47 protein-coding genes, 2 tRNA genes and 2 pseudogenes (1 of these 51 running past the window's edge) are annotated in these 57,671 nt (G+C 42.2%); 29 read left to right on the forward strand and 22 right to left on the reverse strand.

Features of this window, described 5'->3' with window-relative positions:
• Positions 1–334: 334 nt before the first annotated feature.
• Positions 335–1,207 carry a hypothetical protein gene (locus tag AB1401_11365; protein ID MEW6616047.1) on the reverse strand — a complete coding sequence of 291 codons (873 nt, stop codon included), beginning with the start codon at positions 1,205–1,207 and terminating at the stop codon, positions 335–337.
• A 265-nt stretch (positions 1,208–1,472) separates the two neighbouring features.
• Positions 1,473–2,549: a DGQHR domain-containing protein gene (locus AB1401_11370; GenBank protein MEW6616048.1), complete on the reverse strand. Its 1,077-nt coding sequence runs from the start codon at positions 2,547–2,549 to the stop codon at positions 1,473–1,475.
• A gap of 338 nt (positions 2,550–2,887) precedes the next feature.
• On the opposite strand from AB1401_11370, the gene trmFO reads away from it, so the two are divergent.
• A complete protein-coding gene (gene trmFO, locus AB1401_11375) occupies positions 2,888–4,201 on the forward strand; it encodes a methylenetetrahydrofolate--tRNA-(uracil(54)-C(5))-methyltransferase (FADH(2)-oxidizing) TrmFO (protein MEW6616049.1) in 1,314 nt (437 codons plus the stop codon).
• 74 nt (positions 4,202–4,275) lie between these two features.
• Here the strand turns inward: trmFO and mdh are convergent, their stop codons facing one another.
• The 4 genes from mdh to AB1401_11395 all read right to left on the reverse strand — a co-directional run bounded on the left by mdh (position 4,276) and on the right by AB1401_11395 (position 9,839).
• Positions 4,276–5,220, reverse strand: a complete 945-nt coding sequence (gene mdh, locus AB1401_11380; GenBank protein MEW6616050.1) for a malate dehydrogenase — start codon at positions 5,218–5,220, stop codon at positions 4,276–4,278.
• 249 nt (positions 5,221–5,469) lie between these two features.
• Positions 5,470–6,687: an isocitrate dehydrogenase (NADP(+)) gene (icd, locus tag AB1401_11385; protein ID MEW6616051.1), complete on the reverse strand. Its 1,218-nt coding sequence runs from the start codon at positions 6,685–6,687 to the stop codon at positions 5,470–5,472.
• Positions 6,684–8,483: a cache domain-containing protein gene (locus AB1401_11390; protein ID MEW6616052.1), complete on the reverse strand. Its 1,800-nt coding sequence runs from the start codon at positions 8,481–8,483 to the stop codon at positions 6,684–6,686. Before AB1401_11390 ends, icd begins: the two co-directional genes overlap by 4 nt.
• 138 nt (positions 8,484–8,621) lie before the next feature.
• Positions 8,622–9,839, reverse strand: coding sequence for an MFS transporter (locus AB1401_11395; protein ID MEW6616053.1), 1,218 nt, complete (start codon positions 9,837–9,839; stop codon positions 8,622–8,624).
• 365 nt (positions 9,840–10,204) lie between these two features.
• Between AB1401_11395 and AB1401_11400 the strand changes: the two genes are divergently transcribed.
• The 18 genes and pseudogenes from AB1401_11400 to AB1401_11485 all read left to right on the forward strand — a co-directional run bounded on the left by AB1401_11400 (position 10,205) and on the right by AB1401_11485 (position 27,919).
• On the forward strand, positions 10,205–10,465 hold the full coding sequence (locus AB1401_11400; protein ID MEW6616054.1) for a 4Fe-4S dicluster domain-containing protein: 261 nt from the start codon (positions 10,205–10,207) through the stop codon (positions 10,463–10,465).
• 14 nt (positions 10,466–10,479) lie between these two features.
• Positions 10,480–11,610, forward strand: a complete 1,131-nt coding sequence (locus AB1401_11405) for a 2-oxoacid:acceptor oxidoreductase subunit alpha (protein ID MEW6616055.1) — start codon at positions 10,480–10,482, stop codon at positions 11,608–11,610.
• The gene (locus AB1401_11410; GenBank protein MEW6616056.1) at positions 11,607–12,470 is read left to right on the forward strand and encodes a thiamine pyrophosphate-dependent enzyme; all 864 of its coding nucleotides are present in this window, start codon (positions 11,607–11,609) and stop codon (positions 12,468–12,470) included. Before AB1401_11405 ends, AB1401_11410 begins: the two co-directional genes overlap by 4 nt.
• A 2-nt stretch (positions 12,471–12,472) precedes the next feature.
• Positions 12,473–13,030: a 2-oxoacid:acceptor oxidoreductase family protein gene (locus AB1401_11415; protein ID MEW6616057.1), complete on the forward strand. Its 558-nt coding sequence runs from the start codon at positions 12,473–12,475 to the stop codon at positions 13,028–13,030.
• Between the two features lie 6 nt (positions 13,031–13,036).
• Complete coding sequence (locus tag AB1401_11420; protein ID MEW6616058.1) at positions 13,037–16,429, forward strand: FAD-dependent oxidoreductase; 3,393 nt, start codon at positions 13,037–13,039, stop codon at positions 16,427–16,429.
• A gap of 107 nt (positions 16,430–16,536) precedes the next feature.
• Entirely contained in the window at positions 16,537–16,917 is a 381-nt protein-coding gene (locus AB1401_11425; GenBank protein ID MEW6616059.1) for a hydrogenase iron-sulfur subunit, read from the forward strand.
• Positions 16,918–16,949: 32 nt separating this feature from the next.
• Positions 16,950–18,104, forward strand: a complete 1,155-nt coding sequence (locus tag AB1401_11430; protein ID MEW6616060.1) for a (Fe-S)-binding protein — start codon at positions 16,950–16,952, stop codon at positions 18,102–18,104.
• Between the two features lie 30 nt (positions 18,105–18,134).
• On the forward strand, positions 18,135–20,573 hold the full coding sequence (hdrA2, locus tag AB1401_11435) for a CoB-CoM heterodisulfide reductase HdrA2 (GenBank protein ID MEW6616061.1): 2,439 nt from the start codon (positions 18,135–18,137) through the stop codon (positions 20,571–20,573).
• Between the two features lie 20 nt (positions 20,574–20,593).
• The gene (locus AB1401_11440; protein MEW6616062.1) at positions 20,594–21,334 is read left to right on the forward strand and encodes a segregation/condensation protein A; all 741 of its coding nucleotides are present in this window, start codon (positions 20,594–20,596) and stop codon (positions 21,332–21,334) included.
• Between the two features lie 20 nt (positions 21,335–21,354).
• Complete coding sequence (scpB, locus tag AB1401_11445; GenBank protein ID MEW6616063.1) at positions 21,355–21,876, forward strand: SMC-Scp complex subunit ScpB; 522 nt, start codon at positions 21,355–21,357, stop codon at positions 21,874–21,876.
• A gap of 169 nt (positions 21,877–22,045) precedes the next feature.
• Positions 22,046–22,762 carry a pseudouridine synthase gene (locus tag AB1401_11450; protein MEW6616064.1) on the forward strand — a complete coding sequence of 239 codons (717 nt, stop codon included), beginning with the start codon at positions 22,046–22,048 and terminating at the stop codon, positions 22,760–22,762.
• A gap of 137 nt (positions 22,763–22,899) precedes the next feature.
• A complete protein-coding gene (locus tag AB1401_11455; GenBank protein ID MEW6616065.1) occupies positions 22,900–24,039 on the forward strand; it encodes an alanine--glyoxylate aminotransferase family protein in 1,140 nt (379 codons plus the stop codon).
• Between the two features lie 16 nt (positions 24,040–24,055).
• On the forward strand, positions 24,056–25,639 hold the full coding sequence (gene serA / locus AB1401_11460; GenBank protein ID MEW6616066.1) for a phosphoglycerate dehydrogenase: 1,584 nt from the start codon (positions 24,056–24,058) through the stop codon (positions 25,637–25,639).
• A 15-nt stretch (positions 25,640–25,654) separates the two neighbouring features.
• Positions 25,655–26,956, forward strand: coding sequence for an adenylosuccinate synthase (locus AB1401_11465; GenBank protein MEW6616067.1), 1,302 nt, complete (start codon positions 25,655–25,657; stop codon positions 26,954–26,956).
• 18 nt (positions 26,957–26,974) lie between these two features.
• Positions 26,975–27,050, forward strand: a tRNA-Lys gene (locus AB1401_11470).
• A 2-nt stretch (positions 27,051–27,052) separates the two neighbouring features.
• Positions 27,053–27,130 (forward strand) — tRNA-Glu (locus AB1401_11475).
• A 211-nt stretch (positions 27,131–27,341) separates the two neighbouring features.
• Positions 27,342–27,603: pseudogene (locus AB1401_11480) on the forward strand (type II toxin-antitoxin system HicA family toxin).
• Positions 27,590–27,919, forward strand: a complete 330-nt coding sequence (locus AB1401_11485) for a type II toxin-antitoxin system HicB family antitoxin (GenBank protein ID MEW6616068.1) — start codon at positions 27,590–27,592, stop codon at positions 27,917–27,919. Before AB1401_11480 ends, AB1401_11485 begins: the two are co-directional and overlap by 14 nt.
• Before the next feature lie 108 nt (positions 27,920–28,027).
• Here AB1401_11485 and AB1401_11490 read toward each other — a convergent pair.
• The 11 genes and pseudogenes from AB1401_11490 to AB1401_11540 form a co-directional block, all read right to left on the reverse strand.
• A pseudogene (locus AB1401_11490) lies at positions 28,028–28,252 on the reverse strand (type II toxin-antitoxin system HicB family antitoxin).
• A 973-nt stretch (positions 28,253–29,225) separates the two neighbouring features.
• A complete protein-coding gene (locus AB1401_11495) occupies positions 29,226–31,187 on the reverse strand; it encodes an acetoacetate--CoA ligase (GenBank protein ID MEW6616069.1) in 1,962 nt (653 codons plus the stop codon).
• 167 nt (positions 31,188–31,354) lie between these two features.
• Positions 31,355–31,780, reverse strand: a complete 426-nt coding sequence (locus AB1401_11500; protein MEW6616070.1) for a hypothetical protein — start codon at positions 31,778–31,780, stop codon at positions 31,355–31,357.
• A gap of 73 nt (positions 31,781–31,853) precedes the next feature.
• Positions 31,854–32,585 (reverse strand): RNA pseudouridine synthase, encoded by a 732-nt coding sequence (locus AB1401_11505; protein ID MEW6616071.1) that lies wholly within the window; start codon positions 32,583–32,585, stop codon positions 31,854–31,856.
• 9 nt (positions 32,586–32,594) lie between these two features.
• Positions 32,595–32,960 (reverse strand): translation initiation factor Sui1, encoded by a 366-nt coding sequence (locus tag AB1401_11510; GenBank protein MEW6616072.1) that lies wholly within the window; start codon positions 32,958–32,960, stop codon positions 32,595–32,597.
• A gap of 186 nt (positions 32,961–33,146) precedes the next feature.
• Complete coding sequence (locus AB1401_11515) at positions 33,147–33,365, reverse strand: DUF2283 domain-containing protein (GenBank protein ID MEW6616073.1); 219 nt, start codon at positions 33,363–33,365, stop codon at positions 33,147–33,149.
• Complete coding sequence (locus AB1401_11520; protein ID MEW6616074.1) at positions 33,362–33,610, reverse strand: hypothetical protein; 249 nt, start codon at positions 33,608–33,610, stop codon at positions 33,362–33,364. The genes AB1401_11515 and AB1401_11520 overlap by 4 nt, the downstream gene beginning before the upstream one ends.
• Positions 33,611–33,952: 342 nt before the next feature.
• Positions 33,953–34,309 carry a DUF86 domain-containing protein gene (locus AB1401_11525; GenBank protein ID MEW6616075.1) on the reverse strand — a complete coding sequence of 119 codons (357 nt, stop codon included), beginning with the start codon at positions 34,307–34,309 and terminating at the stop codon, positions 33,953–33,955.
• Positions 34,302–34,604: a nucleotidyltransferase domain-containing protein gene (locus tag AB1401_11530; GenBank protein ID MEW6616076.1), complete on the reverse strand. Its 303-nt coding sequence runs from the start codon at positions 34,602–34,604 to the stop codon at positions 34,302–34,304. The genes AB1401_11525 and AB1401_11530 overlap by 8 nt, the downstream gene beginning before the upstream one ends.
• A 223-nt stretch (positions 34,605–34,827) precedes the next feature.
• A complete protein-coding gene (locus AB1401_11535) occupies positions 34,828–37,983 on the reverse strand; it encodes an AAA domain-containing protein (protein MEW6616077.1) in 3,156 nt (1,051 codons plus the stop codon).
• A gap of 92 nt (positions 37,984–38,075) precedes the next feature.
• Positions 38,076–39,572 (reverse strand): DUF262 domain-containing protein, encoded by a 1,497-nt coding sequence (locus AB1401_11540; GenBank protein ID MEW6616078.1) that lies wholly within the window; start codon positions 39,570–39,572, stop codon positions 38,076–38,078.
• A gap of 239 nt (positions 39,573–39,811) precedes the next feature.
• Here AB1401_11540 and AB1401_11545 point away from each other — a divergent pair, with 239 nt between their 5' ends.
• The 10 genes from AB1401_11545 to AB1401_11590 all read left to right on the forward strand — a co-directional run bounded on the left by AB1401_11545 (position 39,812) and on the right by AB1401_11590 (position 50,259).
• Positions 39,812–42,346 (forward strand): TIGR03960 family B12-binding radical SAM protein, encoded by a 2,535-nt coding sequence (locus AB1401_11545; protein ID MEW6616079.1) that lies wholly within the window; start codon positions 39,812–39,814, stop codon positions 42,344–42,346.
• Positions 42,347–42,352: 6 nt separating this feature from the next.
• On the forward strand, positions 42,353–43,882 hold the full coding sequence (locus AB1401_11550; GenBank protein ID MEW6616080.1) for an Rne/Rng family ribonuclease: 1,530 nt from the start codon (positions 42,353–42,355) through the stop codon (positions 43,880–43,882).
• A 122-nt stretch (positions 43,883–44,004) separates the two neighbouring features.
• Positions 44,005–44,316, forward strand: a complete 312-nt coding sequence (gene rplU, locus AB1401_11555; protein ID MEW6616081.1) for a 50S ribosomal protein L21 — start codon at positions 44,005–44,007, stop codon at positions 44,314–44,316.
• A gap of 58 nt (positions 44,317–44,374) precedes the next feature.
• Positions 44,375–44,629, forward strand: a complete 255-nt coding sequence (gene rpmA, locus AB1401_11560; protein MEW6616082.1) for a 50S ribosomal protein L27 — start codon at positions 44,375–44,377, stop codon at positions 44,627–44,629.
• Between the two features lie 18 nt (positions 44,630–44,647).
• Positions 44,648–45,664: a GTPase ObgE gene (obgE, locus tag AB1401_11565; GenBank protein MEW6616083.1), complete on the forward strand. Its 1,017-nt coding sequence runs from the start codon at positions 44,648–44,650 to the stop codon at positions 45,662–45,664.
• A gap of 37 nt (positions 45,665–45,701) precedes the next feature.
• On the forward strand, positions 45,702–46,853 hold the full coding sequence (proB, locus tag AB1401_11570) for a glutamate 5-kinase (protein MEW6616084.1): 1,152 nt from the start codon (positions 45,702–45,704) through the stop codon (positions 46,851–46,853).
• A gap of 1 nt (position 46,854) precedes the next feature.
• Positions 46,855–48,111 carry a glutamate-5-semialdehyde dehydrogenase gene (locus tag AB1401_11575; GenBank protein MEW6616085.1) on the forward strand — a complete coding sequence of 419 codons (1,257 nt, stop codon included), beginning with the start codon at positions 46,855–46,857 and terminating at the stop codon, positions 48,109–48,111.
• A gap of 95 nt (positions 48,112–48,206) precedes the next feature.
• On the forward strand, positions 48,207–48,947 hold the full coding sequence (gene nadD, locus AB1401_11580) for a nicotinate-nucleotide adenylyltransferase (protein ID MEW6616086.1): 741 nt from the start codon (positions 48,207–48,209) through the stop codon (positions 48,945–48,947).
• A gap of 647 nt (positions 48,948–49,594) precedes the next feature.
• Entirely contained in the window at positions 49,595–50,059 is a 465-nt protein-coding gene (locus AB1401_11585; GenBank protein ID MEW6616087.1) for a hypothetical protein, read from the forward strand.
• Positions 50,044–50,259: a DUF2283 domain-containing protein gene (locus tag AB1401_11590; GenBank protein ID MEW6616088.1), complete on the forward strand. Its 216-nt coding sequence runs from the start codon at positions 50,044–50,046 to the stop codon at positions 50,257–50,259. Before AB1401_11585 ends, AB1401_11590 begins: the two co-directional genes overlap by 16 nt.
• Positions 50,260–50,646: 387 nt before the next feature.
• Here AB1401_11590 and AB1401_11595 read toward each other — a convergent pair whose 3' ends face one another.
• From AB1401_11595 to AB1401_11615, 5 genes are all read right to left on the reverse strand, one after another.
• A complete protein-coding gene (locus AB1401_11595; protein MEW6616089.1) occupies positions 50,647–51,786 on the reverse strand; it encodes a hypothetical protein in 1,140 nt (379 codons plus the stop codon).
• Between the two features lie 199 nt (positions 51,787–51,985).
• Positions 51,986–53,680: a class I SAM-dependent methyltransferase gene (locus AB1401_11600; protein MEW6616090.1), complete on the reverse strand. Its 1,695-nt coding sequence runs from the start codon at positions 53,678–53,680 to the stop codon at positions 51,986–51,988.
• Positions 53,667–56,654, reverse strand: coding sequence for an N-6 DNA methylase (locus AB1401_11605; GenBank protein ID MEW6616091.1), 2,988 nt, complete (start codon positions 56,652–56,654; stop codon positions 53,667–53,669). The genes AB1401_11600 and AB1401_11605 overlap by 14 nt, the downstream gene beginning before the upstream one ends.
• An 82-nt stretch (positions 56,655–56,736) precedes the next feature.
• Positions 56,737–57,219 carry a TIR domain-containing protein gene (locus AB1401_11610; protein ID MEW6616092.1) on the reverse strand — a complete coding sequence of 161 codons (483 nt, stop codon included), beginning with the start codon at positions 57,217–57,219 and terminating at the stop codon, positions 56,737–56,739.
• A 126-nt stretch (positions 57,220–57,345) separates the two neighbouring features.
• Positions 57,346–57,671, reverse strand: the 3' portion of a protein-coding gene (locus tag AB1401_11615) for a hypothetical protein (GenBank protein MEW6616093.1). It continues 178 nt past the right edge of the window; 326 of the gene's 504 nt are visible here — the last part of the coding sequence; its start codon lies beyond the right edge, outside the window; it ends in the stop codon at positions 57,346–57,348.

Consider the following 57,671-nt stretch of genomic DNA (forward strand, 5'->3'; position numbering starts at 1 on the left):
GTAGTTTTTCCAACACAACTTTACTAAAAACCGCCGAGCTATATTCTCAGTCTTTACGGTATGTTCGAATGACTTTATGTCCATGACACCATTATATTATGGTGCCAAATCTTTTACAATCACCTAATAAAAACTCCAACGATTAATAAAAAAGGGATTGTTTTATATATCAAGTTTCCCTGCTTCCAATAAGTCTATTGTGCCTGACCCATCATCAAAAAATTATATCATTTTCGACAGCCTTGCGCTACCAAAAGAATTCCTTCGTCCATATCAACTCCTGCTCCCCTCCCCTTCACCGTTGATTATCTCCTAACTATTTGTATTTTTTATTCTACTGTTTCTCGCGATCGAACTCATGGACCGGTACGGTCGGGGTTTCGGCGCTGACACTTATGCGCGCTGTATGGTCAGCCTTCCAGCCCACAGGACAGGCTGAGATACACGCGTTGCACATGGATGGGCCGCCCTGGTACTGCAGGACCATCCACAGAGTCCATAACTTCGGCCCAAAAAGGACCTTGTCTCGCTTATCAGGGTCTTTTTCTTTCATAGCCTCCCGAATGAGTCTGATGATACCAAGAAGCCCAAACCGGCCATAACCCTGGAGACACTTGTTGACGTCCATACCATCTGAAGAAAGGGCATACTCGGGACATTTCTCGATGCAAATATTGCAGTCTCTCCCGGGACAGACCTCTCCTGACACCATGGGGTCGGCAGCAAGTTCGGCGGTGGTGATGACTGACATTAACCAGACTCGAGGGCCAAACCGGGGAGTAATTAAGAGGCGATTGAGGCCTATTTGACCAAGACCGGCCAGTTCGGCGGCATGCCTGTGTGAGAAGTCGGCAAAGACGAGCCTGCCGACCGGTCCGCTGTCCTGAGGCGCGGTAGAGGGAAAGTTTATGGTTGGGTATCCTTTGTCTTCAAGGAAACGACACATTTCGTATCCGATATCCTGGTAATGCAGGCGAAGTTGGCTGTAGCGCAGGATGTAAACCCTAGGGTTGGGTGACAGAAAAGTCGAGTCAAGCATCCGGCCAGCCATGACGATGACGCTTCTGGCTCCGGGTAAAAGCTCCTCAGGCCGGTGGCCGGCCGGAGCCTCGGCGAACCTCTCGACACTGGCGACACCGACCAGATCCGTGCCTAATTGTTGTAATGCAAACTCCTTTATCTCACGCGTAAGCCCGTGGTCAATCATATTCAACCTCCTTTTAGGGTTTAAACCGAATATAGTCACCTTCAAAGACATGCACTTTATTAAACCGAACAGTCATCTCTCTTAGACTCTCCATCAACTTACTTTTTGACCACTGCCCTACTAAGTATCCCCTCAAGTACATTAATTTTCTCTTGTTAATTAAGTATTGTGTCCCCAGAATTATATCAATACCCTGCGGCAGAATTCGCAGGGTATCCACAATTAGAAATGTACTTATATCCCTGGCAATAAAGTTTGTTTCAGTTCAAATGTTAATAGTATTTTTTTCAGGAATTATTTCATCTAAAACATTTTTTAAGGAATCCCAAATTAGATCATAAATAATTCCATATGATTTTTGAGATGAACCATACCTGCTAGCACCATTTTCTGAGTTATCTTTATGCCAGAAATCGCACTCAAAATAATCCGATACATTTTCATGAGAAAATAACTTTAGAAACATATCTCCAGTAATATTTTTTGCAGCCCAAAGTGTAGGTAATAACTTTGCAAATACTTTATTTAGTACAAAAATACCTGGAGTTTTTAATATTAAATAATCTTTTGGAGTCACAAACGCTTCTGGACAAAGGGTTTTTATCGCACTCCACATATTCATCAGTCCTTTGGCAGCTTGTTTTTCATCTCTTAAATAGCTTTTGTAAACATCCACTAAAGGTTTTAAAGAACTAGTAGCAGAAACTTGATTTAATGGCATTGACCCTTTTTCACCGGGGCGTTTTATTAAATGATATAAAGGGGATTCGGGGGTATCAGCTAGATAATCTATAATTCTTACAGCATCGCTTTTCCACATATCAATTGGGAGGTCTTGAGTTGCAATATTTTCTCTACCCTCTTTCTGCTCAAGTATCAAAAAAATACGTTCTGCTAAATCAGTTTTTACTCCTTTTTGCATTTTGTTAATGATTAAAAACTGTTTTGCTTCAAACTCTTTTTCAGAATTCATTAAAGCTATGGGGATATCGATTTCCCGAATCATAGGAAACTCATCCGCTAACTCTTTCATTCCCTCAAACCTATGTTGGCCATCAACAATCCACCAATTTAAATTATCAGGGACATTTAAATACCCGTCTTCTTCTGAGATGTTATTTTCACGAATATTAACAAATAAATTAACTGGAGAAGTACCGCCTTTTCTCATGAAGTGTCCAAATTTCCTTGCTCTATTTTTTTGTGCTTCTCTTTGGTACCCTTCAGGATTTTTAGGTGATTGCTGATCGACTATAGCTTTACCTAAGATTTCTTTAAATTTAACTTTACACAACCAAAATTTTGTTCCTCCCTGATCAAATGCTAAACATGGAATTTTCATTTCCTACCTCCTAAAAGTTATTTAGCTACAATGTAGTTTAAATAATTATAAGTTTACAAGATCTAAATGTCAAGATCTTTTTTAATAGATCTTAAATATTTGATCTTTGTTTTAAGATCTATAAAAATAGCCGCTATTTTGCTTAACGTATTGCCAATCCTATCTATGAAATTCAACTATTATTGTTGAAACAATACCGAAAATGGTATTTGGCAATGACCTGAAAAGATTTGACCCCCCTCTATGATTCTGTTAGACTTCAAACTTGATGGCTTCGTAAAGAGTCCATCAAATTAGAATACCGATATGATGGGTTTATTGTTTATAGTAAACATATTATGAGTTCAGACAAATTAATAATAATCGGCGGCGGGCTGGCAGGCTGCGAGGCTGCATGGCAGGCAGCAAAGAGAGGGGTTGATGTAATCCTTTATGAAATGAAACCAAAAGTCTTTTCCCCTGCCCATGTCTCCGAAGATTTGGGTGAGCTTGTATGCAGTAATTCCCTTCGCTCAAGCTCCCTTGAAAATGCCTCCGGGCTTCTTAAAGAAGAGATGCGGAGGATGGATTCTCTCATTATCAGGGCTGCCGATGAAACCAGTGTCCCGGCTGGAAGTGCCCTAGCTGTAGACAGACAGGGGTTTTCAAGGTTTATCACCCAGGTCTTGGAAAAAATGGATAATGTTGAGGTTATTCGTGAAGAAGTTTTTAAAATCCCGGAGGATATCCTTGTAATTATTGCAACAGGTCCCCTTACATCTGAAACCCTTGGAGATGAGATAAAAAAGCTGACGGGGGAGGATTGCCTGTATTTTTATGACGCCATAGCCCCCATAGTTGAGGCAGATTCTATAAACTTCGATATCGTTTACAGAAGCTCCAGATACGGGAAGGGCGGAGATGACTATATAAACTGCCCAATGACAAAAGAGGAATACTATAAATTCATCGATGCCCTGATGGAAGCGGAGAAGGTTCCCACCAGAGATTTTGAAAAGATGGTTCCTTTTGAAGGGTGCATGCCCATAGAGCAGGCTATGGAGAGGGGGAAAGATACATTGCTCTTCGGACCAATGAAACCGGTTGGTTTGATAAACCCCGGAACCGGTGAGATACCCTATGCCGTGGTACAGCTAAGGCAGGATAACAGTTACGGAACCCTTTATAATATGGTGGGATTTCAGACAAAGCTTAAGTGGAATGAACAAAAGAGGATATTCCGTATGATACCCGGGCTGGAACAGGCAGAATTTGCACGGTTAGGGAGCCTTCATCGTAATACCTTCATCAATTCCAGAAAGTTACTGACTGCTTCTCTTCAATTAAAAAAGAAACCATCAGTGTTTTTTGCCGGTCAGATCACAGGCGTAGAGGGATATGTAGAGTCTTCTGCTATGGGGCTGCTGGCTGGAATCAATGCCAGTCGATTGATTTGTAAACTCCCATTAATCTCCCCTCCCCTGACCACAACTATGGGTGCACTTGTAAACTATATCACCGAAACAAGTGACAGAGATTTTCAACCGATGAATATCAACTTTGGACTGTTACCGCCTCTTGGAGAAAAGGTAAAGAAGGGGTTGAGAAGAGGGATGATAGCAGAAAGAGCCCTTGCTGATCTGGAGGAATGGAAAAGGGATCTGGAAAAATAAAACAGGCTGTTGCCCAAGGAACTCTTTTTTGGACAACAGCCTGTTTCAGGGTATAGATTCAAATTAGTTAAACATCAGGAGATGCCCTTCATAGCCTTCATTTCAGCAACCGTTTTTGCAACACTTTCCGCAGACTTCTTAACTGCTGCCTTTTCTTCATCACTTAATGAAAGCTCGACAATCTTCTCGATGCCGTTGGCACCAAGAATGGTGGGAACGCCGAAGCAGATGTCCTTCAGCCCATATTCGCCCTCCAGGTATGCACAGCTCGGAATCAGCCTTCTTTTGTCTTTCAGGATGGCTTCGGCCATGGTGACGGCGCCAAGAGACGGTGCATAGAAGGCGCTTCCGGTCTTAAGAAGCGCTACGATTTCCCCACCTCCTTTCTTCGTCCTGTCCACAAGTTTGTCGATCTTTTCTTTGGAAAGGAATTCGGTTATCGGGATGCCATTGATTGTAGAATATCTCGGAAGGGGAACCATATCATCGCCATGGCCGCCCAACAGCATGACTCTGATATCTTCTACGGAAATGTTCAACTCCATGCCGATGAAACTCTGAAAACGGGTGCAGTCGAGAGCGCCTGCCTGTCCCATGACCCTATTCTTCGGGAACTTGCTGGTTTTCAGAGCAAGGTAGGTCATTGTGTCCAGGGGATTGCTCACGACGATAATGATACAATTCGGTGAGTATTTGGCAACGTTCTCTGTCACCGAGCCAATGATGTCCGCGTTGATTTTCAGCAAATCCTCCCTGCTCATGCCGGGCTTCCGGGCAATACCCGATGTGATGATAACCACATCAGAATTTTTTGTCTCTTCATAACCGTTCGTTCCGATGATATTCGCGTCAAATCCTTCCATCGGGGCGGCTTCCATGAGATCCAAAGCCTTTCCCTGGGGCATCCCTTCAACAATGTCCACAAGAACGATGTCGCCCAACTCCTTGATGGCTGCCCAATGTGCAGCCGTTGCACCCACATTACCAGCTCCTACAATAGTTATTTTCTTCCTTGCCATTTTGTTAATCCTCCTTTAACAGGTTTAACTTGATAATTCCCTGTAATTTGCTACAAGGTCTCCTTGTGTCATTCTCTGGCTTGACCAGAGAATCCAGTTTCTTTGTTTCTGAATTCCCCGATCAAGTCGGGGAATGACGATATGCTCTGTATAATTTTTTGGATACCCCGCAGCTTGCTGCGGGGAGGTTCATTTAGATCGTAAGTTTTAAAAAGATATTTTTTAAAGCCTTAAAAATTGCTTTTGCTCCTACATATTTTCTATTACTGCCGATCCAAATTCAGAGCACTTAAGCCTTGTAGCTCCTTCCATCAACTTCTCCAGATCATAGGTTACCGTTCTCTCTAAAATAGTCCTTTCCAAAGCCTTAACTACAATGTCTGCCGCCTCCTTCCAACCCATATACTCCAGCATCATTACCCCTGATAAAATAAGAGAGGTGGGATTAACCTTGTCCTGTCCGGCATACTTGGGGGCTGTTCCGTGTGTGGCCTCAAATAGGGCATAAGGAGCCCCTATATTTGCACCAGGTGCGATGCCTAATCCTCCTATCTGGGCAGCGAGGAGGTCAGATATATAGTCACCGTTTAAGTTTGGGAGCGCCAGGACATCGTATTCCTCAGGCCGAATCAAAACCTGTTGAAACATTGAATCTGCTATCCTGTCTTTAATGATTATTTTATCCTGAGGGTATTTTCCATGGTAATGTTCCAATAGCTGGTCTTCAGTAATGGTTTTATCTCCAAACTCTTCTCTGGCAACCTCGTAACCCCAGTCTTTAAATCCTCCTTCAGTGAATTTCATGATATTGCCTTTATGAACCAGGGTAACGCTTTTTCTCTTGTTTCCTATGGCATATCTTATCGCCATCCTCACCAGCCGTTTTGTCCCTGATATACTCATTGGCTTTATGCCGATACCAGAATCGTCTTTGATTTCTACATTCATTTGCCTCTTAAGGAAATCTATGACCTTTCTGCACTCGGGGGTATTCACCTGCCACTCAATACCGGAATAAACATCTTCCGTATTTTCCCTGAACACAATTATATCTATCTTCTCAGGGTGCTTAACAGGGCTTGGGATGCCAGGGAAATACCTTACAGGTCTGATACAGGCAAAGAGGTCCAGCTTTTGTCTGAGTGCAACATTAATACTCCTTATACCACCACCGACAGGGGTTGTAAGGGGCCCTTTTATGGCTATCACATGGGTTTCGATTGCCCTGACAGTATCTGCCGGCAACCATTCTCCATACCCTTCTCTTGCTTTCTCCCCGGCATAGACCTCATACCAGTGAATCTTTTTCCTCCCTCCATATGCCCTGGCAACAGCAGCCTCAAGTACCTTTGAAGAAGCAGCCCATATATCAGGCCCAACTCCATCCCCCTCAATAAAGGGAATTATAGGGTCATCCGGTACTTTGAGAGACCCGTCAGGGTTTACTGAAATCCTGCTCCCTTTCATTCCTCATCTTCTACTTTGGTTAGTTCTTCAAACCTTATGTCCACTCCAAGTACCCCCGCTATGTTATCCTTTTTATCTCTTATAGGGGCTGAAACGGTAAGACAGAGTGCCCTGGTAATATACGATTTATATAGATCCGTTATATATATCTTTCCATCTTTTAAAGGCCCGATAAACCATTCCCTGTTTGAGAAGTTCTCGTTCAAACCGAAAGACTCATATTTTGCTCTGTCCACTACCTGGGTTATATTCCTTGTAATCTTTCTCCCCTCCATATCAGTTACATAAACAAACTGGATAAAGGGGTTTTCCTCTACCAGCTTTTTCATCAAAGGTTCTTGTAACTCAGGTCTCATGGATCTCATCTCAGGAGCTTCTATAATATCCTCAATCAAATGGGCAGCGAGTTCATGAGCTCTAATCTTCAATCTGTCAAATTTAGAGACGAAGAATTCCGGCAAATATTTTCTAGCCTGTTTATCCATCTCTTCATGGGAAATACTTGTAACCCTTCCATTATCGTATTGGCCGATTACCCATTTATGCATCTTTGCGATCCCCGGATGTCGCTTATCAACCTTGTTATCTTCTTTCAGCCTCATATGTGTGTTAATCCAATGAGCAATACCTGCCGTACCTGATTTATCCGATATTGTTATCCCCGGAGGTCTGTTTAGAATCTTTGTAGTATCGAATATATTATATATCTCTTCATTTTTTAGGGCTCCATCAGCGTGAATTCCAGCTTGTGTTGTATTGAAATCCGACCCAACAAAAGGATAGTTTGCAGGGATATGTACACCAGTCTCCCTTTCAAGATATTTTGCAATCTCAGTAATGACAGGTGTGTCTATCCCGTTATTATGACCCTTTAAAGCGATATATTCAATTATAAGGCCTTCAATAGGCGGATTCCCTGTTCTTTCTCCAAACCCCAGCAGGGCTCCATTGGCTCCAGAACATCCGTATAACCATGCGGTCGTAGCGTTAATATGTACCTTGTGGAAATCGTTATGACCATGCCATTCCAGTAAACTTCCTGGGACACCTGCATCATCAATCATGGCACGGACGAGTTTGTCTACGCTCCTTGGTAAGGCGGCACCAGGATAGGTAACACCATAACCCATGGTATCACAGAGTCTTATCTTGATATCTATTTTGCTTTCTTCCCTGAGCTTCATCAGCTCTATCGCAAACGGGACACAAAATCCGTAAACATCTGCCCGGGTTATATCCTCAAAATGGCATCTGGGTATTATTCCCATATCAAGGGCATTGGAGACAACCCTTAGGTAATCGTCCATTGCCTCTTTTCTGGTTTTGTTAAACTTCAGGAATATATGATAATCAGAAACAGAGGTCAATATGCCTGTCTCTTTCAGATGCATCTCTTTCACAAGTTCCAAATCTCCCTTAGATGCCCTGATCCATCCTGTGATTTCTGGAAATTCAAACCCCATCTCCAAACATTTATTTAGAGCTTCTCTGTCTCTATTGCTGTACAGGAAGAACTCTGTTTGTCGTATGATCCCTTTAGGACCACCCAGCCTGTGTAACATTTCAAAGAGGTCTGCAACCTGTTTTGGAGAATAAGGAGGTCTTGCCTGCTGTCCATCCCGGAAAGTCGTATCAGTAATAAATATATCTTCAACAGGACAAATAGGTATTATCTTATTGTCAAACTCTATTCTGGATACTTCGTCATAAGGAAAGATTTCTCTGAACAGATTAGGTTCTGTTACATCTTCGATCTTGAATCTTGGAGGTATTTTCCTCTTATCCCAAATAGTCATTTAAGTCTTCCTTATTATCTCAGGTATTGTCAAAAGTAGGGGCGAATGGCCGTTCGTCCCTACTGGTATATTATTGGCAATATGTTTAACTTACCACATATTAAAATGCATTGCAAGAAAGTTGGTAGTTTAAATCCCTTATTCTGTAATTGCTGGTTTCTTTAGATAAAAAGATAACACCATACCTATTAGTGATATGCCTCCGGCTACCAGGAAGGGTATAGTAAAAGAATGGGTTATATCTGCCAGATAGCCCCCCAGAGCTGGGCCCAGAGCCTGTCCAATACCGAAGAAGAGAGTAATGAATCCCAGTCCTGCCGGTGCTAATCGAGGCCCCACATAATCACCTGCAGCCGCAGCCATGATGGTTGGAATACTCCATGCTGTAAGCCCAAACATGACTGCAGAGAGATAAAAACCGATTTCGATCTTTAACAGTCCATAGATAATATAGGAAAGACTAAGAATCAGATATGCCAGGGCTGCTCCACGATTGCGGCCGAGGTAATCTGATATGCTTCCCCATATTACCCCGCAAAAGACACTCAAGCCTCCAACCAGTGCCCATAGTGTGCCTGCCCATTCCTGTGAAAAACTCATCTCCTTGACCAGGTAGGCAGCAAAGAAAATCATATATATTATGTATGACAAACCATAAAAGAAGTAAACTATACCCAGATGCCAGATAGCCCCTACTTTGTAAATCTTTGCCCACTCAAAAGATGAAACACCTCCTTTCTCATCTGTACCAATTGGCGGCAACCCCTTTTCGTCGGGGTGACTGCGTACAAATAGAAAGACCACACCGGAAAGCAATAGCACGACACTGCCCAGGATATACCAGGAAAAACGCCAGCCATCAGGTCGATATGCAGTTAAAATAAGGGGAACTACCATGCCAGATATCAGGGTGCCTATTCCGATCCCACCTGAGATAACCCCTGTAGCAAAACCCCTTCTCTTTATTGTAAACCAGGCTGATCCGAGTGCCATAGCCGGAACATAAGCAGCACCATTGCCAATGCCGGTCAGAAGTCGCATGGCAAATGCGAAACCGAATGATTGGGCAAAGCCAGTCAGTATCATGGTACAACCCATCAGTATTAGTGCAATGGTAATCACAATTCGTGTCCCAAACCTGGCTGCCAAAAACCCACCGACAATAGCCATGGCTAGATAACCAATAAAATTGCCTGTACCCAGGAGTCCCAGTTGGGTATAGTCAAACTTGAGACCATCCTTCATCGCGGGTAAAATAATGGTATAGGCCATACGCCCAAACCCGTGAGCAGCAATGGTAGTAAAGAGTCCCATTAATATAACAATCCAGCCATAGTGAAGTTTCGTCTTTCTCATTTTGCTATCCCTTTGGTCATCCGGCTAATTGTACTTTTCAGGCAACCCTTTAATTCGTTTTTGCTCTGTTAGGATATCTAAGTTCGAAGTCTAACAGAATAAGGGAAACGGGTCAAATCTTTTCAGGTTGTTCTACAAATGAGGGATACAGAATAATATCGTCCCACTTTAGACTTTTGATCAAGTTTTTTTATAGAGATTTATAGAAAAAGGGGGGGTACCATGTCCCCTCCCTTTTCCAAACCTAAAAAGATTATCCCTTGCATTTTGATATTACTTGTTATATAAAAATTGGGTTTGCTTCATCTATGGTTGTGCTTACAAAGAAAAATTTTTAGTGGGAACTTAATTATAAGGATATACATATGAAGTATTGGCGGAAACCACTGGATTATGAAGATATTAAGATACCCAGGGGTAAGGTGTCTATTATTGAAGACCGCTGTAAGGGCTGTTCCTTCTGTGTGGAGTATTGTCCCCGGAACGTCCTGGAGATGTCCGAGCATTTTAATAAAAAGGGCTATCACCCCCCCTATGTTAAAAATCCGGAAGATTGCGTTAACTGCAATTTTTGTGAGGTGATATGCCCGGAGTTTGCCATATATGTTGAAAAACTGGAAGAATAAAGGAGATATAGGTTTTGAAAGGTACTGAACACTTCATTATGGGCGATGAGGCATGTGCGGAAGCCGCCATTGCCTGCGGATGCAGATTCTTTGCTGGTTATCCTATAACACCGGCTACAGAGATTGCTGAAAGGATGGCAAAAAGGCTACCCCAGGTTGGAGGCGTTTATATCCAGATGGAAGATGAGATGGCTTCCATGGCTGCTGTGCTGGGAGCATCATGGGGAGGACTCAAGTCCATGACATCCACTTCTGGGCCAGGATTTAGCCTCATGATGGAAAATATAGGTCTTGGTATCGTTATGGAGGTACCCTGTGTTGTGGTGAACGTTCAAAGGGCAGGACCATCAACAGGTCTCCCTACCCTATGTGCCCAGGGAGACATGATGCAGGCCAGATGGGGCTCTCACGGGCACTATGAGATAATTGCCCTGAGCGCCAGCTCACCACAGGAGCTATTCGATGTAACAATAAAGGCTTTCAATCTCTCCGAAAAATATCGCCTTCCGGTTTTGATAATGACCGATGAGGTAGTGGGACATATGGCAGAAAAGGTCATTATCCCACCGCCCAACCGGATTGAAATCTATCCCCGTCGGATAACGAAGCTCCCTCCGCAAGAATACCTGCCATACCTTCCTGATAAAGATATGGTCGCTCCTATGGTAGGAATCGGTGAAGGATACCACATACACTCTACAGGCTTAACACACGATAAAAAGGGATACCCTGTTATAACCGCTCCTGTTCAGAAGGAGATGATAGACAGGCTGGTCTATAAGATCCGAAACAATGTGGATGATATAGTTGAATATCAGGAAATTGAGACAGCAGATGCTGAAATAATCATTGTTGCCTATGGAATATCGGTACGACCTGCACTAAAGGCTTTAGAACTGGCAAGAGAGAAAGGAATCAAGTGCGGAATGTTGAAACTGACTACCATATGGCCATTTGCCGAGAAAAAGATTACAGAATTGGCCTCTCAGGTTAAAGGATTTGTTGTGCCTGAGATAAATTATGGCCAGATATCTCTGGAAGTGGAACGATGTTCGGCAGGCCATGCAAAAACTATTCTGGTAAGCCATGCAGGCGGAGCCATTTTTAATCCCAATGAAATCCTTGAGGCGGTTGATAAATTATGAAAAAACAGGGGGCTGAAGAGTTGAATGGAATGCCGGGAAGGCACCCTTTGAGTTCTCTCCTGCGAGAGGACAGGATGCCCCACATCTGGTGTCCTGGCTGTGATATCGGAACGGTATTTTCAAGCTGTCTTACTGCCATTCATGAATCAAAGATAGACTATAACAATTTTGCCATGGTATCTGGAATAGGTTGTACGGGAAGGGCTGCCGGGTATATCAAGCTCGATTCTTTTCACACCACCCATGGACGGGCAATACCCTTTGCCACCGGTCTTAAAATAGCCAAACCCAAAATGAAGATAATTGTCTTCAGCGGTGATGGAGACCTCTTTACCATAGGGGGAAATCATTTTATTCATGCCGCTCGCAGAAACATTGATTTGACAGTTATATGCGTCAATAATTTTACGTATGGGATGACAGGTGGACAGGTAGCCTCTACCACCCCCTTTAATTCCAGAACAAGTACAACCCCACAGGGAAACTTTGAAAAGCCATTTAACCTGCCCTATATGGCGGCTGCTGCTGGCGCTGTTTACATTTCCAGATGGACTACCCTGCACGTAAGACGTCTTACCAGCTCTATTATGGAGGCTTTTAATAAGAAAGGTTTCTCTTTTATCGAGGTAGTGTCATCGTGTCCTACCTCTTTTGGCAGAAAAAATAAACTGGGGTCACCCCTTGATATAATACAGCATTTTCACAAAATCAGTGTAATCAAGAACGGAATACATCCCAAGGATGCCAACCTGGACATAACCAAGGAAATTGTGGTTGGCAAATTTGTAGATATGGAAGCACCGACCTTCTTTGAGCTATTAGAAAAAATATACCCTCCTGAAACAGAGAAAGGGGCATGACTGTGACCGCAAAGATTTACCAAGAGATTATTATCAGTGGATTCGGAGGACAGGGCATCGTCCTGAATGGCAGTATACTGGGTAAGGCAGCGGCTATATATGACAAAATAAATGCTACTTTTGTGCAATCATATGGACCTGAAGCCAGAGGAGGTGCCTGTTCGGCACAGGTAATTGTCTCTGATACTGTTATCTCCTATCCTTATGTTCATGAGCCCATGATATTAATCGCCATGTCACAGGAAGGTTATGAAAGCAATATTGATTCCATTAAGGATGGAGGTATACTTTTAACAGATTCAGATTTAGTGAAGCAAAGGGATGTGGAAAAAAGATATCTATCATACTCCATTCCGTCCAACCGTATTGCTGAGAAGATGGGAAATAAAATGATGGCCAATATAGTGATGCTGGGATTCCTGGCATCCTTCTCCAATGTTGTTACTACCGAGTCTCTGAAGAAGGCGATTCTTGATTCTGTTCCAAAGGGAACTGAAGAGAAAAATTTAGAGGCATTTGAGGCTGGATATGAGTATGGAAGCAAAGAGAAGCAGGGGTAGATTTACATGACCACAGAAAGCTATGGCGCCCTGATAATAGGGAGTAAAATTGAATCTCTTAAGGCTGCCTATGATTTGGCAACCATCGGGCATAGGGTCCTTTTAATAGAAGAGGAAGAAAAACTACAGGCATCCCTCGAAGACACAGAGATACTACCTTCAGGGGTCAGATCATGGTATGCTATCCACCCCTTGCTTATGGCGGTACGTAACCACCCCCTTGTTGATATAGTCACACTATCAGTCGTTGATGAGATTCGGCACTCCAAAGAAGGGTTCTCTGCATTTATCCGCAATAAACCCTATTATATAGATACAGAACTATGTTGCTTTTGCGGCCGTTGCAGAGAAATATGTCCTGTAGAATTGCCCGGATCTTTAAAAAAGGCTGTAGATTGTATCTCGGAGAGAGGGATCCCCAGAACCTTTTTTATAGATAAACGCAAAAACCCACCATGTCAGAATGCCTGCCCACTTGGAATCAATATCCAGGGGTATGTGGCACTTATCGCCAGTGGGGAGTTCAGAGAAGCCCTGAACCTGATAAAAGAAAGGGTTCCCCTTGCGGGAATCCTTGGCAGAATATGTCATCATCCCTGTGAGAGTCAGTGCCGAAGAAATGAGATAGATGAACCTCTTGCCATATGTTCATTGAAAAGGTTTGTGGCAGATTATGAACTGGAGAACCTGCGCCATGATTCAAGTATCCCTGAACCCAAAGAAAGGTATCAGGAAAAAATAGCTATTATCGGTTCAGGACCTGCTGGACTGATGGCTGCCTGGGAGCTAACCAGATTGGGATATAAGGTCGCCATATTTGAGACCCTTCCAGTGGCAGGTGGAATGCTGCGCACGGTTATTGCGGGTTATCGTTTGCCCCAATCCATTCTGGATAATGAAATTAATACTTTAAAAGAGATGGGGATAGAGATAATTACTAACTGCCCCATCGGCAAAGATAAGAACATTGGTAATCTCTTCGGTGAAGGATTTAAGGCAATTTTAATTGCTACCGGAGCAGATGTTAATAAGAAGCTGGGACTTGGTGGTGAAGATCTGACAGGTGTTTATAATTCTATACCCTTTTTAAAAAGGATAAACCTTGGTGAAAGGCCCTCTATTGGGAAAAAGGCAGTTATAATCGGCGGAGGTAATGCTGCTCTGGAATCTGCCAGAACTGTGCTACGTCTGGGAGCCGATGAGGTAAATATCCTCTACCGACGCACCAGCGAAGAGATGCCAGGAGACAGAAATGAACTCTTGCTGACTATGGAAGAGGGAATAAAGATCAATTATCTTGTGACACCCATAAGGTTTATTGGGAAAGATGGCCGACTGACAGGGGTCAAATGCATACATATGGACCTTGGGGAAATAGAACCCGATGGAAGAAGAAGACCGGTCCCCAAAAAAGGTTCTGAATTTATATTGGATGCCGATACTGCAATTGTGGCAATTGGGCAGGAACCTGAACTCTCTTTTATTCCCGAAGAAAGTCCCATAAGGATATCACGACACAGTACTATTAAAACAAACCGGGACTACCACACGGAACAGGAAGGGGTATTTGCTGCAGGGGACGTTGTTACCGGTTCGGCTACTGTAGTAGAGGCTATGGGGGCCGCGAAAAAAGCGGCGTTAGCTATCCATCGCTATCTCAGGGGAAAACCCTGGCGGGAAACAGAAGATCAGGATGAAACAAGGGGAGACTATGAACCTGTAGACCCTAATACCCCCCGTGCTTTCAGACCACTTATGCCTATTAGAGGAATAAAGGAGAGAAGGGATAACTTTGGGGAAGTAGAGCTTGGTTATACTAAAGAACAGGCTATCCAGGAAGCAAAGCGTTGTTTACAATGCGGGATATGCAGCGAATGTAAACAGTGTGAAATAGTATGTCAGAATGTAGGGGCTGTAAATCATTCAGGGATAAAAAAACACACTGAATACCGTTTTCAGGTAGTAGTCTCTCCCAGACCTCTGGCGGAAAGATTTGTATCGGTTTTGCCCGAAGAAAGGATATTTTGTGAAAGTGAATTCGGTGAAGGGAGAAGGCTGGAAGAATCCCTTCTTCTGGGGGCAGCACTGGCTGGCAGGGCTGCAGCATTTCTGACTTATCAGATGGAGGTAATCCCAAAAGACTCGAAAAAACTACCTTCTTTATACAAAGAGGGGGTAAAAAGCGGGCTCTTTATATGTTCCTGTAATGAAAGTTTGGGCAATCCAGACGTAATGAAGGAGCTGGCAAAATTTGGAGCCGGTTTTGATGAGGTGGTTCACAGCGAGGTTTTACCCTCAGCCTGCCATCCAGATGGTGCAAGAATCCTGGCTGAGACCATAGAGGGAAAAGGAATTACCAGGGTAGTTCTGGCTGCCTGTTCCTGCTGTACCCTGGATATGATATGTACTGCCTGTAATGACCAGCGTCTGCGCTGCAAGGGAAATCTTTTTAATAAACAGGGACTCGATCCCTCTATATTTGAAATGATCAACTTAAAGAATTTCATGGCTACCAGGCGCAATATGGACTTACAGGGCGTACTTGAAGGTGGGAAAAACATGATAGAATGCGCCCTGTCCAGGGTAAAATTTCAGGAAAAACTACCTGGTCAATACGGAGTCCTGACAAAGACTGTAGCCGTAATAGGAGTGACACCAGAGGGGTTAACAGCAGGACTCGATCTGGAAAAGATGGGATACCAGGTTTATCTGGTAGATGAGAGAGACCCCCTGCCTGACAAAAATATTTCTGGAGAAGATAAACTTTACGCCTCCATAACCGAGGATATTTGGGAAAGGATCAATTCAGGGAGTATTGTTTATTTGCCAGGGCTCCAAATGAAAGCCTTAGAGGGTCATCTTGGAAATTTCAGGATTGAATTTCTCGGTACTGATCACTCCCATCTGAGGGTATCGGCTATACTATTTTCAGGCGTTGAATTAAAAAAGGTCCCTTTAACCGGCAATCTATTAAGAAAAGGGTTCGCCCGCAGAACCCTTCCCGGATTTCATAGTTTTTCTCCCTGGAGCACGGGGATCCCTGGCATCTTCAAGATGATGGTCCCCCCGAAAAACTCGTTTAATAAAAAAGGGCTGCCTGGAACCGCTGCAGCAGCAGAAGTGGCAGCCCTTTTGCGAAAGTCGGAGATCAGGGCTAAAAACATAGTGTCACAAGTGGATCAGGACAGATGTCGGGGCTGTGGTCACTGTCTTGATGCATGTCCCTTTGCAGCTATAGAGATGGTGGGGGATACTATAGAGGATAGAAAGTCAAGCATTATTGAAATGCATTGTCAGGGCTGCGGCACCTGCCTTTCAGTGTGCCCTACAGGGGCAGTAGATACTGTTTACAAGTCTGAAAAACAGATAGAAGAATTGATTGAAGTAATGTTAAGATGAAACATAAAACCAAGTTTTCACCCCCACCCTCCCCTCCCCCTTCAAGGGGGAGGGTTTGGGAGGGGGTAAAAAAAGGAAATCCCTATACTATCAAGGTGTTGGCCTTCTTGTGTAATTGGGCTCCATGGTCATGCTATACTGGTATGGGGGAATTGGGGATACCTATCCCAGGAGAAGTCAATGTTATAAGGGTTATGTGTGCCGGTCGTGTTAACACTGCTCTTCTACTGAAGGCATTTGAAAAAGGGGCAGACGGGGTTTTAATTGCAGGGTGCAGGATAGACAACTGCCAGAATGGGACCGGACCAGAAATGGCTTTGAAAAACATTGATCATACCTACGAGATATTGAACCTGCTGGGATTAAAAAAAGAGAGGCTTCAGTTTAAGTATTATTTAGCCCATGAATCTGAGAAACTCTCTTCTGACTTACATGAGTTTGTAGAACGGATAGAGGGTTTGGGTCAAACTCCAATCTCTGGAAAATGAGAGCTGGATAACGGACAACGGATAACGGTGAAATGTCTGATCCTATGAAAAGCCTGACTTTACTTATAAAAGAATCAAGTATCTACCAGTGTCTGGATTGCGGTAAATGTACTGGTGCCTGTCCAATAGCGGAAACAGGAAAAGACTTTTCTCCAAGACTCGCTGCGAGTAAAGTAATAGAAAAGGGTGATAACGATCCTTATGTACAGGAATTTATCTGGGCTTGTCTGACCTGTGGCAGGTGTGATTACAGATGCCCTTCAGGGGTTAAATTTTCGGATTTTGTACGGATGCTGAGGGGGCGTTGGATTGATTCAGGGAAATCCGGCATTTACAGCCACGGTGGGGCAATGCTTTCATTAATGAGGATGATGTCATCACCTGGTATAAGGCAGAATCGGGCAGGTTTCCTTCCCGCGGGAATAAAGACTCAATCCAGAGGTAAGGTTCTCTACTTCGTTGGCTGCTTACCATATTTCGATGTGTTTTTTAAAAATCTTGATATAGATACAGTTCAGATAGCCAGAGATTCTCTGAAAATTCTTAACCGTTGCGATATTGAGCCGGTTGTGCTGGACAATGAAAGGTGTTGCGGACATGACCTCTTTTGGGCAGGAGACCAAAAGGGTTTTGCCAGACTTGCAAAAGAGAGCTATGAGGAGATTAAAGACCATGGAGTAGAGGAAATTATCACCTCCTGTCCGGAGTGTCTTTACACGTTCAAAGAAATATTCCCTAAAGTACTGCCAAACTTTGACCTCAGGGCAACTCATATTTATGAATTAATTGACAAGGGGCTAAACAGCGGAAACAACAATCTCAAGCTCAAACCCCTGCCCCTGGAGGTCACTTTTAAGGATTCGTGCCGGCTGAGTTATTACAGAGATGTCTCCCAGATATTCAGGAAGCTGGTAAGACAAATTCCACAATTAAACATCAAAGAAACACCCAACTCAGAAATAGGGAACATCTGCTGCGGAACATCTGCATGGGTAGGCTGCGGGGAACATTCCAAAAAGATACAGATAAAACGTCTTAAGGAGACAATTGCTACGGGAAGTCAGTTATTGGTGAGTTCTTGTCCTAAATGCATGATACACCTCCAATGTACTATGAATGATTTTGGTTATAATGAAGTATTAGAAATAAAGGATGTCGTGTCGCTTTTTGCAGACGCACTGGAGTAGTAGAACATCCCTTTAACAGGAGTATTTTAAATGTCTGAAATTTCAAGTTCAAATGATAAATTGAGGATCGGTGTTTACGTCTGTCACTGCGGCTTAAACATCGCAGGTACCATTGATTGTGAGGCTGTAGCTAGCTTTGCAGAAGGGCTGGCGGATGTGGTAGTCGGGAGAGACAACCAGTACCTCTGTTCAGAACCGGGTCAGCAGCTGATTCAGGATGACATCAAAGAACACCATTTAAACAGGATAGTGGTGGCATCCTGTTCCCCCAGACTGCATGAGCCTACCTTCAGGAGGGCATGTTTAGAAGCAGGGTTAAACCCCTATCTGATGGAAATGGCTAATCTCAGAGAACAGTGCAGCTGGGTACATACCAACCAGCCTATAGAGGCCACTGAGAAGGCAAAGGACCTTGTTAAAATGGCGGTTTCCAGGGCACGTAAACTCCAGCCTCAGGAGGAAATGAAGGTTCCGATCATTAAATCTACGCTGGTTATAGGAGGAGGAGTAGCCGGTATACAGGCAGCTTTAGACCTGGCAGACAGCGGTTATCAGGTATTTCTGGTGGAGAAAAAACCCAGCATAGGGGGGATTATGGCGCAACTGGATAAAACATTCCCTACTATGGATTGCTCCATCTGAATTTTGGGACCTAAGATGATGGATGTCGGTCGACATCCCGGGATTAAGATGCTTACCCTCAGTGAAGTAACATCCATCAGTGGTTATGTAGGAAATTTCAACGTAAAGGTACTTAAAAAGGCCCGACTGGTGGACGAAAAGGAATGTACGGCATGCGGTGACTGCACCAGAGAGTGCCCTGTTGTCAATCCTGACGAATTTGAAATGGGACTAAGTTCCCGAAAAGCAATATATCTGCCTTTCCCTCAGGCAGTTCCTTCTACCTACATTGTCAACCGGGAAGAATGCCTGGGCAGTGATCCTATTATCTGCGGAAAGTGCATAAAGCTCTGTGAAAAGGGTTGCATTGATTTCGATATGAAGGATGAAGAAATCGAATTCAAGGTAGGTACAATCGTCGTTGCTACGGGGATGGATGTATACGATCCTTCTGAGATGGACGAATATGGATATACACGTTATGAAAACGTTATTACCAGTATGGAATTCGAAAGGCTTATCAATGCCGGAGGTCCTACAAAGGGAGAGGTCATCCGGCTAACCGACCGCAAGGTACCTCAATCGATTGCCTTTATTCAATGCGTTGGCTCCCGCTCTGTTGATAAAGGAGGAACCTATTGCAGCAACATCTGCTGTATGAACACCGTTAAAGATACCCTGATGCTAAAGGAGCACTACCACGAAATAGACTTAAAGGTATTCTATCTTGACATAAGAGCGTTTGGCAAAGGTTTTGAGGATCTTTTCAGAAGGAGTAAAGGGGAAGGGGTCCGCTATATTCGAGGGCTTCCGGGGCAGATAAAGGAAGACCCCCATACCAAGAATCTTATTCTGTCAGTGGAAAATACCGCAACCAATAAGCTGGAAGAACACGAGGTTGAGATGGTGGTACTGTCTTTGGGGGTAAAGCCCGGTGAGGATGTTAAAAGGAACCAGGAGATGTTAGCCCTCCAGAGAACCTCGGATGGATTTTATCTCGAGGCACACCCCAAACTCCAGCCAGTGGATTCCGCTACGAAGGGAATATTCTTTGCCGGATGTACAGAAAGTCCTAAAGACATTAAGGATTCAGTGACTCAGGCTTCGGCCTCGGCTGCCCGGGCAATGCGACTGATGAACAGTGGAGAAATAACGGTAGAAGCGATAACCGCTGAGGTGCTTAAAGACGAATGTAAAATCTGCGGGATATGTGTCAATGTATGTCCTTATAATGCCATTACAATGGATAAGGACAATAAGATACCAGCTCAGGTTACTCAGGCTGCCTGCTCAGGATGTGGCACCTGTGCTGCAGAGTGCCCAACCGATGCCATCTACATGAGGCATTTCACTGACACACAGATAGAAGAACAGATTGATTCATTGCTGGAGGAAAAACCGGCGGAAAAGATTCTGGTCTTTGCCTGCAATTGGTGTTCCTATGCAGGTGCGGACTTTGCCGGTGTATCTCGTTTGCAATACCCTTCCAATGTCCGTCTCATTCGTACTATGTGCAGCGGGAGAGTAGATAAAAAATTTATCTGGCGGGCATTTGAAAAAGGTGCTCCGGTGGTACTGGTCTCTGGCTGTCACTTTGGGGACTGTCACTACATCGATGCCAACCACTGGACCAAGAAAAGGATAGAGAAGATCTGGAAAAAGATGGAGAAATTAGGCATCCGCCCAGAAAGATTGCAACTTGAATGGATCAGTGCAGCGGAAGGGGCCCGTTTTTCTAATATCATGAAAAAAATGGAAGAATTACGAGATGGTGTCACACCTGAGGAGATAGAAGATACGAGGAAGATACTTCAAAAAGAGGACGATGACATTTATTTTTCAGTGTGAACTGATTAATGGAGTGGCATATGCCGTACAATGTCAAACTCAAGGTATTCGAGGGCCCTTTAGATCTCTTGTTGTATCTGATTAAAAAGAATGAAGTAGACATATATGACATACCCATTGCATCCATAACTGCCCAGTACCTTGAATACATGGACATCATGAAGACCTTAAATCTGGATATCGCCGGTGAGTTTCTCGTAATGGCAGCAACCCTCATGCATATCAAATCCAGGATGCTCCTGCCTCCAGCAGAAGATGAAAGGGAAGAGTTGGAGGGAGAAGAAGATCCACGGGCTGAGCTGGTAAGACGGCTCATAGAATATCAGAGATTCAAAGATACCGCTAATAAACTGATGAGCTATGAAATCTTAGACAGAGATGTATTTACCAGAGGCTTAGCCAGTGAGGCTTCAGAAGGAAACGAAAAAGACCTGAACGAAATAACTATTATTGAATTGATAGAGGCATTTAAAAGGGTTTTAAAAGAAGAGCCTCCAGAAAAATTTTTCTATGTTGCTATTGAAAAGATGTCGGTTAATGACAAGATAACAGAGATCATTGAAACAATGAAGAACACAGGACACATTGTTTTTCACTCTCTATTCACAGGGATCGCCGACAAACACGAAATAATACTTACTTTTCTCGCCTTGCTTGAACTCATAAGGCTTAAGGTAGTAAGGGTCATACAGGCAACACCCTTCGGCACCATTAGAATTTGCCCTATAAATTTAGAGCTTCCAAAAGGCATTGGTATCTGAGAGCGCAAAGTATAAATAACATGGACAAAAAACAGATAAAATCTATTATAGAGAGTCTGATATTTGCCTCCGATGCCCCTATCTCCATTAATAAAATCAATGAAATCGTTGACGGACCAGACAGGAAAAACCTGAAGGGTTTGATAGCGGAATTGATGGAAGAATACCAGACAATGAACAGGGGTTTCTCATTAAAAGAAGTTGCAGGCGGATATCAATTCCGGACAAAACCAGAACATTCGGAGTGGATCAGGCAGTTGAAGAAAGGAATGACCCCAAAACTAAGCCAGGCAGCCATGGAAACCCTCGCTATCATTGCATATAAACAGCCAATCACTCGTTCTGAAATTGAATATGTCAGGGGTGTTGATGTGGGAGGAATTTTAAGATCCCTTATGGATAAGAAATTAATCAGAATCTTAGGAAAAAAGCAAGTGCCAGGGAGACCTCTGATCTATGGAACGTCTAAAAGGTTTCTGGAAGTATTCGCACTAAAAGACCTGGCAAGTCTTCCAACCTTACAAGAGATTGAAGAAGTGTGATGGATTCGTAAGTCAAAAATCAGACGGCACAGTAAAAAGCTCCAGATGCAAGGCGCGCAAATCCTGAGGAGTGAGGCGTACTTAGGGGTACGCTGCAACGACGAGGGATACAGCGCAACGCCGCAGATGGACTTTTTACAAAGCCGTCAAGTGTAAATCAGAGAAAGATATGAAAGAGCGGCTTCAAAAGATTATTGCAAAGGCTGGCTTAGCTTCACGCCGGCAGGGAGAAAATCTTATTAGAGACGGTATGGTGACGGTTAACGGGATAGTCACAACTGAGCTAGGTATTAAGGTTGATCCCGCTGAAGACAGCATCGAAGTTAATGGCAAGCCAATAAGCAATCTGGAACCAAAGATTTATATAATGCTTAACAAACCTAAAGGATATGTTACAACGCTGAAGGATCCTCAAAAAAGACCCATAGTTAGCAACCTTATAAAAGACATAAAATCAAGGGTTTTCCCTGTTGGAAGACTGGACTATGATACCGAAGGTTTACTCCTCTTAACTAACGATGGTGATCTAACTCAAAGGTTGCTCCATCCGAAGAATAAAGTACTAAAGACATATCTGGTTGAAACCGATGGAATATTAACCTCCAGGGAAATCAATAAACTTGAATCCGGGATTGAACTAAGCGATGGGTTTACCGCACCTGCTAAATTGAAGCTTGCAAAAAAGGTAAAAGATAAAAGTTGGTGGGAAATCAGTATCCACGAGGGGAAAAAGAGACAGATTAAGAGAATGTTTGAAAGCATAGGGCATTCGATTTATGAATTACATAGAATAAAATTTGGCCCCTTAGAATTAGGAAAACTGCAACCTGGGAAATATCGCTTTTTAACTGATCAAGAGCTAAGAGAACTAGTTGGCTCCGCCTGACGAATCAACTTTTTATCTTGACAACTATCGGCATCTCTGGTAGGAAACTAAAGTTTGCCTGTAACGAGTCTTCTGAAAACTGATTTTGAAGAGAGAAGAGACACCTTTCTAGCAACCCAGATTAATGGAGTCTTCCTATGAAAAAAAGGTACCTACTGGCACCCGGGCCTACGCCAATCCCATCAAAGACACTACTCGATATGGCAGAACCAATAATTCATCATCGGGGACCAGAATTCAGCAGTATACTTGGTGAAATAAGAGAGGGACTGAAATACCTTTTTCAGACCAAGAACGAAGTGTTGATATTTTCATCCTCTGGAACTGGAGCAATGGAAGGTACAGTATCCAATATGCTTTCCAAAGGGGACAGGGCACTGGTAGTGAATGGCGGCAAGTTTGGCGAACGATGGATTGATATATGCCAGGCTTATGGAGTGGATGTTGAAACCATTGACGTTCCGTGGGGAGAAGCTGTAGATCCGGGTATAGTGAATAACATACTTGATCAAAACAGCTCTATAAAAGCGGTCTTCATCCAGGCGTGTGAAACCTCTACAGGTGTTGTCCATCCTTTAAGAGAAGTCGCAGAGACAGTCAAAGATAAAGAGAATACCCTTATCATTGTGGATGCCATTTCAGCACTGGGCGCCCTTGACATCCCTACTGACAGATGGGGTCTGGATGTAGTAGTTGCAGGTTCTCAAAAGGCATTGATGCTTCCTCCAGGGCTTGCCTTTGCCAGTGTGAGCAACAAGGGATGGAGGTTTGCTGAAAGCTCGAATCTCCCCAAGTATTATTTTAATTTTAAAAAAGAGCTAACATCTCTATCTAAAAATCAAAACGCATATACCCCGGCAGTTTCATTGCTTATAGGATTAAGAGAATCTCTAAAACAGATAAAAGAAGAGGGGTTAGAGAATATTTTTGCCAGACATGAGAAGCTGGCTAAGGCAACAAGGGCAGCCATGACTGCTCTGGGGCTCCAGTTATATGCTCCAACAGCTCCCAGCAACGCTGTAACGGCCATCCTGGCACCCCATAGCATTAATGGTTCGGATGTTGTAAAAGTCATGAGGGAGAAATACGGGATTACCATCGCCGGGGGACAGGGCAATGCAAAGGGAAAGATATTCAGGATTGCACACCTGGGATATATGGATCAATTCGATGTCATAACAGCGGTATCTGCCCTGGAGATGACCCTTCATGAATTGGGCTATAATGTGGAACTGGGGAAAGGGATTAGGGCTGCCTTAGAAGTACTCAAAGATTAGGTTTATGGAGGACTGGGTGAAAAAGGTACTGGTCAGTGATAACCTTTCAGAAATAGGGATTCAGATACTAAAAAATACTCCGGGTATCAACGTGGATGTTTATACAAATCTGCCAAAAGAAGAACTAAAAAAGAAAATCAAGGATTACCATGGCCTGGCTATCAGGAGTGCTACAAAGGTTACGGCAGATATTATAGGTGCTGCAAAAAATCTACTGGTGATAGGGAGGGCAGGTATCGGGCTCGATAACGTTGATATAGAGGCAGCTACCAAAAGAGGAATTGTCGTTATGAATGCCCCTGAGGGCAATATGATTACGACTGCCGAACATGCCATATCCATGATGCTGGCACTCTCAAGAAACATCCCCCAGGCGACCGCTTCCATGAAGGCAAAAAAATGGGAAAAAAAGAAGTTCAGGGGTAGGGAGCTTTTCGACAAGACCCTTGGTATCATTGGACTGGGAAGGATTGGAAGTATTGTGGCGGATCGAGCCAAGGGTCTGAAAATGAATACTATAGCATACGACCCCTTCATCTCGGAAGAAAAGGCTCGTGAAATGGAAGTGGAACTGGTCTCTCTTGATGAGCTTTTTGAAAAATCACATTACATTACTCTCCATGTCCCACTTTCTGAAGAAACCAGAAATATCATTAACAAAAAGGCCTTCAAAAAAATGAAGGATGGGGTTATGATTATAAACTGTGCAAGAGGGGGAATGGTTAACGAAAACGATCTCTATGAAGCAATAAAGAGCGGAAAGGTTGCTGGAGCCGCCCTCGATGTTTTCGAGCAAGAACCTCCTCAGGATAGCCCTTTATTTGATCTGGATGAGGTGATCTGCACACCTCATTTAGGGGCATCCACCGATGAAGCTCAGGAGAATGTGGCAGTAGCTATTGCAGAACAGATAGCAAATTACTTACTATACGGAACAATTAAGAATGCCGTTAATGTTTCATCAGTGAGCGGAGATACCCTCTTCAGGATTAAGCCCTATATGGATCTTGCAGAAAAACTAGGTAGTTTTCAATCACAACTGGAGCCAGGGGCACTGGAGGAAATAGCAATAGAATACAGTGGGGATATTGCTGAGCTGGACGTGACACCTATTACTACCTCAATATTGACAGGTATTTTCAAACCAATTTTGAGAGACAGTATAAATTTTGTAAATGCCCCTATTATTACCAAAGAAAGGGGCGTAAAGGTAGTTGAATCAAAGAGTACAAAGAGTGAGGATTTCACCAGTCTGCTTACAATTAAGACCAGAACTACAAAAGAAGAAAACATAGTTGCTGGCACTCTCTTTGGTAAGAAAGAGCCCAGAATTATAAGGATTAACAAGTTTCGATTGGAGGCAATACCGCAAGGAAATTTGCTACTGTTTCATACTGTTGACCGTCCTGGGGTTATAGGAAATATAGGGAGTATTCTGGGAAACACAGATATTAATATCGCTAATATGCAATTCAGCAGGGAAGAGATAGGAGGAAAGGCTATCGTCCTCTTGAGTATTGACACCCCTGTCTCTAAAAAAATACTGGATGAACTAACTAAACTACCAAATGTTGTCTCTATTAAACAGTTAAAATTATAACCCGGGGTTTTTGCAATGGCAAGTGTAGTAGTTGTTGGTACACAATGGGGAGATGAAGGAAAAGGTAAGATAGTAGACTTTCTGGCTGAACATGCAGATACAATAGTCAGGTTTCAGGGAGGGAACAATGCCGGACATACGGTAGTGGTAAAAGACAAGAAAATAATCCTCCATCTGATACCGTCAGGCATTCTGCATCCAAATAAGAATTGTATTATAGGCAATGGCGTAGTTATAGACCCCGGAGATTTACTCAATGAAATTGAATCATTGAAATCAAAGGGCTGTCTTAAGAATAACAGTCGCCTCCTAATTAGCGAGGGAGCCCATCTGGTAATGCCTTATCATAAAAAGATTGATATAGCCAGAGAGAATCTCAAAGACGGGAAAAAGATTGGTACTACAGGAAGAGGTATAGGGCCAACTTACGAAGATAAGGTCAGAAGACTAGGTATCAAGGTGATAGATATCTTAGATAAAGAGGTATTTAAAGAAAAGCTTATGTTTAACCTTAAGGAAAAGAACTTTTATCTGGCACACTACCTTAAGGAAAAGGAAGTTGAGTTTGAAGAAATATATAATGAATATATTGAATCAGGCACGAAGATTAAGGAATATGTAGCAAATACCTCGATGATTATAAACGAAGACATTAAGAGCGGGAAAAATATTCTGTTCGAAGGGGCACAGGGCAGCCTTTTGGATGTAGATCATGGTACATATCCTTTTGTAACTTCGAGTAATACGGTGGCTGCTGAGGCCTGCATAGGGGCTGGGATTGGTCCTACAAAAATAGATAAAGTAATCGGGATTTCCAAAGCTTACACAACCAGAGTCGGGGAAGGCCCCTTCCCCGCCGAATTGAACAATGAATTGGGAAATTCTCTAAGGGAAAAGGGAAATGAATATGGTGCTACTACAGGTAGACCCAGAAGGTGTGGATGGTTTGATGTAACTATGGTAAAACATGCCATAAGGATCAACGGGATTAGTGGTCTGGTTATTACAAAGCTTGATGTTTTGAGCGGTTTGAATAAAATAAAGATTTGTACAGGATATAATTGTAAAGGAGAAATGTACTCAGAGTTTCCTTCAAGCTTAAAGAGATTGGAGACCAGTGAGCCAATCTACGAAGAAATGGATGGGTGGACGGAAGAGCTTAACGAGATCAGAGAATATGGGAAATTACCCGATAATGCCCGCAGGTATATTGAAAGAATAGAGGGATTGGCAGATACTGAAATTACTATGATCTCACTGGGCACAAGAAGGGATCAAACAATTATATTAAAGAATCCGTTTATGTGTGACTCGTAAGTCGTAAATCGTAAGTTAGGGCCGTTAACTCAGGCGGTAGAGTATCTGCCTTTTAAGCAGAGAGTCGCTGGTTCGAGTCCAGCACGGCCCACCAGGGTCCCCATCGTCTAGTCTGGCCAAGGACACCGGCCTTTCACGCCGGTAACAGGGGTTCAAATCCCCTTGGGGACGCCAGCTTTAATTCTTAGCCGCTCATCGCTGTACTGATCATCTTCCATCAGGTCATTATTCCAACATCTTCCTTTCCATAATCATATACTCTACAGCTACTCAACGGATATTCCATGAGGTCATTCCCAACCCCTGCCCTATACCTAACAAACTCAATAATTATCGCACTAAAAAATTCCTTGACAATAGTATCATAGAATGATACTATTTTAGCATGAACAAACACCGGAAAAAGCTGAAGGCCATATTCCAGGAGCCAATATTGTCTAATATTATATGGTCTGACATTGAGGCGTTGTTGCTTTCGCTCGGAGCCGAGATAAGCGAAGGGCAGGGATCACCGGATACGAATCGCATTGAAAGGGGTACGAGCTGTGTTTCACAGACCTCATCCGCAGAAAGAAACCGATAAGGGTGCTGTGAAATCAATGCGCCGCTTTTTAGAAGAGGCAGGGATCAGACATGATGACATATAAAGGATATAGTGCAAAAGTAGAGTTTGACGACGAAGCCATGATTTTCCATGGCGAGGTAATCGGGATCAGGGATGTCGTGACCTTTCAGGGAAAGTCTGCTGATGACCTTAAAGAAGCTTTTCATGCTTCGGTAGATGATTACCTCGACTTCTGTAAAGCCAGAGGCGAAGAGCCTGACAAGCCCTTTTCCGGGAAATTCGTGGTTCGGGTCTCTCCTGAAGTCCACCGCAAGGTCTATATCGCAGCAAAGGAGGCAGGACAGAGCATCAATGCTTGGCTCAACAAAAACCTCACAAGGATTGCCCATAAAACGTAGAATAGTAAAAAAGGAAAAAGGGTTAGTTTACGTATACGGTATGATTTGCTCCCTCCCGCAAGAATTCGCATCCGTTCTCTTTGAGGTAACGAATTACTTCTTTTCGTTTCAAGCTGTTATTTCCCCAAACTCCTCTTTTATTATTTCGACCCCCTTCAGGTCTTCTTCAGCGATTTGACGATTTGCCTCTAAGACGAGCTGTACTGCCTCAATTAGATTCCTCTTTGTTTCCTAAAGGGTGTTTCCCTGAGTATTTGCCCCAGGAAGTTCCTCTACATAGCCAATGTAACCATAGGGCGATTTCTGAAAAATTGCCGTTAACTTTTCGTGCATTTCTTGTCATCTGCCTTTAGCAATAATTAAACTGCTGTTTATATTTTGTAAAAATTCTAAACCTATAAATATTTTTGTCAATCAGAATCCGGCAGAATCTTATAAATTATATTTCACTTGTAAAATGTACCTATTCTTGTCATTGCGAATCCGCCAGAGGCGGATGAAGCAATCCCATCCTTTGAGTTTGCTTCGTCGCTATCGCTCATCGCAAAGACATTTTACTTATTCTTTCTGTCTCTTTGAGGCATGTGAGTTTCATTTCTACATTCTATTCTTTAACCTAATACGGTCACTCTTAAACCAAAAAGGCGCCCCTCCTTTCTACTCCCTGTAATCTCAGGAATCAAGAAAGACGCCCTTCATAATCAGCCCTTTGTGATTAGGGTTCACAAAATTGTCACCGTTACTTAACCATACATTTACCTATATTTCAATTAGCAAACAAAATCCAGCCTTTTTTCGTCTTTTTAAACTCTTTCCATTAGGCAACACGGGGGGCAAATTTTACAAAAACTATAGCTGGTTTGAAGTTGGTTGCGGAGATTAGATGGGCAATAAAAAAGCCGGTGAGTACCGGCTAGCAAGGATTTACTGAGATTGTTTAGAATTTTCTAGAAATAGGAATAGAGCTTGACGTATCCTTCCCATTGAGCATGACTCGTGCCTTTCTGTCTTTTTAGAGAGAATTTCAGGTTTTTCAAGACAGTTTCTACCTGGTCCCGATCAAGGGGTGGATAGCGTTTTCCCATTAGGAGGCTTGGGCTAAATGGAAGGGAATTAATTCATTAAAATTGAGAAGATCACAGAGAGCTGTATGGATAATAATTAAACTCCTTTCTTGTTGTATTATCCTTGAGGTTTATATGACTGTTCTTTTTGCTGGTCTGAAAGACTCAGAAAATTAACACATGGTTTTGCAGTGATGGCATCAGACAAATCAAGCGTAGAATAAGAAGAAATCATAACACCCTTAGTCCGCGTGAAGTTCTTCAAGATTATCATAGTAATCCAAAGATTCCGGATTGACCAGGGCATCCCTGTTCAGGACAGGTCTACCATCTATTATATTCGTAACCGAACTTTCAACCTTCTTCATATTGAGGGTATAGGGGATATCCGGCACTTTTATTATCTTAGCCGGGACATGTCTGGGTGAGGCGTTTTCCCGCAAGGTTTTTTTAATCTTGTTTTTCAAATCGTCTGTTAACTGATATCCTTCAGCAAGTTTAACGAAAAGAATGATACGCTGATCTCCCTTCCAGCTCTGACCTATTGCCAGGCTATCAGCAACTTCCTCCAATTTTTCAACCTGATTATATATCTCAGATGTACCTATTCGAACTCCGGAAGGCTTTAATACAGAGTCAGACCGCCCAAAGAAGGTAATCCCACCTGTATTGCCGTTAAACACAATGTAATCACCATGTCGCCATACATTTAGATTGGAGTAAAAATCAAAATAGGCATCTCTATATCTTTTGCCGTCCGGATCATCCCAGAAGTAAAGTGGCATCGAGGGAGAGGCAGCTTCACAAACAAGTTCTCCCTGACGGTCAACTATTGGGTTGCCTGTTTCATCATATGCCTTTACTTTCATTCCTAAACCCGGACCCTGTAATTCACCGGCATATACCGGCTGTATAGGGCTTCCAATAGCGAAACAACCATTGATATCTGTACCACCTGCAATAGAATTAAAATGCAAATCTTCCTTAATTTCCTGGTAAACATATTCAAATCCTTCGGCTGAAAGAGGTGAGCCGGTCTGGGATATTTGTTTTAGGGAAGAGAGGTTATATGCCTTCCCCGGCTTAACCCCCTGGCTTTTGAGAGTATTAAGATAACTCGCACTGCAACCAAAAATAGTCACTTTTTCATCCTGGGCTAACTTCCACATAGCCCCTGCGTCAGGATAAAGCGCATTACCATCGTATAGAACAATAGTAGCTCCTACCGCCAGAGAGCTCATCAGCCAGTTCCACATCATCCAGCTGCAGGTTGTTATATAAAAGATAGTATCTTCCCGTTTTAAATCAGTATGGATAATTAGTTCTTTTAAATGATTGATAAGAACACCCGGTCCCTGAACCATACACTTTGGCTTACCGGTCGTTCCAGAGGAAAACATGATAAATACAGGATGATCAAAGGGTAACTGTTCGAACTTAATTTCAAGCCCTCTTTCTTTGGACAGAAAATCATTATAATATACAGAGTTAGGAATATGGCTGATATCAGTTTCCTTTTCGGTATAACGAGTTACTATAACCTTTTCAATTGAAGGTATTCCTTTTGCAATCTCAGCTGCATTGGGAAGAGAACTAAATGCCTTCCCTTTATAAAAGTATCCGTCAACAGTAAATAGAACCTTTGGCCCTATCTGACCAAAGCGGTCTAAAGCTGCTCCCGGACCTATATCAGTGGCACATGAAGCCCATTCAGCACCGATACTGGTAACAGCAAGCATGGCAACAACAGTCTCTATCATGTTGGGCATATATGCAACTATCCGATCCCCGGGAGTAACTCCGATCTCTCGAAGTGATTTTGCTAAGCGCGCCACAGTATCATAAAGCTCAGAGTAACTCATTCTGGTCGATTTTTGAGTTTCTCCCCTAAATACGAAAGCTGTATGTTCATCCCTATATCTGAGGAGATTTTCAGCAAAATTAAGCCTTGCACCGGTAAACCACTTTGCCCCAGGCATTTTACCAGGGTCATCAATAACAACGTCATAATCCCTGGAAGCTTTAATTTCACAGAAATCCCAAACAGAGCCCCAAAAATCGGATATATTGTTTATCGACCAGTTATAAAGTTCTTCATAAGAGCGAAAGCTTTTCCCATAACGTTTATTAAGAGTATCTATAAACCTTGTTATATTGGCATTCCTCTTCCTCTCTTCAGATGGCTTCCAGAGTGGATTGCCCATATTACCCTCCTTTTTAGATTTTACGTCAGTTTACTCACTACTTTTATCATATCTCTGGCAGAGATTATTCTAATCAAGTTATTTCCCCTGGTAAGGTTTTCCTACAGGCTCAACGGCAGAGTTCAGACGCCCGCGGGGGACGTGAGAGCCCCATCGGCATTCCGAATTTATCCCGGCGGAATCGGGGTTGTCTGTACCGGCTGGTTGGTCGCCTTTGGGCTCTGCATGTACTTTTCTCCCTCACTCATTCCTAAATCATAACCTTTCCGACCTGCTTCGCCTTCTGTTGTCTCCTCCCAAGTAATCATCATCTGGGGTTTCCCGGCCAAGACGGTCTCAAAGCCACGCTTGAACCAGTATAGAAAGGCATGTCTCGCTTTTGCGTCGAAATCGTAACGCGTGACTGCGGAGGAAACAATGACCGATTGGGCTGCAATAGTATACTTCACGTGGAAAGCTTCCCTCTTTTTCGGTGTGACACAGACAGAGAGCGAAAGCACGATTGCGATCATGCTCAGGATGATACATGCCTTACGAACCACTGAGGTCATTAGGAGCTCCCTTCTGTCGCCAAAGGCATGAACAGTAAACATCTTTTATGCCCCATGGCTATTGATTAACCCTTTTTCTTTTTTACAGAGCCGATGTTCCAACAACCTTAGCACATTACACCTGCAATCCATCACCCGAAAGAAGCTTATCCATATCGGTTAAAGGATTCTCGGATGTGATGCAAATTTCTTCTTTTTGACCCGGCGGAACAAATTCAAGACATTTGCAATGAAGTCCAAGCCGATGGTAGGAGAGAGTATCTCTTAAATAGCGGATAGATTTTTTCGATCCGTACCGCGTGTCTCCTGTAACAGGATGGCCGTAAAGTTTTGCATGACGTCGAATCTGGTGTTTCCGGCCGGTCATCAGTTCAATTTCCAGCAAAGAATAACGGCTGCTTTGCTGTAGCACCCTGTACCAGGTCATACAGTTTACACGCCTGCCTTTACCAACAGGATCTTCTCTGCCACCTGCTGTCTTTGACAAGGGATAATCCCACATATGATATTGATGACTTCCTGTCTCACTATCAAAAACACCATGCACAAGTGCAAGGTATCTTTTTTTAACCCTGCCCTTGACAAACAATTCAGACAGGTTGCGCAAGACGTTGATGTCCGTAGCAAGCAATATCACACCGCTAGTCTCTTTGTCCAGCCTGTGAACCGGATGAATCCGGAAGGAGGCATTTATCCCAAGATGCTTTTTCAGCAAAGTATCTGAACGAATCCTGTCAGACAACAGATTAACAAGGTCATTTCCGGGATTATTATGGACACTCAATCCGCAGGGTTTGTCCACTGCAAGCCAGCCTTTTTGAAATTCAAGGATATTAATCTCTTCCATAGGGCCTATCTATCCTCCGGCCTTTTTAGCTTTATAGCCCAACATATTCAGCTCTTCAATCAGAATATCTCTGTGATCACCCTGAATTTCGATTATACTGTCCTTAATTGTTCCACCGGTTCCGCATATTTGTTTAAGTTTTTTTGCAAGCTCTTTTAACTGTTCTCCTTCAAGAGGGATTCCACTAATTAAGGAAACGCCTTTTCCTTTTCTTCCCTTGGTAGATCTCTCGACCCGAACTTTCCCGTCTCCATTGCCATGATTATTTTTTTTCTTTTTGCATTGGCATTTATCAGATTTCTCTCCACAGGAAGGGCACATCCTGCCTAACTCTGTTGAATAAACAAGTCTGCTGTTATTGTCTCTATCTTTCAATTTAAAAAATGCTCTCCCCATTACTTCATTTTATTGTATTGATAGTACCATAAATCGGCCGTATCATAAAGTAATTATTGGAGAAATCCAGGGTTTTTCTAGAGGTTCAATGCCCGCAATTACCTGACAGCGTGAGCCGCAGGCTGTAGCTGGTCTAGTGAATTGCGATGTTCGACATATTTTGGATTATGCAGTGATTGACTGTAATTGTGATGGAACTTTGTTCAGAATAATTTCATTGAGGTCAATTTTATGGCTAGCATTATCAATATCGATTCCGGTAATATGTCCATCTTTATCATAATCTAGAACAATACCTTCTGAAATTTCTACGCTTTTCATGCTTGGTTTCGATGATAAATCAATATAAAGAGAATCAGTTTCTGGATAATAATTCAATTTCATAGTTTGAACCTCCTATCAGGGAAGGCATTATGTATGGTTTTTTTATCATCTAGCGTTATCACTCTCAAAATTAGGCCACTCAATTCTTCAATTTTTCCCCAAAATCGAAAACGGTTATGTTCTTGACGCTCAACTTTAAGAGGATTTTCTATAATCTTGATACACCATTCCTTTTTCAGATAAGGCCGTTTTCGCAGAACCTCTTTTTCGAAGTAGTCGGTAAAGCTATACTCGCCGAAGCCCATATCAATGTCTATTAATATTGCCTTTAAGATTTGTATCTATTTAAATATTTCAGCCTACCGAGCCTGTAGAAAAAGCCCTTTGGCAGGGAGTTAGTTTTCTGATCAGCTTAGACTTTTTCATGCCGTTAACTTGATTCAGGGAATACTCAAAGGTGCCAGGCCCCTGCAACCTCCCTGTGTAAAGGTTAAACGATTTGACTTCATTTTATTGCAGTGATAATACCATAAATAGGCCGTCTGATAAAGTAATTATTGGAGAAATGCGGGGTTTTCATATAGGCTCAATGCGGAATTCGCCTGCCAGTGTGAAGCGCAGGGGAATTGACATCCGGTAGCACATTGTTAGGCTTTTTCTTCTTTCATGTTTTGAAGAATGATCTTGACCTTCAAGAGAAGGCTTGGAATTTCTTCTTTTGCTATATTCCATACAATATCTATGTTTACCCCAAAATAATCGTGTATCAATCTATTTCTTGCTCCAGCAATACTCTTCCATGGGATATCAGTATTATCTATTCTTATCTTTTCAGACAGTGACTTTACAGCCTCTCCCATAATTTCAATATTCCTAATAACAGCATCTTGTGTTTTATAATCCTGTACAAAATTATTGTATTCGATGTTGCGCGTGTAGGAGATGATCCTTTCGATGCTTTCATTAATATCTTGAATCAAATCAATGTCTTTTCGTTTAGACATAGATTACATTCCTTTTTATATCATCAGCGATTTCTCTAATTCTTATATTTTCAATGCCGTCTCGTGTTAAAACATCAACTTTCTTATTAAAAAGATTTTCTAGATATTCGACAAGCTCGATAAATTTCAGACCAATTGGCCTTTTGAGCTCAACGACTATGTCTATATCACAGTCCTCTGTTTCAATCCCTTTTGCAACGGAGCCAAAGATACCTATTTTTTCAACGCCAAATTCAGCCGAGAGGTAGGGATATTTTTCTTTTATTAATTTTATCGTTGTGTTGCTTGTTGTCATCACAGGTTCTCCCCTTTCATTGAGGTAATCTCCGTACTATCTCTCTGTGTAAAGATTAAACGATTTGATTTCATTCTATTGCAGTTATAGTATCATAAATCGGCCGTTTCATAAAGTAATTATTGGAGAAATCCAGGGTTTTTCTACAGGTTCAATGCGGCATAAAGTTCAACACCCCGAAGGTGACTATACATACCACTGCGAAGATTTAAGAAAAAATCTTCTAACCGGGATCGCCGGGGACCACTTTTTCAATGGGACATTCTTTGACGTGTTTTGGACATTGCCAAATTTCGCCTCTTCCCCGGCTGACTCGTCGATATTTAGTCCGACCATCTACTTGGCATATTGGTACTTTTTTAAAAGGCGGTCTCTCATCAATGTCCCTCAAGTATCCGTCGCATTTCGAGTTTGTACATCCGACTTTCATTGCCTGAAAATCCCAACGAAAATGCTGTCGGCGTTGGTTTACAATTTGAATTGGAAAACCACAATAAGGGCATACACGGGGAGTACCGTCTTCATCCGTTGCGGCTTGCCGGATATGTCTTGCATGAAGGAATTCCAAACATTGCTTTGCGTATCTAGGGGCGTCTATCCTATGAATAACTTCCGCCCGACCACGATGGCTTGACCAATTGATGCTGCCTGTATATACAATCCTTTCGTCAATTATTACGTCTTTCCCGTGCAACCCACTTGAGGAGACAACGACGGCTCCAAGAGAGCGTAAATTCATAATGACGTTATCAACATAACTTTTGTTTTGGGCTTCTGCTAAAGGGGGCGTAACTACGGTAATTTCAATATCCCGTGACAAAGCGGCACTAAATAGAGGCTGGATTTTCGGCCATCTGTATTCTCCAAAATAAGGCGCCAATGCAAATATAGAAATTTCGGAGGCATTAATGTCCTCAGCAAAGTGTTCAAAGAACGATTCGTCATCGAGGATTTGGATAGTGTAGCCTCTTTCACCTTTCGGAACACCCCATGCAGTCGTTTCGGAGGAACGAGATGCCACACGCTGTCGAAAATCATTACCAATCAAGTCAAGCGCAGATAAAAGGTCGGCTGGGCCTTTTAAGAAGCTCCATAAGAGACCAAGGGCGCTTGCTGGTTTTGCATGTTTGTTCAACCACTCTGACGAACCGATAAAAACGAATTTGTTCTTTGCACGGGTTACAGCAACATTCAGATCCCTAAGAACATCTTCATAAGCTTTTGGGTTGCAGAGTCGGGCAGTGTAATACGGTTCGTCAAGAACAGAGTCAAAAATAATAAGGTCAGCTTGATTTCCTTGAAAAGTATGGACTGTGCCAGCCGCAACCCATTGATCAAGTTCCATATCAGAAATTAATTTTGATAAAAGCCTTCGTTGTGCTGCAAAAGGAGTGATTATACCAATAGGTTGTGGCTCCTCCGAATGGGGCTTCTGGATTTCCTTGGCAGCCATTGCTGCTATATCAACAGCTAAAGTTGCTGAATACATATTGAAACGGCTGAGTGAGCCGGGCTGTTTCCCGCTCCAGCAATATAAATCTGCTGTATCTACGATTATTAGTGGGTTTTTCGGTAAAAAATCTAGCCATGGGGCATCTTCTTCAACTTTTCGTTTCCGGACATCTTCATGGTCATATAGACCACCGGCTTGCTTATAGACAAGGTGTCTTGCCACATCAGCGATAGCAGGAAGCATCCGGCGCTGTGTCTCAAGTTTCATCAATACTGGGCAAGGCTCGGCAGGTTTTATCCCTACTGCTATTCCCGCAAGATGAAATGTATCCTTTCTCAGAATTGCATTCGTTATTTCTGTGTCACTCCGAACAATTGGCGGAAGTTGAAGCCAATCCCCCACGAGGACAACACGTGATTTCGCCCGTCCTGCTGCAAAGAAAATTAAAGGTGGGAGTGCCATTGAAATTTCGTCAATTATAACAGCATCAAACTTTTGATCCTCGATCTCCTTTCCAGTATAATTCTTGGTCAGCGTGCAAAATATAGCCTGGGCTTCGTTGATTACAATTTGCCCCAATTTTGAAAGCTCTTCGTGAAGACCATCTAATTTTTCTTCATGTGGCTTTAGGGTTGCACCTTTTTCAGCAAGTTCATTCTCAACTAATTCCCGTTTAGGAAGTTTTGCACATACCTCTTGTTGATTTTTAAGAGCTTGCTGTAAATTGTGCTGCATTTCCCAAAATTTTTTATTTTCCTGAATGGCCGAAGTCAAAGAATTCTCTGTTTGCCGCAGTTTCACTTCTGACTCTCCTACAGCCTGCTTTGCCCGTCTTGTTTTTGCGTACCGTCTAAACCAAGCACGCTGGGCTTTTTCCAATTCACCCAGGCGCTGCCTGATTAAGTCTTTGGTTCTTCTGATCGTTTCCTCTGCATTTGATTGATTTGTGGTGGCTTTTTCAATAGAGTTATTGACTATGTCCAGCTGATTTCTAAATTCTGCAAGTCGATTCCATTCTAAAAGAGCTGCTTTACCCCATTCCATTATTTTCATTAGAGGCTTAATTAGCGCCTCTATTTCGAGAATCATATCTTGAATTTCTTGTCCCTTTGCCTCCAGAACTTTATCAAAGCGAACGGAATCTGGAATCTTTCGATGAGATGTAACACCAATTCTTAGAACTTTTCCACTGCCGACTAAAGAATGATTTGCCAATGGACCACATTTATCTTCCTCCTGTTTTACTGCTTCGTAAAGTGCCTGATCCACTGCTGAATGAGTATGGCTTGTAATCAACACTCTCTCGCCTGCTTCAAGGAGGGCGGTAATGAGATAGGCAATGGCATGCGTTTTGCCAGTACCTGGAGGACCCCAAATATAAGTAACTGAAGAGGCAGAGGCGCGTTCCAGAACATCTCGAAGTAGCCCTGATATTTGAACCAATGCGGGGGTATCTGGAAGACTTTTCGATTGGACCGTGGTCCCAAATGGATGGAATACAGAAATTGCCAATGGGGAAATACTTGTTGAGTGTTCTGAACATTCTTCGAGAACTTCAGCAAGCCTTTTAAGCAGAGCTGTGTCGTCGATCAAAAGTCTTGCCCAATGAATACTGGTAGGTAATGTCTTGCCTTCAATTAATAAGTGGATAATAGTTCCTTGTTGTCTTATTACTGATGCAGTAAATTCATTATCATTGCTCTTTAACCGTCCACTTGCATCTTCAGGTATTCTTGTTCCGTCAGCAATAAGAAAGGAAAAGATTCCTTGATTTTGTCCCTTCGACTCAATTAACTTACCTGAATGAACTTCATAGACTTGAGTCCCACCATTCCTCTCAAGAGCCTGAAGTTCGGCACGGACACCTTCAGCAAACCACTTAGAAAGTGCCTCAATATTTTGAGGTGGCTGTGGATCAAAATTCATGGCTACGGTTTTTATTCCTTTATGAGAAGCCTAATGTCGCTAATTAGACGCACGGTTTTTTTGTGTCGGCTGAATTAGCCTTGTTGGGAATTCTATTTTTTCAAGCTGCTTAGGAACAGTGCTAGAGCCTGAAGGATTCTCAATTGTATGGTCATAAATTCATCAGGGCCGCACTCTTCTGGGGTCTTCTTTCCTGAGTACTTCTGAAAAACTGCTGCGTTACGTGTGACTTTCTTGGCTACGTCCTTTTCTGACCCATGGTCTAGATCATGTCTGACATCCATCCGGAGGAAATTGACGTCCATAGCAAAATCCGGAGGTGGTGATGGAAGCCGTTTGCAGTTTCCAGAACCTTCATATACAAGGAAATATAAAGCATCGACGAACTCAGCATATCCAGTAATATCGCGGCACGAGACGCCAAGAGTATGGATAGCATTGGTTGATTTCGTAGTCATCTTGAAAAGATCTTCGCCCTTGGTTGCAGAGTAACTTCTGTTGACTTCGTAGACAAGTGTGCGAGATGCTTCCTGCAATTCTCCAACTGCAAGTGATGCAGCGTCTCCTGCTTTAGCATAAGCCGATAAAAGAGTGGAAAATGTTGTTGAGTGTGTTGCAAGACGCTTAGTCAATATCTCAATCCGAGCACGGATTGAGTCACCACCTGTTGACCCGGAGGTAATCGCTTGCTGATATCGTAGCAGTTCTTTGTCAACAGCCTTGACGCCCTTTTGCACCTCAGCACTAAGTAGACGGAAAAATGTCTGGACGAAATTTCGAAACTGCGATGCCGCTGTATCAGACGTAAGTTTTTGTGCCTGCACTCGCGCAGCCAGCATGCAGATGGACAACGCATTCGCACGATTTCTGACGATCTTGCAATCATCAGGAAAAGCTTTGCTTAAAAAATCTACTGCTCCTTCAATCCTTTTCGCAGTATCAGATGATCGACTAAAAGACCTGTTATCTTTAAGGAGTGATTCGAGTTGTGGATAGCGCATCTGAGGTTGGATACCTCGTGCCTCCAAGAATACCCATTTTACAACCGTTTCGAAATGAGTATACCGCGTATCTTTTATACCAATTCGATTTGCAAAAAATGGCTTGTCTGCAACCTCGTGACAGAAGTCTCTCAGGTCTCCCCGAATTGCATTGATCTTCTCCGCTGTATTTAAAGGTGTCCCAAGCTGTAGACGTTTGAAAAGCTCCTCAAGTTCTTCGTCGGATGCATCTTCAATCTCCTCTATTTCGATTTGGAAATCGTCAAATTTATCAGAAATATCATCGTTAAGCTGACTATACTTGGATGCTCCGACCCTCTTAGAAGTGTCTTCTGACAAGGTTAAATCATCAGAAAAAAACGAAAAAATAGCGCTCAAACGTTGCTGCCCGTCGACACATTCGAATGTGTTATCGTCAACTTTGCGAAAGTAGAACTTGGGAAGGTGCCAGCCTTTGAGAATACTGTCAATGAGAAGGCGCTTCTTGTCATCAGACCACACTTCCTCACGCTGGAAATCTGGCATTTCTATTCGGTCGCGTCTCTTGTAGACTTTGTCTATAGCTCGACTTCTTGTTTCTATTTCCATATCTATTCCTCCATGCCCAATGCGGCATTTAAGTCGTACCCCGAAAGGAGCTAGGCGAAGACAAATTATTCCATACTTTCCTGTAATTTACCACATAAACGCTATAATTTGCAAGTTGAAGTTAAAATCTTGCCGGTATGAGGCTGCATCACCTTGACAAAGAAAGATAAATGTGGCTTAATCTGAAAAACAAGTAACACTCAGATTACTAATAATTCTTGTGCAGAAAAGGAAACCCAATGGTAAAAGAACTCCTTCCGCTGGTCACCAAATTAACCCGTTATCTGGGAAACGAGGTCAACTCCGTTCATAAGGACTTAAGAGGCGTAGACCTGACTTTCGCCCTGGCATTCCCGGACGTTTACGAGATCGGCATGTCGTACGTAGGGTTTCAGATTCTCTATGACATTCTTAATAAAAGAGAGGATATTGCTGCTGAGAGGGTTTACGCTCCATGGGTAGACATGGAAGAGCTTTTAAGGACAAAGGGGATTCTTCTCTCCTCTCTTGAATCTTCTCTCCCATTAAAAGACTTTAACATAGTCGGATTTACCCTTCCATACGAACTATCATACACCAATATCCTGAACATGCTGGACCTTTCCGGGATACCTTTCCTGGCAAAGGATAGGGATAAAAGCTGGCCACTGATTATAGCCGGAGGCTCCTGTGCCTTCAATCCCGAACCAGTAGCCGATTTTTTCGATGCTATAGTTCTTGGTGATGGGGAAGAGGTCATTCTGGAACTCTGTAATTGCTTTAAAGATTGGAAAAAGAACGGCGGAGAAAAAGAAGCCCTGTATAGAAATCTATCAAAGATTCAAGGGGTTTATATCCCTTCATTCTTCGATATAACGTATCACAGCAACGGAACAATTGAGAAGATTGTACCTCTCAGAGAAAATTATTCGACCATTAAAAAGAGAGTGGTTTCTGATCTCAACAGTGTAGACTACCCGACTAAATTAATCGTCCCTTTCATGAAGATTATTCACGATCGAGTGAGTCTGGAGATTGCCAGGGGTTGTACCAGGGGCTGTCGTTTCTGTCAGGCAGGGATGACGTATCGTCCTGTTCGAGAAAGGTCAGAAGAGACGATCAAGAATATAGTAAAAAAAGCGATAGATGAAACCGGACAGGAAGAGATCTCCTTGCTTTCCCTAAATACCGGCGATTATTCCTGCATCTCTGATCTCATGGCAGATTTAATGTGCAGATATTCAGAGGAAAACATAGCCGTATCTCTTCCCTCTTTGAGGCCTGAAACCCTTACCCCCGAGCTAATCAAGGAGATAAAGAAGGTACGAAAGACTGGAATTACTATCGCCCCTGAAGCTGGTACACAGAAATTAAGGGATACCATTAATAAAGGGATTACAGAGGAAGAGATTTTGGCTACAACCAAAAACGTGTTTGCCTCCGGCTGGAAATCTATCAAACTCTATTTTATGATCGGGCTACCTACCGAGAAAGAAGAAGATGTTGAGGGAATAGTTGAGCTCTCCAGAAAAATACTTTCATGTGGGAAAGGTCTAAACTCTCAAACGAATATAAATGTTAGCGTCTCTACCTTCGTGCCTAAACCCCAAACACCATTCCAGTGGGAGTCCCAGATTAGTCTTAAAGAGATGTTAGAAAAACACAGATTTCTAAAAAGCAAACTGAGCGGGAAGGGACTAAGCCTTAAATGGCAGGATCCCAAACTGAGTATCCTGGAGGGCACGTTTTCCAGAGGGGACAGGAGGCTAAGCAGTGTTTTAATAAATGCTCAAAGGTATGGTTGTCGTCTCGATGGCTGGAGTGAACACTTCAGATATGATCTGTGGGAGAAGGCATTCAGGGACGCCCGATTGGAAATGGATTTCTATAACAGACGAAAGCTTAACTATGATGAAGTTCTTCCCTGGTACCATCTGGACTGCCTGGTTAATAAAGAGTTCCTTGCAGAGGAAAGGAAGAGGGGGCTAAATTCATTATTAACTCCTGATTGCCGAATCGGAGGTTGTACTAATTGCGGAGTTTGCGACAATAAAGACATCAAACTGATAACATCTAGCGCCGTGCCCCAGAGAAAGCCTTTAGAATACCTGAACCGGCAACAGGCAGTGAGGTTCTACCGAAAATACAGATTACAGTTTTCTAAATTGGACGATGCGAGATTTTTGAGCCACCTGGAACTGATAAGCGTTTTCTCAAGAGCTTTAAGAAGGGCAAAAATCCCAGTAAGATATTCAAAAGGTTTCCATCCACTGCCCAGGATAATCTTTGGAGGAGCCTTGCCAGTTTGTATTGAGAGCTTATCAGAGTATGTTGATATAGAGATCGAAGGATATATAACGTCTGACGAGTTTAAGGACAAACTGAATAAAGAACTTCCTTCAGGATTGAGGGTTTTGAATTGTTGGGAAATTATATTGAAATCGAATCCGATATCTGATAGTATTAGAAAAATAAAATACTTAGTTTTTACAAACGAACAAATAAGGACCATTCCACCTTTTGACAATAACCTGAAGGAGGCTGTCGCCTCTTTTTTAAGCAAAGACAGTCTCTTCGTGTTACATAAAAAGAAGGGGGGGATGCGAAAGGTTGATCTTCGATTCATGGTTGAAGATGTCAAATTGAGAGATAACCTTTCATTTGAGATCATTATCAGACCTGGAATGGCAATGGATGTAAAGCCTTTTAAGCTGGTAGAACATATTTTAAACCTGGAGGATAACCAGGTAAAGCTCTTAAAAATCTTGAGAGCAGAAGCAGAATTAGGAAAATAACTTGAAATGTCAGTAGAATTAATCATAAACGCCAATTTGCAAGAAACCAGGGTTGCCCTTTTAGAAAACGGGGTCTTGGCTGAACTATACATCGAGCATCGTACAGAAATGGGAACTACTGGAAACATATATAAAGGAAAGGTAGTCAGGGTACTACCAGGGATGCAGGCAGCATTTATAGATATAGGCTTAGACAAAGCCGCTTTCCTTTACGTTTCGGATGTCTGTTCTGATCTGGAAGAATTTGAAGAAATGCTCCACATTCCAAATGGTGAAACAGGAATTGATTTAGAAAATGGTCTTTGGGCGGCTATTAACCGACCTCTTCAAATTGAAGATATGCTATATGAGGGACAGGAAATACTGGTACAGGTTACTAAGGAGCCCATCGGTTCTAAAGGGGCTCGAGTTTCATCTCATATATCCCTCCCAGGCCGTTATTTAGTACTTATGCCCACTGTTGACCACGTGGGGGTATCTCGTCGAATTGAAAATGAAAAAGAGAGAGCCCGACTTAGGGAAATTGTACAAAAAAACAAACCAGCGGGGTTTGGCTCCATTGTCCGAACTGCGAGTGAGGGGAAAAATGAAAAGGATTTAGTTACAGACATGGATTTTCTGCTTAAGCTCTGGCACAATATTCTGGATAAAAAAAACAATGCCCCTGCCTACAGTCTTATTCACCAGGATTTAGACATGATTATGAGAACAATACGCGACCTGTTTACCGAGGATGTGGATAGGCTGGTTGTAGATTCTCCCGGGGAATACCAGAAGATACTGGAATTTGTTGAAACCTTTATGCCCCAGTTGAAGCACTCCGTAGAACTCTACGAAAACGATGAACCTATCTTTGATGCATATGGAATAGAGGTTGAAATCGGGAGGGCATTAGGGAACAAGGTATGGTTAAAGTCTGGAGGCTATATAGTGATTGAAGAAACCGAAGCTCTGGTTGCTATAGATGTTAACACAGGAAAATACGTGGGCAGCAGAAATCCTGAAGATACCATACTAAAAACAAATCTAGAGGCAGTTAAGGAGATTGCATACCAGCTGAGGCTTAGAAATATCGGTGGAATAATTATCATTGATTTTATAGATATGAAGAAGGAGAGCAGTAAGGAAAAGGTATTTCAATCCTTAAAGGAAGCCCTTAAAAAGGACAGGGCAAAAACCAACATCCTTAAAATCTCTGAACTGGGACTGATAGAAATGACCCGGAAAAGAACCAGGGACAATCTCAGTGGGGTTCTATGCGAACCCTGTTACTATTGTGAGGGCAAGGGGTTTATAAAATCCAAAACAACTGTGCTGAATGAGGTTCTTCGGGAAATCAAAAGAGAAATAAGAGAGACCCAGGGAAACACTGTATGTGTCTTTGTAAACCCCGAAGTTGCAAACTTACTATTGGAGGAAGAAAGAGCTGAAATTGACGAATTAGAAAGAAAATATAGAAAAAGGATTGTTGTAACTGTGAGAGATGATTTTCATCAGGAACAATTTGAAGTTGACAGGCAGGCATTTAATTCTTGACAGGTTATGAAAAATACTTTATTTTATTTATTTCTCTCATCTTAAGCTTTGGAAATTATTCAACAAAGCTTTTTGAAATAGAAATCTGAAATATTTAAAGGGGCAATGGGAGGTACAACAGGATGTATGCAGTCGTGAAAACTGGAGGGAAACAGTACAAGGTTTCTGAAGGAGACCTTTTAAGAGTTGAGAAGCTGGGTGGAGAAGCAGGGGATGTGGTAGAATTGAAAGAAGTCCTAATGGTAGCCAATGGCGATAAGATAGATATAGGAACCCCTGTTCTGACCAATGCCTGTGTTGTAGGAGAGATAGTCAAACATGGAAAAGCAAAAAAAATAATAGTCTTTAAGTCTAAAAGAAGGAAGGGATACCGTAAAAAACAGGGACATCGTCAAATCTATACTAACTTAAAGATAAGAGAGATAAGGATGTAAATGTCGGACAACGGTGAACGGATAACGGTAGACAGCAAATGGTTATGGAGGACACATCATGGCACATAAAAAAGCAGGTGGGAGCTCCGGCAACGGAAGGGATAGTGTTGGCCAAAGGCTGGGGGTCAAAATATTCGGTGGTCAAAAGGTAAGTGCTGGCAGTATTTTAGTCCGTCAGAGAGGTACCAAGATACACCCTGGCATTAATGTTGGATTGGGTAAGGATCACACCTTATTTGCTAAAATAGACGGCGTGGTAAAATACGAAAGAATGGGGAAAGACAGGAAGAGAGTCAGCATCTATGCAAACTGATTGGGTATCTCGAAAGTTGTGAAATTTATAGATGAAGTAAAGATATTTGTTAAATCCGGTGACGGAGGAAGGGGTTGTGTAAGTTTCAGGCGTGAAAAGTTTGTCCCAAAGGGAGGACCAGACGGAGGGGATGGCGGCAAAGGTGGAGATATAATACTGGAAGCTTCCACCCGACTTTCAACCCTCTTAGACCTTCAATACCAACAACACTACCTTGCAAAGCGAGGGGTGCACGGAAAGGGAAAAAACCAGCACGGTAAAGATGCTCCTGATTTAATAATAACTGTTCCTGTAGGTACCCTTGTTAAAGATGAAGACAACACAGTGATAAAGGATCTTATCTCAGAAGGAGAGAGGGTAACAGTAGCAAAAGGGGGAAGAGGAGGAAAAGGGAATGCAAGATTTGCTACATCGACCAATCGGACTCCACGCTATGCCGAAGAAGGAGAAAGAGGGAAAGAAACGTGGTTAAAACTCGAGCTTAAGCTGCTTGCAGATGTTGGTATAATTGGCCTTCCTAATACTGGTAAATCCACCTTAATATCAAAGATTTCAGCAGCGAAACCCAAAATTGCTGATTATCCATTTACCACCTTAATCCCAACTCTTGGTGTAGTAGCCTACGGGGATTATAAGAGTTTCGTTATAGCAGATATACCTGGATTGATAAAGGGTGCAAACCTTGGGGCAGGACTTGGCACAAGGTTTCTCAGGCATATTGAGAAAACCAGCCTTCTCCTTCACCTGATCGACATTTCAGAAGCCAACCACAGAGATTCAATAGACGATTTCAACACCATTAATAACGAGTTAGCCCTATACAGTCCATCTCTGGCTAACAAACCCCAAATAATCGCAATAAATAAGATGGATATCTCCGAATCTAAAGACAACTTCCCCATGGTTAAAGAGCGATTTAAGAGATTAGGCATAGAGATTTTCCCTATATCCGCAATAACAGGAAAAGGAATTAAGCCGTTAATCGATCATATTGCAAAAAGACTTTCGTTGGCAAAAGAGGAGAGTCAAAATTGAAGGACTTGTATAGAGTCAAAATTGGAATGGCAAAGTTATGACACAAGAATATCTCAGAAGAAATACCCTCAAAAATGTAAAAAGGATAGTAATAAAGATAGGTAGTGGTGTCTTAACTTCTAGTGACGGTGGCTTAGATTCAAAGGTATTCAAGGGGCTGGCAAGAGAAATATCCATTTTAAAGAAGAACGGCTATAATCCAATTATCGTCTCTTCAGGGGCTATTGCCGCTGGCATGCAGAAATTGGGACTTACTGAAAAACCAAAAAACATTCCGCAGAAACAGGCAGCTGCAGCCGTAGGACAATCTACCCTTATGTGGAATTACGAAAGATCCTTTGCCGAATACAATCAAAAGGTAGCGCAGGTGCTGCTTACCCATGACGATCTCAGTAGCCGTCAGAGATACTTAAATGCTCGGAATACCCTTTTAACCCTGTCAGGTTACGGCATTATCCCCGTAATAAATGAAAATGATTCGGTAGCTGTAGAGGAAATAAAATTCGGAGATAATGATAATCTATCTGCCCTGACTACAAACCTGGTCGGAGCCGAATTACTCATAATACTCACCGACATTAACGGACTATATGATGAGGACCCCTGTCGGAAAGAGGATGCCCGACTTATTTCCGTTGTAAAAGAGATCAACCGCGAAATAGAAAAGATTGCAGGAGACACCACCAGCCCAATCAGCATTGGTGGAATGATTACGAAAGTGCAGGCTGCTAAAAAAGCCGCTGTCTTTGGAGTCCCTACTATAGTGGCCAATGGTAAGCTGGATGGAATTATAGGCAGGATCATTATTGGGGAAGATGTTGGCACCCTATTTTTACCAAAAGAGACTAGAATGACCAGCCGTAAGCACTGGATCGCCTTTACCCTAAAACCCAAGGGAGAGATTCTCGTAGATGACGGAGCCCAAAAGGCTATCGTAAATAAAGGGAAAAGTCTCCTTCCCTCAGGGATACTAAGCATAAAGGGAAAGTTTGGGATCGGTGATTCAGTTAACTTAGTAGGCCCTGACAGATTCGAGTTTGCAAGAGGTTTAGTAAATTATAGCTCTTCAGAAATAGCAAAGATAAAGGGGCTTAAGACCGGCGAGATAGAAGGTAAACTGGGCTATAAATACTTTGACGAGATAGTCCATAGGGATGATTTGGTAGTTTTAGAGATGATAGGAGTCTAATATGTCGATAGAAAATCAAGTCTTGAAGATAGCCAAGGATAGTAAGGCAGCATCTAAAGAGCTGAGTAATCTTTCCTCCAAGAGAAAGAATGACGTCTTGATTAAGATGAGTAATGAACTCTTAAACCATGCTCTGCTCTTAAAACAGGAGAATGCGAAGGACCTGGAGAATGCAAAGGAAAAGAGCATATCAGATGCCTTCATAGATCGACTAACCCTCAGTGATTCTACTGTACAAGCTATGGCAGAAGGTCTCCGGGACGTTGCGGCGCTTCCTGATCCCGTGGGAGAGGTAACCAGGATGTGGAGGCGACCTAACAACCTGCTGGTGGGTAAAGTTCGAATTCCTCTTGGGGTAATCGGCATAATCTATGAATCCCGTCCCAATGTTACTGCTGATGCAGCCGGTTTATGCCTGAAGTCTGGTAATGCTGTAATCCTCCGGGGGGGGTCAGAGGCTATAAATTCAAACCTGGCTATTGCCAGAATATTACAAGACGTAATACAAAAAGAGGGTATACCAAAGGAGGCAATTCAGGTTATCCCGATAACAGACAGGGCTGCCGTAAATGAGATGTTAAAATTAGAGGACTATATTGACGTGATAATCCCCAGGGGTGGAGAAGAACTCATCAGGTTTGTTGTGCAAAACTCCAGGATACCTGTCATAAAACATTACAAGGGGGTATGTCACATCTTTGTAGATGAGAGCGCTGACTTTAGTATGGCTGAAGATATAGTTATAAATGCAAAGGTCCAGCGTCCGGGAGTTTGCAATGCCCTGGAGACTCTTTTGGTTCATAAGGATATCGCTTCTAAGTTTCTTCCCTTCATAATCAAAAAGTTGCAAGACAAAGGCGTAGAAATTCGGGGTTGCCCCAGAGTTCTGAAGACCGTTCCATCAGTTAAACAGGCAAATGAGGAAGATTGGTATAAAGAGTATCTGGACCTAATCCTCTCTGTCAAAGTCGTAGATGGCATGGACGAGGCAATCAGTCATATTGCCAGGTATGGATCGTTACATACAGAGGCTATTGTTACATCTAACTATGAGAATTCTCAAAGGTTTTTGAAGGAAGTCAATTCATCGGTGGTGCTGGTCAATGCCTCCACCAGATTCAATGACGGCAACCAGTTAGGCTTGGGGGCAGAGATTGGGATAAGCACTACCAAACTCCATGCCTTCGGTCCCATGGGGCTGGAAGAGCTTACTACCTGTAAATTTATCGTATATGGTAACGGACAGATAAGGTCTTAGTTAAACAAACGATGGACAGTTGATCAAGTCGTAAAAAGTCAAAAACGGACGGCACAGTAAAAAGCTTCAGATGCAAGGCGCGCAAATCACGAGGAGTGAAGCTTACTTATAGTTACGCTGCAACGACGAGGGATGCAGAGCAACGCCGCAGATGGACTTTTTACGAAGCCGTCATGGAGGGTTATTTGCGGGTTGGTCTTTTTGGGGGGACATTTAACCCGATACATTTAGGACATCTCCGGTCTGCTGAAGAGGTTCGCGAACTTTTTAACCTTCAACAGGTCATCTTCATACCTTCAGCAAACCCTCCACATAAGCAAGGAAAGAATATAATATCCCCTATCCATCGCATGGAGATGGTCAACCTTGCCATTGAGGGAAATCAAGGCTTTTCTGTCTCCGATATTGAGATAAAGAGACACGGTAAATCCTATTCTATCGAGACTATTGATTACATAAGAAAAATACACGGCTCAGATTTGATATTGTTTTTCATTATGGGAATAGATGCCTTTACCGAAATATCTACATGGAAGGATTATACAAACCTCTTCTCCCGTTGCAATTTTGTGGTTACTACCCGACCAGGATACAGCTTAACCAATCTGGAAACCATTCTTCCTGCTGATGTAGCAGGAAACTTTTCATATTTATCTGAAGAAGACAGGTTTGTTCACACCTCTAATTTCTCTCTATACTTCCGGGACATTACCAATCTGGATATCTCTTCAAGTGTTGTCAGAAATAGAATCAAAGAAAACAGATCAGTCCGTTATCTTCTTCCTGAAAAGGTAATTCAGTACATTAAAGAACACGGGTTATACAAGGACTCTTAAAGGGATAGTGTCGGATGTCCGCTGCCGGTACACCGTTTCATAAATGCATATGCAATACTGTCATTTCGGGCACTTCGCTACCTGTCATTTCGAGCCCTTCATCTGTCATTCCGAACGAAGTGAGGAATCTTGTCTTCTGCTAAGGGCAGGCTCTACGAGAAATCTTAATGAACAAAACCGCCGCTTCGACTATCAAGCGAATGAACGGCTGAAACCCAAATGCCTGCGGCACTTCGCTCATCCGCCAGTCAGTTAGGTGAAACGGTAAAAGTTAGATAGTAGGGATAGAAATGGATAAATTAATTACGTCCTCACCAACAACTATACGATGGTTAAACAGAATTAGGTCTAAGCTTGAGGAAAGGTGTCCGTCTTTAGGATATAAGGAGACCAAACATTATGCTCCATTCTTCAGTCCTGAGAAAAATAAGAATATTGCTCAACTGAACCCTCAACCAAACCAAATTAGAGTATTCCTAAGATTGATGCCCTCTTACGATCCACGGTTACAACCAACTCCGTCAACATCTGGCTATGCGAAAACCTATCCATCTCTTTTTGTGGTTAAAGATGAAAGCATGATAGAAAAAGCAATCGAATTAATCATTAGTTCATATAAAGATGACAATCGCCAATAGGAGATTGTCATGTTGACGCATCGCCTAACACAGCATATACGCTTTGGGCTGAAGCCCTTGCCCTTCAGGACATTGTTTACTTCGGGCGCAACATGCAACATCGAACATGCTGAAAACGTTAGGCGACATGTTGAGAAATATGATATTATAAGGATCAAAATGCAGTGGTTTGAAGATGTATATAAAAGGCAAATAAGTTTGACGGATGAACGGCAGGAACATATTGAATCAGATCATCCAGAAATATCGAGCCAAATTGCAAAGATAAGAGGAACACTCCTAAATCCAGATATTATAGCCAGGTCAAAAACAGACCCGGAAGCAGAACTATTTTATCGACATTACAGCAAAACACCCGTTACTAAAAAATATCTGTGTGTTGTGATTAAATCAAGCATTGAAGATATATTTATTATTACTGCATATTTCACGGATTCGATAAAGAGAGGTGAGATATTATGGGAGAAGGAATAAGAGTTTGGTACGATAAAGAAGGGGATTATCTTGAAGTCATGTTTGAGCGAAAAGCGGGTTATTTCAAAGAAACTGATAACGACGCGGTGATGGAAAAAGTCGATGATAAAGGCAACGTTATCGGTTTTTCCATATTGAAAGTCAGTGCACTAAAGGAGCAGAAACCCCTTTCAATTGAGTTGAAGAGATACGTCGCCTAACAACAGGACGAGACCTTTGAATTTATAATTAAATCACCTTTCTGTCATTCCGTGCTTGACACGGAATCCAGTGTTTTCAAGCGGTTCTGGACTCCGCCCCGATTTTCATCGGGGTGACGCGCCGGAATGACACGAGGGAAGCGTTTTTCAAAGGTCTCAGGACAAAAGATTGCTATCTAAATGCTATCGCACTTCTTTTGGCCCATTAGTCAGAAAATTATGGAGAGGTGGAAAATGAACATTGCAGAGAAATACTTTTAAAAACAGCTTGCTTCTGAGGAATTCAGACGCTCTTTTCTAGAGGAGAACGTGAAGCTGGATATCGAATATAATTACGAATGTTGAATGCAGCCAGTTAAAAATATTACTAAGGCTGAGTCCGATACTTTATCTTCTCTCTTCTTCGTAACAACAGGAATTACAGTCGAGATTCTGCAAAATTTCGGGGATCGATATCAACCCTTCAATATCAACTAAAAATGATTTCGGTCTGGTCTTATTTCTGCGGGCAAGCATATTCGACGTCCTGTATAGTTGAACCAATTCTATCCATTTACCCCTTTCTTCCTTCGCTTCATATTTAATCTTTTCAAATTCATCTGCCCTTTCGGAGTGTGCACTGTCAAACTCTATTCTCGCATTGGCTAACCCCTCAGCAGCCTCTTCAAGGTCTGCCGCCTCTGCTTTGAGCCTATTTGCTCCATCTTCAAATGCCCTCTTAATCTGTTTATACTTAACCGGGTCTCTGTGCCCCGCTTTGTAGGCAATAATCGCTATAACAGCAGATAAAAGAACATTAACAATAAAAAACGCAAATGGAATACTGCCGATATCCCATCCTATGTCCAGGGCTTCCACTATGTTATTAGCCTCAAAAAACTGTCCCCACAATACTGCAATTACAATAAGACCGGCAAGAACCACTAAGACAGCGCCTGTTATCAAAACTATGGTGGTCTTTGTTTTATTCTTCATACGTAATTTCTTGCCAATAAAATTTGAAAGCCACGGTATGCCCACCATCACGCCAACTGCCGTTATTAAGGTTTGAGATTGACTCTGCTCAAAGACATTGAATACCAATGCATTAGAGGCAACCTCTGCAACCGTTATTATTAGAAAGAGTATCCAGAATAATGTGTTTGATATACGAGGCATTGGGTAATTATAAAAACGTGCTTTAACAGCTTCGTAATTCTTAATGGCATCTTCGTGTTCAATACTTTCTTTTTTAACTGCCGCCTTTGCAATTCTATATTTATCCTCAGCATTTTTACAATTCTCATGCAGTTCTTTATCAATATTATACCATTCCTGGGAGATATAGGTCAGGCTTTCATTTGCCCCTCGAAGGAGTTCTTCTTCAAATTCGGTTGGTTCTTCCTGATCAATGGAAGGGTCTGGCTGTTTGGACTCTTGAAATGGCCATTTGGGAGGGAAAAATTTCCACTTCCAATCCCTGCCATCTTGCTTCCCCCTCTTTTTAACCTGCCGGTTTGAATAATAGCGTATATTTTTGCCTGCCATACTACTCTCGCTCTACCCTCTGTCTAGTATTGCCATATTTATCCTCATGGAAAATGTGCTCTTTAAAAAGTCGTACTATTTCTATCTTTCTATTTAAACAAAATAGCGTTTCGATAGTTAATAATGACACTATTGTCTCTCCCTTACCATAGAGGAATAACAGCCTTTTTGCCGGCAAAAATCGCATTATAGACCCATTTCAGGGGGCCAGTTCTGAATTATTCACTACAATATCAAATACTTGCTGTGGCCCGACCCCGTTAATCTCCATTAACCGCCGCGACCCGTTAACCGCCCTATTCAACCTCCTTGCCGACAGTTTTTTCCAAATCCTATCCGCAAGTTTTATTTCTTTACCCGTAAAACCGTACCCTTTTTCAAGGATTTGTTCATTGGTGATTTCCAAAATTTCGTCAATGGGTTCCTTTTCCCGCATCATTTGGTCAATCTGGCCGAGCAACGCATCGTTTTCTTCTTTGTAAGGGAGCAGGATATTTCCTGTTTCGCTTGGCATCAATTCCAAAACGCCACCGCCATAAGAACGACCAGAGATTTCAGAGAAGGCCAGAGAAAGTGAATTGTAAAAGCTTGCAACAAATGCTTTAACGTTGGTGCTTGGTTTTACAAAAACCCGGTGCATGGTGTCTGTGGTGTATGCACCAACCTCATTCAAAATCAGTTTTGGAAAAAGGTTGTTTCTCCTGATGAAAAGTGCTTCTGATAATTTGATAGAAGGTACTACAAACCAGTCATCACGGATGCCTGTTTTGTACCCTTTGTTTACTCCGGTGGATTCGCCCATTGAAATATAAGAGTTGGCTCCTTTATGTCCATTCAGTTCTTTCTTTGGTGGAAAGATGAGTAGATGGGCTTTGGCATTTCTCAACCGATTTTGTCTCCAATCTTTTTCATTGAAAATAATGCTGTTTACCTGTACGCTCCGTCCAACCATAGGTTTAGCAAATTCCTGGAGGTTGTAACCTTCCACCACCGGAAGTGAAACGGTAAAGTAATCATTTGCCCCAGTTGTTATCCCTACTTCAACTTTGGCATAATCCGCAATTTTAGGAATGAGTTTGTTCTGAGCAACTGTTTCCAGAAAATCAATTTCTTCCTGTTCTAGAAAGTAAAACGTCCATTTATTGCTTTTGAAGTTTATCTGTTTTTGAGGACTTTTTAGCTTGTTTATATCCAATGTTTCAAGTTCGGATGCATCTGTCAGTTCTAAATGTTCTATCAGGTGGTTATTCGTTCCATTTTTCTCACAGAGAAGCAAAATAACTTCCTGCTGGATATCGGGGAATACCAGTTTCTTGAATGAAACAATATTGATTTTGTTATAAAAGTGAGCTAAAAATTCACGGAGTTGCTGTGCATACGATACCTGTAATATTTCTGCCGGAATCACAAAGCCAATTCTTCCTTTTTCCTTTAGTAAAAGGCTTGAACCAACCACAAATGAAACCCAGGCATTAGTAAGCTTGGTGTATCTCAGCCCAGCTCGTTTGAATATTTTAGCTGCCTCTATTTGTTGTTCCTCATCAAAATATTGATAGCGTATATAGGGTGGATTTCCTACTATAAAATCAAAGCGTTCGGTAGTTTTATTGCAATACATGTGAAAGTCTGTATTGATGATAGTCTTATCATTAAGACTGATACTGTTTGCTTTTTCAGCCTCCGCCTTATCAAACTCAATAGCTGTTACCTTATTGAATCTATGGTTTTGTTTCTTTAGCTGTTCTAGAAAAACACCGTCACCACAACTTGGTTCCAAAATATCATAGGACGAACAACCATTGATACCCCATTTCAAAATGAAAGTGGCAATGGGTTCGGGTGTATAAAATCCACCTCTAAGTTTTTCTGCTGATGCGTGTTTAATTAGCTTCATATATTTCTTTTATTAGAGGGATTAATGAATCGTCTTTTTCTAAGTCATAAAGATTTTTCAAAAGTTCATTCAGTTTAACCTTCAAAGCATTAAATTGTCTCTGGAGTTTGGTAAGCATTCGCTTGTCTTTCTGATTTTGGTCTATTTCCTCCTGTTTCAAAATCAGGTCTTTTTGAATTTTCACGATTTTGTCATGAAAAGCTTTATCAGTTTTATTACCGAAATCAATTCTTCGGATGGGCAAACGCTTCAAAACTTTTGTTCCTCTAGCGATATAACCGCCCCTGAAAACTTCTCCTAACAGGGCAGAATACCATTCGAGATACTTGGAATTAAGCAATGCCTGAATGTAATAGATGGAATAAGGGGAATCCCGTGGTAAAGCAACGACACAATATCCGGCTGTTCCTCCTGATGAAATCAATGTACAGTGGAAGTCAATGGCATATTTATCACCAACAGAAAGTACCCCAACAATGATTTTTTCCGGTAATCCACATTTATCCAAACTTTGATGTCTGCCATACCTGTGCCATTCATTTTTGGTTTGAGGCTCAGGTTTTATATCCCTTTTCGGGTTATTAAGAATACTCTTGTGGTGTTGCAGGTATTTGTAGGTAGCAGGGAAATTATTTTTAATGTTCTTTAGTGAAATCAGGTCAATACCTGACTTGGTTTGCTCGTACGGATAAATCACCATTGCATTTGGTTTAAAAGGACGATATGTGTTTAAGTTGTCCTCTCCTGATGAAGTTTGGAAATACTGTTTGGTTATGGCTTTTTCAATTTTCCATTCCACACCTTTTTTCTCGAAGTAGTAATAGGTTTTATCTTCTTTTGTAGGTTGGAAAATGTAAATCGAATTGGCACTTGTCTGAATACCATTAAATATTCCTTCACGGCCTACAATATCTTCCAATAAAACACTTTGGGTATTGATTTTATCAAATGCAGGTTTGAGTTCCGGTGGCACAAGTACCCATACTTCTTTATTCAGACTATCGGTTTTTATCGTCTGGTATTCTATATCATCTTTTCCGCTAACTTTCCATTTCAATAGGTTCCTTATTTCAGTATATTGGAATGTTGAAAGTTTTTCCTTTCTGAGAATTAACAAACAAGTGTACGTCGTTTTGCTGTTGAATACCTGATTGGCTCCAAAGGAAATAATGGTGTGTACATAGCCTTTCTCCTGTAAAAACTCTCTCAACTTTAGACCTGCACCGACTTTGGCAAATTTGCTTGGGACAATGTAACCAAACCATCCTTTGTCTTTTAGCAATTCAATTGCCCTTTCGATAAAGATAAAATACTTATCAAATTGCTTATGAGCAGAAATATATTTCTTCTTGTATATCGGAAGTTCAAGTGGTGTTATCTGCTTCATGTCTTCCGATTTCATGTATGGAGGGTTGCCAACTATTATGTCATATTTTTCATTGCCAAAATCAAATGGATTTATCTCGGATGTGGCTTTTTTATCTTTAACATCTTGAGGGGCAATCAGTGTGTTTCCAAAATGGATATTGCTGCTCAAATCAGGTAGAAGGGGATATTTTGTATTAACCGAGTTCTTGTCCTCTTCTTCAAGGAGTTTTAGCAACAGTCCGAATTTCGCAGCTTCTACGGCATTATAATCTTTGTCTGTTCCAAAAATACAATTCAGCAAAAGCTCACTTTTTAGTCTAAATGGTAGTTTGTAGGTATTTATATTGGTCTGAATAAGTTTGGAGTTGTCATGCACCAGATAGTAATCGACCAAAGTGTCGCTTAATAGTTGGAACAATTCCAGAAGGAAAGCACCAGAACCACAAGCAATATCTGCCATTTTATAAGCAAGAATCTCTGTATCCGTCTTGCCTTCACAAAATGGCATGACCGTTTGATTCAGAATAGATTTGATTATATAGTTGGGTGTGGTGATTATGTCCCGATCAACATTCTCAGGTTTACGGACGAGTTCAATCTTTCTATTTTGTATTGTAAGTTTCTCCGAAAGGAAAATTTCGTAGATACTGCCCAATACGTCAGATGAAAATACCGCAAAAGAGTAAGGGCTTTCAGGATAATAGAGTTGCCTGATGATTGACCAGAATACAGAACTGATATTTCCAATGATTTTCTCGGAAAGAAACTGGTCAAATAAGCCAGAATTGTATTTTTTGTCTGCCTGATCAAATTTCTTTAACAGGGCTTTGAAGTCTTGTTTATCCGCAAATTGAAGCAAGGACTGATAAGTTTCTAAATCTCTGTCCTCACAAACACGCAGAAAAATAATCCGGTTAATGTAACTCTGAACATAATCGTTGAGCAACTGCTCTGAAATCTTGGGTTCGTGCTTGTATATTTCTGTACCAAGCTGTTTTCTCCATTCATTGATTTGATTCAGGAAAAGGTGGTCAATGCTGAAAAGGCTGAGTTTCTCTTCAATGTTTTTCCATCCTTCATCAAATTGTCCGGCATAAACGGATTCTCTGCCAAGCAAGGTTTTCAGTTCTTCAAACTTGTCCGAATATTCAGTGTAATGATATTTTTTAATTAAAGCTTTGTTGTGGCTATCGTCTTTCTCAACTTTAATGGAGCAGTCATAAATCAGTAAGTATTCAAAATTGGAAAGCACTGATACTTTCAGTTTGGCGGTAAATCCGTATCGCCTTACTTGCTTGGCATTATCAACATTGGTTTCAATGGGAACGCTCGGTTTCTTTGCTTCAAGGAAAAATTTTCGTTCGGAGAAAAGCCTGAAAGTATAATCTGGTTTTTTGGAGTTTTCAGAAGCATTTGCTTTCAATGTTTCTTCAAGCAAAACTTCCCGTTCATTGGTCGGTTTGCCTGCTTTGTTCTTGATATCCCAACCCAAAAGCTCAAACAGTGGGTCCAAGAAATCTGATCTCAATTGCGTCTCGTTATAGTTCGCTTTGAGATAATTATCTCTGTTGGAATGATATTTATTTAAAAGGTCGTGAATGGTCATTTTCATAAACTAATTTTCTTTGTTTTATAGGACTAACGCGTTTCTCACCTGTCAGGTGCAGAAAAATGTTGGGCTCAATTTATTACTCCAATAGCCCTTCTCTCTCAAGAACCAACCTAACATCCTCAAATGTTGCACTGATGTTGTCCTTGGGGAATCTTATCTGGCCAAGACCGTGAATGTTCGCGAACTCTTCACAACCTTCTTCAAGAAGTACGATTGCTTTTTCGAAACCGAGGCGCCCTTGAAACAATCCAACCTCGTGGATTACGTTCATACGCGCCTGCACTTTACCATCTGCTTGTTCATCCTCTGCAGTCATAACAAGGAAGGCAATAGCGGCATCATCAAGCATTCTGGACAACCGCACTATATTGCTAACACCAGCAACGGGAACCCTATTGAACTCATCCCAAGGAAGGTGAAGTCTGTCTTGGACGAAGTCTTTTAGGTCTTTCCAGGCACGGGAGCGTCCATGACCAATGAATACATTGGTACCAATTCTCTCCTCACGTTTGCTTTTTCGACTAAGATTCTGGAGGTGGGAAGCTGCTCGTCTTGCCAATTTGCTTAGGCTCTCACATTCGCTGAATGGACTTCGAATAGCACTAATCTGCGCAATGACAGAAATGTGAGGAGGAGTCTGGACTCCCGCCTGTATCGCATTCATATCCCGTGACATCTGTTGCCCCTAAGGTGCAAAGTACTTTACAAAATCGGACGCTCCAAAAACCTTCTTGTTCTTTATTTTAGCGAACAGATCGTTTAAAAATGAGTCATTTTGTCTGTCCTGAACCTCACCGGCAAGGATAGACAGAATACTTGCCTTGGATTCCTCGAAGACTTCGGTAGCCTCCTTCACTTGCGAGTTGTAGACAGTAGGATCAATATTACCTGCTTGTTCATAAATAACATTAATGACCGAATCAAAATCATATTCCTGCCATTCCCCGCGGGTTTCACGTATGGCGAATCTATCCATCATTCCCCATTCTTTGCTGAATCGAGCACCTGGGG

Source organism: Thermodesulfobacteriota bacterium, from assembly GCA_040757775.1.
Taxonomy (GTDB): Bacteria; Desulfobacterota; UBA8473; order UBA8473; family UBA8473; genus UBA8473.

Coding starts and splice junctions, on each gene's coding strand:
- AB1401_11365 (MEW6616047.1), bottom strand. CDS start 1,207: ATGATTGACCACGGGCTTACGCGTGAGATAAAGGAGTTTGCATTACAA.
- AB1401_11370 (MEW6616048.1), bottom strand. CDS start 2,549: ATGAAAATTCCATGTTTAGCATTTGATCAGGGAGGAACAAAATTTTGG.
- trmFO (MEW6616049.1), top strand. CDS start 2,888: ATGAGTTCAGACAAATTAATAATAATCGGCGGCGGGCTGGCAGGCTGC.
- mdh (MEW6616050.1), bottom strand. CDS start 5,220: ATGGCAAGGAAGAAAATAACTATTGTAGGAGCTGGTAATGTGGGTGCA.
- icd (MEW6616051.1), bottom strand. CDS start 6,687: ATGAAAGGGAGCAGGATTTCAGTAAACCCTGACGGGTCTCTCAAAGTA.
- AB1401_11390 (MEW6616052.1), bottom strand. CDS start 8,483: ATGACTATTTGGGATAAGAGGAAAATACCTCCAAGATTCAAGATCGAA.
- AB1401_11395 (MEW6616053.1), bottom strand. CDS start 9,839: ATGAGAAAGACGAAACTTCACTATGGCTGGATTGTTATATTAATGGGA.
- AB1401_11400 (MEW6616054.1), top strand. CDS start 10,205: ATGAAGTATTGGCGGAAACCACTGGATTATGAAGATATTAAGATACCC.
- AB1401_11410 (MEW6616056.1), top strand. CDS start 11,607: ATGAAAAAACAGGGGGCTGAAGAGTTGAATGGAATGCCGGGAAGGCAC.
- AB1401_11420 (MEW6616058.1), top strand. CDS start 13,037: ATGACCACAGAAAGCTATGGCGCCCTGATAATAGGGAGTAAAATTGAA.
- AB1401_11430 (MEW6616060.1), top strand. CDS start 16,950: ATGTCTGATCCTATGAAAAGCCTGACTTTACTTATAAAAGAATCAAGT.
- AB1401_11440 (MEW6616062.1), top strand. CDS start 20,594: ATGCCGTACAATGTCAAACTCAAGGTATTCGAGGGCCCTTTAGATCTC.
- scpB (MEW6616063.1), top strand. CDS start 21,355: ATGGACAAAAAACAGATAAAATCTATTATAGAGAGTCTGATATTTGCC.
- AB1401_11450 (MEW6616064.1), top strand. CDS start 22,046: ATGAAAGAGCGGCTTCAAAAGATTATTGCAAAGGCTGGCTTAGCTTCA.
- AB1401_11455 (MEW6616065.1), top strand. CDS start 22,900: ATGAAAAAAAGGTACCTACTGGCACCCGGGCCTACGCCAATCCCATCA.
- AB1401_11465 (MEW6616067.1), top strand. CDS start 25,655: ATGGCAAGTGTAGTAGTTGTTGGTACACAATGGGGAGATGAAGGAAAA.
- AB1401_11485 (MEW6616068.1), top strand. CDS start 27,590: ATGATGACATATAAAGGATATAGTGCAAAAGTAGAGTTTGACGACGAA.
- AB1401_11495 (MEW6616069.1), bottom strand. CDS start 31,187: ATGGGCAATCCACTCTGGAAGCCATCTGAAGAGAGGAAGAGGAATGCC.
- AB1401_11500 (MEW6616070.1), bottom strand. CDS start 31,780: ATGTTTACTGTTCATGCCTTTGGCGACAGAAGGGAGCTCCTAATGACC.
- AB1401_11505 (MEW6616071.1), bottom strand. CDS start 32,585: ATGGAAGAGATTAATATCCTTGAATTTCAAAAAGGCTGGCTTGCAGTG.
- AB1401_11515 (MEW6616073.1), bottom strand. CDS start 33,365: ATGAAATTGAATTATTATCCAGAAACTGATTCTCTTTATATTGATTTA.
- AB1401_11520 (MEW6616074.1), bottom strand. CDS start 33,610: ATGGGCTTCGGCGAGTATAGCTTTACCGACTACTTCGAAAAAGAGGTT.
- AB1401_11525 (MEW6616075.1), bottom strand. CDS start 34,309: ATGTCTAAACGAAAAGACATTGATTTGATTCAAGATATTAATGAAAGC.
- AB1401_11530 (MEW6616076.1), bottom strand. CDS start 34,604: ATGACAACAAGCAACACAACGATAAAATTAATAAAAGAAAAATATCCC.
- AB1401_11535 (MEW6616077.1), bottom strand. CDS start 37,983: ATGAATTTTGATCCACAGCCACCTCAAAATATTGAGGCACTTTCTAAG.
- AB1401_11540 (MEW6616078.1), bottom strand. CDS start 39,572: ATGGAAATAGAAACAAGAAGTCGAGCTATAGACAAAGTCTACAAGAGA.
- AB1401_11545 (MEW6616079.1), top strand. CDS start 39,812: ATGGTAAAAGAACTCCTTCCGCTGGTCACCAAATTAACCCGTTATCTG.
- AB1401_11550 (MEW6616080.1), top strand. CDS start 42,353: ATGTCAGTAGAATTAATCATAAACGCCAATTTGCAAGAAACCAGGGTT.
- rplU (MEW6616081.1), top strand. CDS start 44,005: ATGTATGCAGTCGTGAAAACTGGAGGGAAACAGTACAAGGTTTCTGAA.
- rpmA (MEW6616082.1), top strand. CDS start 44,375: ATGGCACATAAAAAAGCAGGTGGGAGCTCCGGCAACGGAAGGGATAGT.
- proB (MEW6616084.1), top strand. CDS start 45,702: ATGACACAAGAATATCTCAGAAGAAATACCCTCAAAAATGTAAAAAGG.
- AB1401_11575 (MEW6616085.1), top strand. CDS start 46,855: ATGTCGATAGAAAATCAAGTCTTGAAGATAGCCAAGGATAGTAAGGCA.
- AB1401_11585 (MEW6616087.1), top strand. CDS start 49,595: ATGTTGACGCATCGCCTAACACAGCATATACGCTTTGGGCTGAAGCCC.
- AB1401_11590 (MEW6616088.1), top strand. CDS start 50,044: ATGGGAGAAGGAATAAGAGTTTGGTACGATAAAGAAGGGGATTATCTT.
- AB1401_11595 (MEW6616089.1), bottom strand. CDS start 51,786: ATGGCAGGCAAAAATATACGCTATTATTCAAACCGGCAGGTTAAAAAG.
- AB1401_11600 (MEW6616090.1), bottom strand. CDS start 53,680: ATGAAGCTAATTAAACACGCATCAGCAGAAAAACTTAGAGGTGGATTT.
- AB1401_11605 (MEW6616091.1), bottom strand. CDS start 56,654: ATGACCATTCACGACCTTTTAAATAAATATCATTCCAACAGAGATAAT.